This is a genomic window from Bradyrhizobium sp. WSM2254 (assembly GCF_000472645.1).
GTDB lineage: Bacteria > Pseudomonadota > Alphaproteobacteria > Rhizobiales > Xanthobacteraceae > Bradyrhizobium > Bradyrhizobium niftali.
The window spans coordinates 1-48795 of sequence record NZ_AXAB01000060.1; the positions used below are offsets into that span (position 1 = coordinate 1).

Annotated in this window: 58 protein-coding genes and 1 riboswitch; of the genes, 21 read left to right on the forward strand and 37 right to left on the reverse strand. The window is 65.5% G+C overall.

From position 1 onward, the window contains the following. The 4 genes from A3M7_RS50820 to A3M7_RS0133985 all read right to left on the reverse strand — a co-directional run. Positions 1-221, reverse strand: a 221-nt coding sequence (locus A3M7_RS50820) for a helix-turn-helix domain-containing protein (RefSeq protein WP_371090232.1), incomplete at its 3' end; no start/stop codon positions are given. A 169-nt stretch (positions 222-390) separates the two neighbouring features. Beyond that, entirely contained in the window at positions 391-993 is a 603-nt protein-coding gene (locus A3M7_RS0133975; protein ID WP_027547905.1) for a pyridoxamine 5'-phosphate oxidase family protein, read from the reverse strand. Positions 994-1069: 76 nt separating this feature from the next. After that, on the reverse strand, positions 1070-1423 hold the full coding sequence (locus tag A3M7_RS0133980; RefSeq protein ID WP_027547906.1) for a hypothetical protein: 354 nt from the start codon (positions 1421-1423) through the stop codon (positions 1070-1072). A 173-nt stretch (positions 1424-1596) separates the two neighbouring features. After that, on the reverse strand, positions 1597-2658 hold the full coding sequence (locus A3M7_RS0133985; RefSeq protein WP_027547907.1) for an alpha/beta fold hydrolase: 1062 nt from the start codon (positions 2656-2658) through the stop codon (positions 1597-1599). 125 nt (positions 2659-2783) lie between these two features. On the opposite strand from A3M7_RS0133985, the gene A3M7_RS0133990 reads away from it, so the two are divergent. Both A3M7_RS0133990 and A3M7_RS0133995 read left to right on the forward strand, forming a co-directional pair. Continuing rightward, positions 2784-3050, forward strand: a complete 267-nt coding sequence (locus A3M7_RS0133990; RefSeq protein WP_027547908.1) for a DUF2277 domain-containing protein — start codon at positions 2784-2786, stop codon at positions 3048-3050. A 96-nt stretch (positions 3051-3146) separates the two neighbouring features. Next, positions 3147-3368 carry a hypothetical protein gene (locus tag A3M7_RS0133995; RefSeq protein ID WP_027547909.1) on the forward strand — a complete coding sequence of 74 codons (222 nt, stop codon included), beginning with the start codon at positions 3147-3149 and terminating at the stop codon, positions 3366-3368. Between the two features lie 20 nt (positions 3369-3388). Here A3M7_RS0133995 and A3M7_RS45400 read toward each other — a convergent pair whose 3' ends face one another. After that, positions 3389-3907 (reverse strand): collagen-like protein, encoded by a 519-nt coding sequence (locus A3M7_RS45400; protein WP_049823864.1) that lies wholly within the window; start codon positions 3905-3907, stop codon positions 3389-3391. A gap of 158 nt (positions 3908-4065) precedes the next feature. Between A3M7_RS45400 and A3M7_RS0134005 the strand changes: the two genes are divergently transcribed. Next, a complete protein-coding gene (locus A3M7_RS0134005) occupies positions 4066-4347 on the forward strand; it encodes a hypothetical protein (protein ID WP_049823865.1) in 282 nt (93 codons plus the stop codon). A 21-nt stretch (positions 4348-4368) separates the two neighbouring features. Here A3M7_RS0134005 and A3M7_RS0134010 read toward each other — a convergent pair whose 3' ends face one another. Both A3M7_RS0134010 and A3M7_RS0134015 read right to left on the reverse strand, forming a co-directional pair. Further along, positions 4369-4614 (reverse strand): helix-turn-helix domain-containing protein, encoded by a 246-nt coding sequence (locus A3M7_RS0134010; RefSeq protein ID WP_027547911.1) that lies wholly within the window; start codon positions 4612-4614, stop codon positions 4369-4371. 285 nt (positions 4615-4899) lie between these two features. Further along, complete coding sequence (locus A3M7_RS0134015; RefSeq protein WP_027547912.1) at positions 4900-5667, reverse strand: SDR family NAD(P)-dependent oxidoreductase; 768 nt, start codon at positions 5665-5667, stop codon at positions 4900-4902. A gap of 111 nt (positions 5668-5778) precedes the next feature. On the opposite strand from A3M7_RS0134015, the gene A3M7_RS0134020 reads away from it, so the two are divergent. Continuing rightward, a complete protein-coding gene (locus tag A3M7_RS0134020) occupies positions 5779-6264 on the forward strand; it encodes a molecular chaperone DnaJ (protein WP_027547913.1) in 486 nt (161 codons plus the stop codon). Between the two features lie 5 nt (positions 6265-6269). Here the strand turns inward: A3M7_RS0134020 and A3M7_RS0134025 are convergent, their stop codons facing one another. From A3M7_RS0134025 to A3M7_RS0134040, 4 genes are all read right to left on the reverse strand, one after another. Then, positions 6270-6908, reverse strand: a complete 639-nt coding sequence (locus A3M7_RS0134025; RefSeq protein ID WP_027547914.1) for a hypothetical protein — start codon at positions 6906-6908, stop codon at positions 6270-6272. Positions 6909-7014: 106 nt separating this feature from the next. Then, positions 7015-7266, reverse strand: coding sequence for a hypothetical protein (locus tag A3M7_RS0134030; RefSeq protein WP_027547915.1), 252 nt, complete (start codon positions 7264-7266; stop codon positions 7015-7017). 240 nt (positions 7267-7506) lie between these two features. Then, entirely contained in the window at positions 7507-7767 is a 261-nt protein-coding gene (locus A3M7_RS50020; protein WP_027547916.1) for a hypothetical protein, read from the reverse strand. A 143-nt stretch (positions 7768-7910) separates the two neighbouring features. Beyond that, the gene (locus A3M7_RS0134040; RefSeq protein WP_027547917.1) at positions 7911-8294 is read right to left on the reverse strand and encodes a RidA family protein; all 384 of its coding nucleotides are present in this window, start codon (positions 8292-8294) and stop codon (positions 7911-7913) included. A 471-nt stretch (positions 8295-8765) separates the two neighbouring features. On the opposite strand from A3M7_RS0134040, the gene A3M7_RS0134050 reads away from it, so the two are divergent. Then, a complete protein-coding gene (locus tag A3M7_RS0134050) occupies positions 8766-9200 on the forward strand; it encodes a hypothetical protein (RefSeq protein WP_027547918.1) in 435 nt (144 codons plus the stop codon). A gap of 94 nt (positions 9201-9294) precedes the next feature. On the opposite strand, the gene A3M7_RS0134055 is transcribed toward A3M7_RS0134050, so the two are convergent. Further along, positions 9295-9990 carry a glutathione S-transferase family protein gene (locus A3M7_RS0134055; protein ID WP_027547919.1) on the reverse strand — a complete coding sequence of 232 codons (696 nt, stop codon included), beginning with the start codon at positions 9988-9990 and terminating at the stop codon, positions 9295-9297. A gap of 249 nt (positions 9991-10239) precedes the next feature. Then, on the reverse strand, positions 10240-10890 hold the full coding sequence (locus A3M7_RS0134060) for a glutathione S-transferase family protein (protein ID WP_027547920.1): 651 nt from the start codon (positions 10888-10890) through the stop codon (positions 10240-10242). Positions 10891-11312: 422 nt separating this feature from the next. On the opposite strand from A3M7_RS0134060, the gene A3M7_RS0134065 reads away from it, so the two are divergent. Continuing rightward, complete coding sequence (locus A3M7_RS0134065) at positions 11313-11750, forward strand: VOC family protein (RefSeq protein ID WP_027547921.1); 438 nt, start codon at positions 11313-11315, stop codon at positions 11748-11750. Between the two features lie 367 nt (positions 11751-12117). After that, entirely contained in the window at positions 12118-12846 is a 729-nt protein-coding gene (locus tag A3M7_RS0134070; protein ID WP_027547922.1) for an SDR family oxidoreductase, read from the forward strand. A 50-nt stretch (positions 12847-12896) separates the two neighbouring features. On the opposite strand, the gene A3M7_RS0134075 is transcribed toward A3M7_RS0134070, so the two are convergent. Continuing rightward, positions 12897-13409: a uracil-DNA glycosylase family protein gene (locus A3M7_RS0134075; protein ID WP_027547923.1), complete on the reverse strand. Its 513-nt coding sequence runs from the start codon at positions 13407-13409 to the stop codon at positions 12897-12899. 244 nt (positions 13410-13653) lie between these two features. Here A3M7_RS0134075 and A3M7_RS0134080 point away from each other — a divergent pair, with 244 nt between their 5' ends. Both A3M7_RS0134080 and A3M7_RS0134085 read left to right on the forward strand, forming a co-directional pair. Continuing rightward, a complete protein-coding gene (locus tag A3M7_RS0134080; RefSeq protein WP_027547924.1) occupies positions 13654-13878 on the forward strand; it encodes a DUF6429 family protein in 225 nt (74 codons plus the stop codon). Positions 13879-13904: 26 nt separating this feature from the next. Then, positions 13905-14435: a phosphohydrolase gene (locus A3M7_RS0134085; RefSeq protein ID WP_027547925.1), complete on the forward strand. Its 531-nt coding sequence runs from the start codon at positions 13905-13907 to the stop codon at positions 14433-14435. Positions 14436-14637: 202 nt separating this feature from the next. Here the strand turns inward: A3M7_RS0134085 and thiC are convergent, their stop codons facing one another. From thiC to A3M7_RS0134115, 6 genes are all read right to left on the reverse strand, one after another. Then, entirely contained in the window at positions 14638-16536 is a 1899-nt protein-coding gene (gene thiC / locus A3M7_RS0134090) for a phosphomethylpyrimidine synthase ThiC (RefSeq protein WP_027547926.1), read from the reverse strand. Positions 16537-16718: 182 nt separating this feature from the next. Further along, entirely contained in the window at positions 16719-17345 is a 627-nt protein-coding gene (locus A3M7_RS0134095; protein WP_027547927.1) for a thiamine phosphate synthase, read from the reverse strand. After that, complete coding sequence (locus A3M7_RS0134100; protein ID WP_027547928.1) at positions 17332-18114, reverse strand: thiazole synthase; 783 nt, start codon at positions 18112-18114, stop codon at positions 17332-17334. The genes A3M7_RS0134095 and A3M7_RS0134100 overlap by 14 nt, the downstream gene beginning before the upstream one ends. A gap of 155 nt (positions 18115-18269) precedes the next feature. Continuing rightward, positions 18270-18467 (reverse strand): sulfur carrier protein ThiS, encoded by a 198-nt coding sequence (gene thiS, locus A3M7_RS0134105; RefSeq protein WP_027547929.1) that lies wholly within the window; start codon positions 18465-18467, stop codon positions 18270-18272. After that, the gene (locus tag A3M7_RS0134110) at positions 18458-19468 is read right to left on the reverse strand and encodes an FAD-dependent oxidoreductase (protein WP_027547930.1); all 1011 of its coding nucleotides are present in this window, start codon (positions 19466-19468) and stop codon (positions 18458-18460) included. The genes thiS and A3M7_RS0134110 overlap by 10 nt, the downstream gene beginning before the upstream one ends. Continuing rightward, positions 19456-19584, reverse strand: a riboswitch (TPP riboswitch). It overlaps the preceding gene by 13 nt. 156 nt (positions 19585-19740) lie before the next feature. After that, a complete protein-coding gene (locus A3M7_RS0134115; RefSeq protein WP_027547931.1) occupies positions 19741-20277 on the reverse strand; it encodes a lytic transglycosylase domain-containing protein in 537 nt (178 codons plus the stop codon). A gap of 295 nt (positions 20278-20572) precedes the next feature. On the opposite strand from A3M7_RS0134115, the gene A3M7_RS45405 reads away from it, so the two are divergent. Then, positions 20573-20833, forward strand: coding sequence for a hypothetical protein (locus tag A3M7_RS45405; RefSeq protein ID WP_198033864.1), 261 nt, complete (start codon positions 20573-20575; stop codon positions 20831-20833). Between the two features lie 8 nt (positions 20834-20841). On the opposite strand, the gene A3M7_RS0134125 is transcribed toward A3M7_RS45405, so the two are convergent. Continuing rightward, positions 20842-22167, reverse strand: coding sequence for an ATP-binding protein (locus tag A3M7_RS0134125; protein ID WP_027547932.1), 1326 nt, complete (start codon positions 22165-22167; stop codon positions 20842-20844). A 13-nt stretch (positions 22168-22180) separates the two neighbouring features. Continuing rightward, the gene (locus tag A3M7_RS0134130; RefSeq protein WP_027547933.1) at positions 22181-22951 is read right to left on the reverse strand and encodes a response regulator; all 771 of its coding nucleotides are present in this window, start codon (positions 22949-22951) and stop codon (positions 22181-22183) included. Positions 22952-23132: 181 nt separating this feature from the next. On the opposite strand from A3M7_RS0134130, the gene A3M7_RS0134135 reads away from it, so the two are divergent. Both A3M7_RS0134135 and A3M7_RS0134140 read left to right on the forward strand, forming a co-directional pair. Then, entirely contained in the window at positions 23133-23702 is a 570-nt protein-coding gene (locus tag A3M7_RS0134135; protein ID WP_027547934.1) for a hypothetical protein, read from the forward strand. 224 nt (positions 23703-23926) lie between these two features. Then, the gene (locus A3M7_RS0134140; RefSeq protein ID WP_027547935.1) at positions 23927-24454 is read left to right on the forward strand and encodes a PRC-barrel domain-containing protein; all 528 of its coding nucleotides are present in this window, start codon (positions 23927-23929) and stop codon (positions 24452-24454) included. A 211-nt stretch (positions 24455-24665) separates the two neighbouring features. Here the strand turns inward: A3M7_RS0134140 and A3M7_RS0134145 are convergent, their stop codons facing one another. The 8 genes from A3M7_RS0134145 to A3M7_RS0134180 form a co-directional block, all read right to left on the reverse strand. Further along, positions 24666-25877, reverse strand: coding sequence for an ABC transporter substrate-binding protein (locus A3M7_RS0134145; RefSeq protein ID WP_027547936.1), 1212 nt, complete (start codon positions 25875-25877; stop codon positions 24666-24668). 299 nt (positions 25878-26176) lie between these two features. Further along, the gene (locus A3M7_RS0134150) at positions 26177-27007 is read right to left on the reverse strand and encodes an ABC transporter permease (protein ID WP_027547937.1); all 831 of its coding nucleotides are present in this window, start codon (positions 27005-27007) and stop codon (positions 26177-26179) included. Then, positions 27004-28266, reverse strand: a complete 1263-nt coding sequence (locus tag A3M7_RS0134155) for an ABC transporter permease (RefSeq protein ID WP_027547938.1) — start codon at positions 28264-28266, stop codon at positions 27004-27006. Before A3M7_RS0134155 ends, A3M7_RS0134150 begins: the two co-directional genes overlap by 4 nt. A gap of 76 nt (positions 28267-28342) precedes the next feature. Beyond that, positions 28343-29401: an ABC transporter substrate-binding protein gene (locus A3M7_RS0134160; protein ID WP_027547939.1), complete on the reverse strand. Its 1059-nt coding sequence runs from the start codon at positions 29399-29401 to the stop codon at positions 28343-28345. A 65-nt stretch (positions 29402-29466) separates the two neighbouring features. Continuing rightward, on the reverse strand, positions 29467-30591 hold the full coding sequence (locus A3M7_RS0134165; protein WP_027547940.1) for an ABC transporter ATP-binding protein: 1125 nt from the start codon (positions 30589-30591) through the stop codon (positions 29467-29469). Positions 30592-30726: 135 nt separating this feature from the next. Beyond that, positions 30727-32295, reverse strand: a complete 1569-nt coding sequence (locus A3M7_RS0134170; protein ID WP_027547941.1) for a DUF4403 family protein — start codon at positions 32293-32295, stop codon at positions 30727-30729. A gap of 139 nt (positions 32296-32434) precedes the next feature. Beyond that, entirely contained in the window at positions 32435-33073 is a 639-nt protein-coding gene (locus A3M7_RS0134175; RefSeq protein ID WP_027547942.1) for a PQQ-binding-like beta-propeller repeat protein, read from the reverse strand. A 28-nt stretch (positions 33074-33101) separates the two neighbouring features. Then, positions 33102-34322 (reverse strand): hypothetical protein, encoded by a 1221-nt coding sequence (locus A3M7_RS0134180; protein ID WP_027547943.1) that lies wholly within the window; start codon positions 34320-34322, stop codon positions 33102-33104. A 150-nt stretch (positions 34323-34472) separates the two neighbouring features. Here A3M7_RS0134180 and A3M7_RS0134185 point away from each other — a divergent pair, with 150 nt between their 5' ends. Both A3M7_RS0134185 and A3M7_RS0134190 read left to right on the forward strand, forming a co-directional pair. Then, positions 34473-35267: a thioredoxin family protein gene (locus A3M7_RS0134185; protein WP_027547944.1), complete on the forward strand. Its 795-nt coding sequence runs from the start codon at positions 34473-34475 to the stop codon at positions 35265-35267. Further along, positions 35260-35538, forward strand: coding sequence for a hypothetical protein (locus A3M7_RS0134190; RefSeq protein ID WP_027547945.1), 279 nt, complete (start codon positions 35260-35262; stop codon positions 35536-35538). Before A3M7_RS0134185 ends, A3M7_RS0134190 begins: the two co-directional genes overlap by 8 nt. A 59-nt stretch (positions 35539-35597) precedes the next feature. On the opposite strand, the gene A3M7_RS0134195 is transcribed toward A3M7_RS0134190, so the two are convergent. Then, on the reverse strand, positions 35598-36098 hold the full coding sequence (locus A3M7_RS0134195; RefSeq protein WP_027547946.1) for a GNAT family N-acetyltransferase: 501 nt from the start codon (positions 36096-36098) through the stop codon (positions 35598-35600). 2 nt (positions 36099-36100) lie between these two features. Then, a complete protein-coding gene (locus tag A3M7_RS0134200) occupies positions 36101-36580 on the reverse strand; it encodes an Lrp/AsnC family transcriptional regulator (protein WP_027547947.1) in 480 nt (159 codons plus the stop codon). 133 nt (positions 36581-36713) lie between these two features. On the opposite strand from A3M7_RS0134200, the gene A3M7_RS0134205 reads away from it, so the two are divergent. Further along, a complete protein-coding gene (locus A3M7_RS0134205; RefSeq protein ID WP_027547948.1) occupies positions 36714-37109 on the forward strand; it encodes a nuclear transport factor 2 family protein in 396 nt (131 codons plus the stop codon). Between the two features lie 16 nt (positions 37110-37125). On the opposite strand, the gene A3M7_RS0134210 is transcribed toward A3M7_RS0134205, so the two are convergent. Continuing rightward, positions 37126-37545: a cytochrome c family protein gene (locus tag A3M7_RS0134210; RefSeq protein ID WP_027547949.1), complete on the reverse strand. Its 420-nt coding sequence runs from the start codon at positions 37543-37545 to the stop codon at positions 37126-37128. Positions 37546-37658: 113 nt separating this feature from the next. Continuing rightward, positions 37659-38375 carry a L,D-transpeptidase gene (locus A3M7_RS0134215; RefSeq protein ID WP_027547950.1) on the reverse strand — a complete coding sequence of 239 codons (717 nt, stop codon included), beginning with the start codon at positions 38373-38375 and terminating at the stop codon, positions 37659-37661. A 273-nt stretch (positions 38376-38648) separates the two neighbouring features. On the opposite strand from A3M7_RS0134215, the gene A3M7_RS0134220 reads away from it, so the two are divergent. The 3 genes from A3M7_RS0134220 to A3M7_RS0134230 all read left to right on the forward strand — a co-directional run bounded on the left by A3M7_RS0134220 (position 38649) and on the right by A3M7_RS0134230 (position 41346). Continuing rightward, positions 38649-39701: a glycosyltransferase family 1 protein gene (locus tag A3M7_RS0134220; protein WP_027547951.1), complete on the forward strand. Its 1053-nt coding sequence runs from the start codon at positions 38649-38651 to the stop codon at positions 39699-39701. Positions 39702-39734: 33 nt separating this feature from the next. Next, entirely contained in the window at positions 39735-40424 is a 690-nt protein-coding gene (locus A3M7_RS0134225) for a methyltransferase domain-containing protein (RefSeq protein WP_027547952.1), read from the forward strand. 262 nt (positions 40425-40686) lie between these two features. After that, complete coding sequence (locus tag A3M7_RS0134230) at positions 40687-41346, forward strand: hypothetical protein (protein ID WP_027547953.1); 660 nt, start codon at positions 40687-40689, stop codon at positions 41344-41346. A gap of 197 nt (positions 41347-41543) precedes the next feature. On the opposite strand, the gene A3M7_RS0134235 is transcribed toward A3M7_RS0134230, so the two are convergent. Next, the gene (locus tag A3M7_RS0134235) at positions 41544-43208 is read right to left on the reverse strand and encodes an aminotransferase class III-fold pyridoxal phosphate-dependent enzyme (RefSeq protein ID WP_027547954.1); all 1665 of its coding nucleotides are present in this window, start codon (positions 43206-43208) and stop codon (positions 41544-41546) included. A gap of 35 nt (positions 43209-43243) precedes the next feature. Here A3M7_RS0134235 and asd point away from each other — a divergent pair, with 35 nt between their 5' ends. Further along, on the forward strand, positions 43244-44107 hold the full coding sequence (gene asd / locus A3M7_RS0134240; RefSeq protein ID WP_027547955.1) for an archaetidylserine decarboxylase: 864 nt from the start codon (positions 43244-43246) through the stop codon (positions 44105-44107). A gap of 66 nt (positions 44108-44173) precedes the next feature. Next, positions 44174-44737, forward strand: coding sequence for an NUDIX hydrolase (locus A3M7_RS0134245; protein ID WP_027547956.1), 564 nt, complete (start codon positions 44174-44176; stop codon positions 44735-44737). 208 nt (positions 44738-44945) lie between these two features. Here A3M7_RS0134245 and A3M7_RS0134250 read toward each other — a convergent pair whose 3' ends face one another. Further along, positions 44946-46373: a FecR domain-containing protein gene (locus tag A3M7_RS0134250; RefSeq protein WP_049823866.1), complete on the reverse strand. Its 1428-nt coding sequence runs from the start codon at positions 46371-46373 to the stop codon at positions 44946-44948. Positions 46374-46785: 412 nt separating this feature from the next. Then, complete coding sequence (locus A3M7_RS0134255) at positions 46786-47556, reverse strand: DUF2147 domain-containing protein (RefSeq protein WP_027547958.1); 771 nt, start codon at positions 47554-47556, stop codon at positions 46786-46788. A 199-nt stretch (positions 47557-47755) separates the two neighbouring features. On the opposite strand from A3M7_RS0134255, the gene A3M7_RS0134260 reads away from it, so the two are divergent. Next, entirely contained in the window at positions 47756-48643 is an 888-nt protein-coding gene (locus A3M7_RS0134260; protein ID WP_027547959.1) for a DUF2147 domain-containing protein, read from the forward strand. Positions 48644-48795 lie beyond the last annotated feature (152 nt).

Here is a 48795-nt window from a genome sequence, read left to right on the forward strand (position 1 = left end):
TCGAGGCGAGAACCCTTCCAGCGCCGCGCCCGGGTCTGCTGCTGAGCATAGCTTGGCTTGTAGCCGACCTGCCTGCCACGGTTCCGCCTCAGCTCCCGAGAGATCGTTGATGGCGGGCGATCCAAAGCTGCCGCGATTTGCCCGACCGAGTTGCCATTGGCCGAAAGGCGGGCAATCTCGCATCGATCGTCAAGGGAGAGCTGTTTGTAAGTCCGCCCCATGGCAACACCTCCAGTTGGAAGTGTTGCACTTCGTTTGTGAACTCAGGGGACCCATTACCCCAGGGAGAAGTTGTGGCGCGCAACTGGTAACGACTAGTCTTCGTCAAACCACCTTTTGTGGTTATGGGTCCCGGCCTTCGCCGGGACGACACCGAGCTAGATGAGCCAGCTACAGCTGCTGCTTATAGCGCTCTTCCACGATCGCCTGACTTTCCGGTTCGCCCAGGCCCGTCTGGTCGTGAATGACTTCGACGATGCTCGGCATCACCGAGCGCTGCACCTTCTCCGGCGACCACAGCTTCGAGCGCATCAGCGCCTTGCCGCAGTGGAAATAGACTTCGCTGACCGCAACGTTCAGCACCGCGCGCGGTGGCTTGCCGAATTCCACCATCGAGGCGAGCAGATCCGGATCGGCCGACAGCGTGCCGCGCCCGCCGATGCGCAGCGTCTCGTCGATGCCGGGGACGAAGAACAGCAGATGCACGAAGCCCGAGCCTTCGACGACGTTGCGAAAACTGTCGATCCGGTTGTTGCCGGAGCGGTCGGGCATCAGCAACTGGTTGGGGCCGGCGACGTGGACGAAGCCGATGCCGCCACCGCGCGGCGAGGCGTCGACGCTGCCGTCGCTCCCAGAGGTCGCGAGCACGCAGAACGGCGACATCTCGATGAATTTCTTGGCATGCGCATCGATCGCAGGACGTGCCTTCGCGATCACGCGTGGGCTCGGCTTGGCATAGATGGTGGCGAGGTCTTCGGCGCAAAGATCGGTCACGGTGTGCCTCCGTATGAGCTCGGCGGCAAACTACCCGATGGGGCCGCGCCCGGCCAACGAAATTCATCACGATCCGCTAGACTGCATCGGCCGGCACGAAGCAGCTGATGATGATGGTGCCGCGATGGTGGACGTACCACACCACGGCCTGGCCGACCGGATTGCCGCGGTCGCGGATGATGGCGCGCTCAGGCACGGCCATCCACTGTCCCTCGATCGGTACCCAATAGGCGCCGTTGCGCACGTCGTAGTCGGTGCGATGGCCGTCGGAGATGTCGCAGCAGGGCACGCCGTTCGGCGCGATCACGCTCTTGAACCAGGCGCGGATGTCGGGCGGGACGTGGTCATATTGCCCGTTGTCGAACGCAAACGCCGCGCTCGTCAGCGCCGTCATCGCAGCCAGCCAAACGCACAGTGCGAGCCTGCGCATGCGATCCTCCTCATCGCGTGTCGTGCCAGTGGCGCGCGATTGCCCCGCGCGTCGATTCGTATCGTTGACGCGATTAAGCCCGAGCTGCCAGCGTATTGCATGCTCAAATAATATGCGGCGCGAGAGGCGCCGCATATGATGCATTGCGATATGAGGATTTTCAGTCGCCGGTTTTACATCGTCCGCTGCGGCGCGGTTTGCAGCAATTGCCTGACCTGTTCGCTGTAGAATTTTGCATTGCCGGTGGTGCCGTGACCGCGCGTCTCGGTGCTGGCGGGGATCAGATACAGGCGGCCGCTCTTGATCCTCTTCATCGCCGCGTCCGTAATGCCGGTCTCCGGCGGGTTGCGCTCGTCGTCGGCGGAGTTGATCAGCAGCAACGAGGCTTCGATCTGCTCCAGCTTCTCCCCGGCATTGTAGTCGTGCGAGGACTCCCACTGATAGACGAAGTCGTTGGCATCGACCGTGATCGGCGTCGCGAGCCGCTCGTCGACGATCTTGTCGGCCTTGGCCGCTGTCGGCGCCTGCGATTGATAGGCCAGCGTTCCGCCGATGCTCGCGATGCCGTAGGCGGTGACGGCGTATTTCATCATGCGCGGCTGGCTGGCGTAGTTGCCGCCATTGTAGTCGGGATCGTCGCGGATGGTGTCGAGCATGATCCGCCGCAGCATCCAGTTGCGCGACGCCATCTCGGTCGGTTGCGAGGCCATCGGGATCAGTGCGTCCATCGCCTTCGGATATTTCTCGCCCCACAGCCAGGTGTGCATGCCGCCCATCGAATTGCCGATGACGAGCCGCAGATGCTTTACGCCGAGTCCTTCCGTCACCAGGCGGTACTGCGCCTCGACCATGTCGTCGTAGTCGTATTTCGGAAAGCCCGTCTTCATGCCGTCGGACGGCTTTGACGATTTGCCGTGGCCGATGCCGTCGGGAATGATGATGTAGTATTTGGCCGCGTCGAGCGGCTGGCCCGCGCCGAACAGCTCGCCGGCAAAGCTTGGCGTCAGCATGCTTGCGCCCGAGCCGCCCGTGCCATGCAGCACCAGCACCGGTTGCCCGCTCGGCTCTCCGACGGTGGTGTAATGCAGCCGCAGCTCCGGCATGACCTCGCCAGTGTGGAACTTGAAATCCCTGGCGATCCAGTCGCCCTGTTTTGGCGCAGGATAGTCGGCGGCCATGGCCGACGCTGAGATGGACAGCAGGATGGCCGACAGCGCCGCGCAAGAAGCCTTCATATTTCTCTCTCCATGCGGCTCATATCCGGCGGCCGCGTTGCGCGGGATCTTAGCAAAACTCTCCGGAACAATGTAGGATTTTGGTTCCGCCGATCGTCCTCGAGGAAACCATCGGGAGAGACTGCATGTGCCGCAACATCAAGACGCTGTTCAACTTCGAGCCGCCGGCGACGGAGGACGAGATCCATGCCTCGGCATTGCAGTTCGTGCGCAAGCTGTCCGGCTTCAACAAGCCGTCGCAGGCCAACGAGGAGGCGTTCGAGCGGGCAGTGTCCGAGGTCTCGGAGGCAGCGCGAAGGCTCCTCACCTCGCTGCACACCCATGCGCCGGCGCGCGACCGCGAGATCGAGGCGGAAAAGGCCAAGGAGCGCTCGCGGTTGCGCTTTGGCTAGCGGATCCGCAGACCCGTTCCGTGATCTGGCTCACGGTATGGAGCGCTGCGACTTGCAATGATGTCTGCCGGGGTTTTGCCAACCCGGAGTACGATCATGAGCCGCCCCCTTCTTCCCCTCAAAGCAGGTGCCATCATCTTCACGCTGCTGTGGACCGCGTGGATGATGTGGTGGAGCGGCTCGTTCTCGAGCGCGAACGCCGCCATCCTGGCGATGTGCGGCGCGGCAGTCGGCTATCTCTGGTATCGCGCCATGCGCTGGCAGTTCGAGCGCATGGGCATGCTGCCACACAAGGATGATTCCTCAAGGGCTTCTTGATCCGGGGCAAGAGCGCGTGGCTAATCCCTGTGGCCGTGCTTCTTCTTTTTCTTCTTTTTCTTGTGGTCGTCGCCTTCGCCGTCGTCGCTCTCGTCATCGGCGATCGGCTCGTCGGTTTCCTGCACGGCGGCCTCCAGCGCCTCGCGCTCGGCGGCTTCGCGCTCGCGCTGGCGGCGGCGCTCGTCCCAGGCGTCGAAGAGCTGTTCGAGCCAGGGCAACACCTGTTCGATCGACGGCAGTTGGCCAGATGGGCCGGCCTCGCCGCGCGGGCCTTGCGGCCCTGCCGGCCCTTGCGGTCCGACAGGTCCCTGCGCTCCGGCCGCGCCACGCGGACCGGCCTCGCCCAGCTTGCCTTGCGGCCCGGCCTTGCCCAGTGGCCCAGCCTTTCCGATCGGCCCCGGCTTGCCTTGCGGTCCTGGCTTGCCGCGCGCGCCGTCCGGGCCGCGCCGGCCCGGATGACCCTGCGGTCCCGGCCGTCCCGGCTCGCCCTGCCGCCCGCGCGGACCCTGAGGTCCCTGCCGTTTCTGTTCGTCTGCCACGCCACTGCTCCCTTGACCGGAAGCAAGCTACTTAGCGTCGTTTGACGACAGCGGCAATTCCGTCCGCGCATCGCACCACGCTTGATCAACATCAACCGGCGGCACGCGACGGCGTGTCATTGGAGGGCGCGCGGCTACAACCTCACGAGGAGCGACCGATGCGCGAAGCGTGGAAAATGTTCTGCTTGTCAGCAGTCGCTTTTGGCATTGCGCTCGGCCTTGCCCACGTGTTCGTGCCCGATGTCGTGCCGGTCGCTTTCGCCGAAGAGCCGCAGGGGGCATGGGCCGTCATGACGGCCTTCGTTCTCCGCGCGATCGAGCTGGTCGCGGCCGCAGTCGCGATCATCGCGCTCGCGTTTCTCGCCGGCGCGTACCTGCAGCAGGAGCTGCGCCGCCGCTTTCGCAGCACATCGTCGCGCCGGGCGTCGCAGGCCGACTGATCGACCTCGTGCGGCCACGCGCTAGTCCTGATAGGCCGGCACGTCGATGCCGGAGGCGGCATAGAGCCTGATCTTGTTGCGCAGCGTGCGCACCGACAGGCCGAGTACGCGCGCGGCGCGTGTGCGATTGCCGTCGCAGCGGGCGAGCGTCTGGAGCACGAGCTCGCGCTCGACCTCGTCGACGGTCGCACCGATCAGCAGCGGAACGATCTGGTTTGGAGCAAGAAATTCTGCGCCCTGCGGCGCGGCGACATGAACTGTGGTCATCAATACACCTCCCGACCAACGCCCGCTTCCATCATTGGAAGCGGATCGAGAACAAACGACCCCCAAGCCGTAAATCCACGGTGGTCGGGTTTGGTTAATGAAAGGTTAACCGCCGGCGATCGCACCAATTGACCTTGGGATTGCCGCGAAGCCGCCGCGATTGGCGCGGGATGCGCACGGATGCGGGCTTATCTCGCGCCACACATACGCTCTCACGCCCCTCCTCGTGCGCAATTGCGCACGAGGAGGACGATGATTCTGAGCGGGTGGTGAAAGCGTCCCCCCTCACACCGTCCGGTACCCGCCGTCCACCATCACGATCGTTCCCGTGACGTAGGCCGACAGGTCCGAGGCGAGGAAGATCGCGGGCCCTACGATGTCGTCGGGCTTGCCGGTGCGCGCCAGCGGGGTGTGATCGACGAAGGCCTGCACCAGCGCCGGATTGGTCGCACGCACATTGGCGTTGATGTTGGTCTCGATGAAGCCGGGCCCGATCGCGTTGACGCGCACGCCTTCCTTGCCGAGCTCGGCCGCAAGCGCCTTGGTGAAGCCGAGCACGCCGTGTTTCGAGGTGGTGTAGGCCACCGAGCTCGGCGTGCGCAGATGCACGAAGGACTGGATCGAGCCGATATTGACGATGCGGCCCTTGGCTGCGCGCAACGGAGCGAGGAAGGCTTGCGTCATGTTGAAGACGCCGTTGAGGTTGAGCGAGATGATGTCGTTCCAGTCCTTCGCCACCGTCTCCGTCTCCGCGGTGAAGGCGTTGCGACGGGTGATGCCGGCATTGTTGACGAGGATCGAGACCTGCCCGACCTTGTCGGCGACTTGCCTCGCCAGCGCAAAGCAGTCCTCGCGCCTGGTCACGTCGAGCGCGAAGCTCTCGGCCCTGCCGCCGGCCTTGCGGATTTCCTGCGCCGCTTCCGCGACCGTGTCGGCGTTGACGTCGAGCAGCACCACTTGCGCGCCTTCGCGCGCGTAGCCGGCCGCGATCGCCCGGCCGATGCCGGAACCGGCGCCCGTGACGACGGCGATGTGGTTTGCAAGCAATGCCATGACATTTTCCTCCCGGATTCGTTTCTAAGTTTCATGAAAGGCTAACTCGAAATTAAGGGGTCGGAAACGGCGGCCTTGGCATACTGATCTTCATTGCTAAACGTTGCGCGCATGATGGAACGGCTTGAATCCTGGAAATTGGCGCTCGAGCGCCTGCGGTCGGCGGAGCCGGCCGATTGGGCCGAGGCGGGCCGGCTGGTGGCCGAGATCGCGCGGATGAGCCCCGATGTCACGCTGCGACAGGCCGCCGAGCAGGCGCTTCCGGTGCTGCGCCAGGCCGTGGACAATGACGATCACGGCGTCACGCTGGCGGCTCAGCGCCGCATCGGCGTGGTCCTCGATGTCGTGCATGGTCTGACCGCGCCGCGCTTCGGCCGCCGCAACGCCATGCCGAAGAAACTCTCGAGCGAGGACCGCGCCCGCAAGGTGCTCGGCCTGCCGCTTGCGGTGCAGCTCACCTGCGAGGACATCAACCAGGCCTATCGCCGCGCCGCCAAGGGCATGCATCCCGACCGCGGCGGCAGCGCGGAAGCCTTCATCGACCTCGCCGCCGCACGCGACCTCCTGATCCATCCCGGCGCGCACAAGGACGCGTGAGAGCCTCAGCTCTTGTTCACGCAGCTCGGATAGGGCGCGGCTTCTCCCGATACGATCGGGCAGAGCTCGATCGGGCTGAGCTCGCGCAAGCGCGCCTGCCAGCGTTCGTCGTTGACCGGCGGCTCGTCGCTCTCGGGGCCGCGCTCGGCCCATTGGATGGTGTAGTAGTCCGTCGTGCCCTTCAGCGTGACCAGCAGCGCGGTCTCGCTGTGCCGGGTCGGGCCGCTGTCGACGCGGCCGCAGCCGATCACCGCGACGAAACCTTCGAAGCGGCCGAAATTCGTGGCGCCGAGCGGCCGTGCCGCAAAGCTGTCCGGGCAGGCCGATTTGAAGCCGCCGGCGATGGAGCCTGCGAACGTCTCGGGCGAGGCGCCTGGCGTCAGCGTCATGCCCTTCTCGCCGGTGACGGTGATCATCTGCGTCCAGCGTTCCGGCGTCTCGCCCTTCGGCACGGCTTCGCGGATGTAGTGGCCGCCTTTGGTGTTCTCGAACACCGCGACGAAGTTCGACGGCATCGCGAAGCTGACGAGCTGGCCGAAGATCGGCGAGATCACGCGGAAGGATTGCGGCGCCTGCGCGCGGCCAGCGGAGACGAGTGCGAGCGATACGGTGAAGATGGCTGCCGTCGTGGTGAGCGTGCGCATCGATTGATCCCGCGGGGACTGAGCAGAAACGCTGGATAGAAACGCGAACGGGCAAGGATGCTAGCATCGCATCCTTGCCCGACCCTTGTCGTCCGCCGATCGAATCCTACCAGGCGCAGCGGCCGTTCTTCAGCGCGTGATCCTTCAGCGCCAGTGCGTCGACGAAGGTCGGCACGGTGCTGCTGACGCGAGCGTAGTCGGAGGGCCACGGCGCGGTCGGGATGCTCTCGTCCCAGATCTGGCAGAAGCCGGTGTCCTGCCAGCGGATCAGGTGATAGCTGGCTTCGGCAGGGCTCGCGGCCACGAAGGCAGTGACGGCAAGACCGGCGGCAGCGCACAGCACGGAAATACGACGCATGATCAGCTCCTCAAATGAAAGATGTGATGCGCCTCCCGACAATCACGGGAGGGGTGGTGCGGGACGCTTTTGGGGAGCGCGCCCCGGACAAAATGTGAGTAGTTCCGCCTGCTGATCAGGTTCAAAGCGCATGCGCTGGAAATGCGGGATTTTGGCCGGAAAACGAGGGTCGCCCGCCCAAAAGAAGAGGGCGGATCGCTCGCGCGATCCGCCCTTCAAATCCGGTCTGTCGCGTCAGGCTCAGAGCGTGCAGCGGCGCTCCGCGCGCAGCTTGATCTGGAGGTCGGAGGCGGCCGTGAAGGTCGGCAGCGGCTTGCTGACGACCTTGTAGGTCGAAGCGCCCCACTGGAACGGCTTGTACTTCAGGTCCTCGTTCCAGACCTGGCAGATGCCGGTGTTGTCCCAGCGGATCACGTAATAGCCGACTGCCGCCGAAGCGGGCATGGCGAACACGGAACTAGCGATGCCGGCAACGGCACAGAGGGCGAGAACGCGACGCATGAAATATCTCCTTGTGGGGAAGTGTGACCCGAAAATTCGTGCGGTAAAAGCCGGTCCTTTGCAAGCCGGGGAGCCGCCGTTCACGGACATGTCAGGCGATGCAGGGCACTTGGTTTGGCCGCGTGCCCGGCAAGTCACACTGCTCACTTCGAAAGCGACGCCACCGCCTCGATCTCGATCAGCATCTTCGGATCGGGCAGTGCATGCACCACGCAGGTGGTGCGTGCCGGATAGGGCGGCGGACCGAACGCGCCGGCATAGAGCGCGTTCATGGCGGCAACGTCGGAGGCGCGGGTCAAGAGCACGTTGACCTTGACGAGATCGCGGACGGTTGCACCGGCTTCCTCCAGCACGCGCTTGATGTTGACGGCGACGTTGGCGAACTGCGCCTCGAAGCCGTCGGGCAGCGCGCCATTGCCGTCGAAGCCGGGAATGCCGGAGACGAACAGGAGGTCGCCCACGCGCGTCGCAAAGGACAGCGGCGGTGCCTTCACATGCGGCGGGGGCGCGAAATGCTGGATCGTCATGGGATCACCTCGGGGGTCGTGCAGGGCGCATCAGCGTAGCGCCATGCGGGGGACTTGCAATCGTCATCAGGGGGCTGGCGCAGGGGGCAAAACGAAAACCGCGAAAACAACCCCATGCACAGTAGAGATCGAGCAGAATTCATTGAAGTCTTTTCAGTTCGGAAAAAGAAAAATAATCGGTTGATCCGTCGGGCAAAACAGGGGCAGGATGGCATCATGAAGTTGCCCGTCCTGCGACACCAAACTCCGCCGTCATGCCCCGGCTTGACCGGGGCATCCAGTACGCCGCGGCTTCTCGGTTCAGCCACCGCCGTCTCTGGAATACTGGATCGCCCGCCTGCGCGGGCGATGACAGCTGAATACGCTGCTGCGCCTCACGGCCGCTCCATCATGTTGCCGCCGCGATCGATCGGATAGATTCGTCCGGTCTGATTCGATCCCTCCTTGAAAAATAGCCCCCGGAGACGCCCCATGAAGCTCGCATCCACCCTTCGCGCCGCGCTGGTCGCCATCGCCGCCCTTGCCGGGCTCTCGACCTCGGCGCTGGCCGACGGCGGCACCGTGGTGCTGACGATCTACAAGGCGGGCTGGATCATCGGCGGCTCCGGCGGCTCCGGCGTGCTGAACTTCCGCGGCCGCTCCTACGGGCTCTCCACCGGCGGGCTCGACTACGGCCTCGTCTTCGGCGGCTCCAAGACCGTGCTGCGCGGCCGCGTCTCCAACATCAACCGTCCCTCCGACGTCGCCGGCGTCTACGGCGCCGCCGGTGCCGGCCTTGCCGTCGGCCGCGGCGCCCGCGCCATCGTGCTCACCAACCAGAAGGGCGCGGTGCTGGAGCTGTCGGGCTACCAGACCGGCCTGATGGCGAATGCGGATCTGAGCGGGCTCGCGATCACGATGCGGTAGGGCGTGCGCCGCACCTCGTAGCCCGCATGAGCGTCAGCGACATGCGGGTCAACTCCCGGCCCCGGATGTCGCTGATGCTCATCCGGGCTACGCTCTACGATCCGCTCACCGCCGCATGAATTCGCTCGCAATGTGCGACGAGATTGGCGTGCGCATCGACGAAGGTCTTCAGCGGCGTCGGGATCGGAAAGAAGTAGATGTTGGCGATGAAGCCGTAGATGCCGGCATCGATGCTGGTCGCGGCTTCGCCGTGCACGAAGCCGGTGGCGGGCACGATCTCGGCCAGCACCTGGAGGTCCGCGAGCCCTCGCGCATAGGCCTGCTCCGGCGTGTAGCGGCCGATGCCCTGGAAATGATAGCGCTGCGCATTGTACGCCTTCGCCTTCTCGAATCCTTCCGCATTGATCTGCGGGTGCTGCGCGATGAAGGCATCGCGGAAGGCCGGGTAGTAGCGCTCGTCCTTCCAGCGCGAATAGGACATCACCCAGTAGAGATCGTCCAGCATGCGGGTGACGAAATGATTGGTCCTCCGCTGCTCCGCTGACAGCGCGGCATCGATGCCCAGGCGATATTTCGCGATCGCATGCGCGATGATCGTCTCGCTGTCGCCGATGGTCTCGCCGTCGTCGACGATGTAGGGCAGCTGCCCGCGCGGCGCGGCGGAGGCATCGAAGATGTGCTCATGGACGAACGGCACGCAAGCGAGCTTCAGGAAGGCGTAGACCTTGAGGCCGTAGCCGTTGTTGTCGGCGACGCCGAACAGCTTTGGGTAGGAGTAGAGCGTCAGCATGGGCGGGCTCCTCCGTGTTGGCGGAGCCTAGAATGCAGGGGCGTGGTGGCGGACGCAATGGGCCGGCGGAATTCGTCAAACCCACGCTGTCGTCCCGGCGCAGGCCGGGACCCATACCGCGTGATCAATGTGTTGTGGGCGGGCGGAGTACCGAACAACGAGTCTTCGCCAAACCTCTCCCTGGGGGTATGGGTCCCGGCCTGCGCCGGGACGACGACTGAGTGTGCGGCACCGCTCCGAACCTTGCCCCTACGAACGCGATGCGGCGGTGAACACCGCCAACTGCGCCTCGAACGCACGCCTGAATGCCGGCCGCGCCTCGCCGCGGGCGACATAGGCGGCGATATCAGGGTACTCGTCCAGCAGGCCGGACGTGTTGAGCCGGCGCAGCACCGTCACCATCATGAGATCGCCGGCGCTGAACGCCCCATCGAGCCAGTCGGCATCGCCGAGGCGAGCCGACAATTCGCCGAGCCTGGTACGGACGCGATCCTGCAACATGGGCAGGCGCGCCTCGTACCAGCTCTTGTCGCGCTCGAACAGCATCGCCATTCCGAGCTCGACGATCGGCGGCTCCAGCGTGTTCAGCGCGGCAAACATCCACGCAATCGCGCGGCCCCTGGCATTCGCCTCGAGCGGCAGCAGCCCGGCATGGCGCTCGGCGAGATGCAGCACGATCGCGCCTGATTCAAACAGGGCGAGATCGCCGTCCTCGAAGGTCGGGATCTGCCCGAACGGATGCAGCACAAGATGCGCCGGTTGCTTCATCTCTTTGAACGACACTAGGCGGACGTCGTAGGGCTGGCCGACCTCCTCCAGCGCCCAGCGGACGCGCATGTCGCGCGCCTGTCCCCTGCCGCGGTCGGGCGAGCTTTCGAAGGCGGTGATGGTGGGGGGCATCTGGGTCTCCGGGGTGGTGGCGCTTCGTCTCCAGGACGAACGGCCGGTGCGGATTCCGACAGCTTGCCCTCTTCCAATTTAGTCGCACCATCTTGCCTAGCCCACAGTGTCGTCCCGGCGAAGGCCGGGACCCATACCGCGCGATTCATCTGTTGCGGGTGGTTGCAGTACCGAACGACGAGTCTTCGCCAAACCGCTTCCTGGGAGTATGGGTCCCGGCCCCCGTGCGCAATTGCGCACTAGGCCGGGACGACACCTGAGTGTGGGGCGCCGTCGCTTGCTACCTTACGCGGCAATCCACGCCGCAAGCTCTACCCATCCTACGGCTTGCCAAAAAAATCCCGCCCCAATTGTCGGAACGCCCCTCCCGGCCGCGTCCTTGGAGCACCCACGTCCCACCCGAGCCGAAAGGACTCCCGCCCATGCCCTCGATCACGCCGTTCCTCTGGTTCGACAACAACGTCCCGGAAGCCGTTGCGTTCTACAAATCGGTGTTTCCCAACGCCAAAATCGAGACCGTCAGCGACTTCATGGCGGTGTTCGAGCTCGAAGGCCAGCGCTTCCACGCGCTCAACGGCGGGCCGCAATACAAGTTCACCGAAGCGGTGTCCTTCTTCATCAACGTCGAGACGCAAGAGGAGGTCGACTACTTCTGGAGCCGGCTCACCGCCGACGGCGGCGAGGAATCCCGCTGTGGCTGGCTCAAGGACAAGTTCGGCCTGTCCTGGCAGGTGATCCCATCAGCGCTCGGCCGCTACCTTGGCGATCCCGACCGTACGAAGGCGGGCCGCGTCATGCAGGCGATGATGGGGATGCGGAAGATCGTGATCGCGGATCTGGACAAGGCTTATGCGGGGTGAACTTCGTACGGTGGGGCAGGCCTGTAGCCCGCATGAGCGAAGCGACATGCGGGTCAACCGCCGACCCCGGATATCGCTTCGCTCATCCGGGCTACGAACTGCCCTCCAATCCACCGGTGTCGTCCCGGCCTAGTGCGCAATTGCGCACGGGGGCCGGGACCCATACCGCGAGGTCTATCGATTGCGGGTGATGCTAGTACCGAACGACGAGTCTTCGCCAAACGGCTCCCTGGGGTAATGGGTCCTGGCTTTCGCCAGGACGACGGCTGAGTTTGAGGGCGCTGCCGCTAACCCACCTACGCAGCGATCCACTTCGCCAGGTCGCTCTGGATCGCTATACTGCCAATCTCAGCAGGATGGTGACCCCATGGGAAACGAATTGGAAGGCAAGGTTGCTGCAGTCACCGGGGCCGCGTCCGGCATCGGATTGGCGAGTACCGAGGCCATGTTGGCCGCGGGCGCGCGCGTGGTGATGGTCGACCGCGACGCCGCCGCGCTGAACGCGCTCTGCAACAAGCACGGCGACACCGTGATCCCGCTGGTCGTCGACCTGCTCGATCCAAAAGACTGCGCAACGCTGCTGCCGCGCGTTCTGGAGAAGGCCGGCCAACTCGACATCCTGCATGCAAACGCAGGCACGTATGTCGGCGGCGACCTGGTCGATGCCGACACCATGGCGATCGACCGGATGCTGAACCTGAATGTCAACGTCGTGATGAAAAACGTGCACGACGTGCTGCCGCACATGATCGAACGCCGGACCGGCGACATCATCGTCACGAGTTCGCTGGCGGCGCATTTTCCGACGCCGTGGGAGCCGGTCTACGCGTCGTCCAAATGGGCGATCAACTGCTTTGTCCAGACGGTGCGGCGCCAGGTCTTCAAGCATGGCATTCGCGTCGGCTCGATCTCGCCCGGCCCGGTCGTCAGCGCCCTGCTTGCGGACTGGCCGCCCGAGAAGCTGAAGGAAGCGAGGGACTCGGGAAGCCTGCTGGAGGCCAGCGACGTGGCTGAGGTCGTGATGTTCATGTTGACGCGGCCGCGCGGCATGACAATTCGTGACGTCGTGATGCTGCCGACCAATTTCGATCTTTAGGGTGCATGCTTTTGCAGGGTTGGCACGGCGCAAGAGCGCCTTTGCCCGCGCTACGAAGCGATCCACGCCGCCAACTCGCGCCACGGCTCCAGCGTCCAGTGCCCGGACGCGGCACCGGACGGCGAGGGGAGCACGAATATCTCCGGCAAGCTTCCGTCGCGCGGCTGCCGCCCCAGCGAGATCCCGCTCGACGGCCTGCCGTAAAACAAGCTCGCCGCCTTCTTGCTCGTGAACGCAATCGTCCTCGGCCGATACTTTTCCATCTTGGCCCTAAACCCCGGCACGTCGATCGATGCGGCCTCGATCTGGTGATCCATCCCGGCGCCCGATTTGGAGAGATCGGTGAAGCCGATCCCGAGTTCGATCAACTCCGCAAACTCGCTCGGCTGATATCGCCGCGGCGTGATCCCGGCCTCATGGATCGCGCGCCAGAAGCGGTTGCCGGGATGGGCGTAGTAGTGCCCGAGCTCGGCCGAGCGCGTCGAGGCGGCGGTGCCGACGAAGACGAGGCGGAGGTTGGGACGGAGCTGGTCGGGGAGGCGGTGGAGGATGGGAGCGGGCAAATCATTTATCCGCAGACTTGTAGCTCGCATGAGCGTCAGCGACATGCGGGGCCGCTGTCAATCCCAGATGTCGCTTCCGCCTTCGCTCTCCGAGCTGCGGCGGACAGGTCGCTCATCCGGACTACGCTTGCTGCGGGACCAATGCACTGTTCGACCGAACCGCAAATAGCGGATTGCAGACCGTCATTGCAGATTGCGTATTGCCGAATAGGATGTCCTCAACAACGTTTTAGAGAGTTTCGAGATGGCCATCAACAGGGACAAGATCGACGACGCAGCGTTGGCCTTACTCTATCTGACCCTGCACGATGACTGTCGGGCATGGAAGGGCTTCGACTGGGGCGTGCTCGGCCCCCTGCACGACAAGGGAATGATTCATGACCCCGTTGGCAAGGTAAAGTCGGTGGAGTTCACCCCCGAGGGGCTCGAACGGGCGAAGACGCTGTTCAAGCAGTTGTTCGAGGAATGATATCTTGTCGATGAACCGCGAAGAAACTGGCCGCCGCCTATGCGGCGCCTGGCCGCCACTATCACAACCTCTCGCACATCGAGGACTGTCTCGCTGCGCTCGCGCGGTTGGAAGGAATCTCGGCGGCCGAGCGTGAGATCCTGACGGAGGCCATCTGGTGGCATGATGTCATCTATGATCCGACCCGGTCGGACAATGAGGAGCTCAGCGCGCAGCTGGCCGAGCAACACGTTCGCGCCGATACCAGCCACGAAGTGGGGCGCTTGATCCGCCTGACCAGGACGCACGATGTCCAGCCGGATGATCGCCTAGGCGCGATCCTGATCTCGATCGACCTCAGCATCCTCGGCGCAGCGCCCGCTCGGTACGACGCCTATGCGGCGGCGATCCGCCAGGAATTCATCCACGTCGGCGACAGCGACTATCGCGCCGGCCGTGCCAAGGTGCTGCGTCAGTTCGCCGCCCGGCCGGTCATCTATCCCGATGCTGGCTTTGCTGCGATCTATGATCAGCGGGCGCGCGACAACCTCGCGCGGGAGCTGGCGTCGTTGAGCTGAAGCTGACGTCGTGCTCGGTGCCGTAGCCCGCATGAGCGACAGCGACATGCGGGTTAGTTGTCAGTCCCGGATGTCGCTTCGCTCATCCGGGCTACGCTTGCTTGATGCGACGCTTCGCAAAAAAAAGCCGGGCAGTCTGCCCGGCCTTTGACTTTTAGATGGATGCCCGGGTTAAGCCCGGGCACGGCGAGCGGAGGGCTCCTCACAGCACCCGGTTGCTCTCCTTCACCTTCTCCGCATCCAGATACACGCTTGAGCCCATCTCCTTGAACTTCGCGCTCATCTTGGCCATGCCGTCCTCGGCGGTGCCGCTCATCGACATGCCAATGCTGTTCGGATCGTTCAGCGTCGCCGCATAATCCCGCACGTCCTGCGTGATCTTCATCGAGCAGAATTTTGGGCCGCACATCGAGCAGAAATGGGCGACCTTGTGGGCTTCCTTCGGCAGGGTCTCGTCGTGGAAGTTTTTCGCGGTGTCGGGGTCGAGGCCGAGGTTGAACTGGTCGCTCCAGCGGAAGTCGAAACGGGCGCGGGAGAGCGCGTCGTCGCGGAGCTGGGCGGCCGGGTGGCCCTTGGCGAGATCGGAGGCGTGCGCCGCGATCTTGTAGGTGATGACGCCGACCTTGACGTCGTTACGATCGGGCAGGCCGAGATGCTCCTTCGGCGTGACGTAGCAGAGCATCGCGCAGCCGAACCAGCCGATCATGGCAGCGCCAATCCCTGAGGTGATGTGGTCGTAGCCCGGCGCGATGTCGGTGGTCAGCGGTCCAAGGGTGTAGAACGGCGCCTCGCCGCACTCCTTGAGCTGCTTGTCCATGTTGATCTTGATCTTGTGCATCGGCACGTGGCCGGGGCCTTCGATCATGACCTGGCAGCCCTTGTCCCACGCGATCTTGGTCAGCTCGCCGAGCGTCTCCAGCTCCGCGAACTGCGCGCGGTCGTTGGCGTCGGCGATCGAGCCGGGACGCAGGCCGTCGCCGAGCGAGAACGAGACGTCATACTTGCGCATGAGGTCGCAGATCTCGTCGAAATGCGTGTAGAGGAAGCTCTCCTTGTGATGCGCCAGGCACCACTTCGCCATGATCGAGCCGCCGCGGCTGACGATGCCGGTGACGCGATTGGCGGTGAGGTGGATGTAGGACAGGCGCACGCCGGCGTGGATGGTGAAATAGTCGACGCCCTGCTCGCACTGCTCGATCAGCGTGTCCTTGTAGAGCTCCCAGGTCAGCTTGACCGGATCGCCGTTGCACTTCTCCAGCGCCTGATAAATCGGAACGGTGCCGATCGGCACCGGCGCGTTGCGCAAGATCCATTCGCGGGTGGTGTGGATGTTGCGGCCGGTCGAGAGGTCCATCACGGTGTCGGCGCCCCAGCGGATCGCCCACACCATCTTCTCGACCTCTTCCTCGACCGACGAGGTCACCGCCGAGTTGCCGATATTGGCGTTGATCTTGGTCAGGAAGTTGCGGCCGATGATCATCGGCTCCAACTCTGAATGGTTGATGTTGGAGGGGATGATGGCGCGGCCGCGCGCGATCTCTGAGCGCACGAACTCCGGCGTGATGAAGGCGGGGACCTCGGCGCCGAAGCTCTCGCCGTCGGCAAGCGCTGCTTCCGCGCGCTCGAGCTGCTCCTTGCGGCCGAGATTTTCGCGCGCGGCGACGTAGATCATCTCCTTGGTGATGATGCCGGCGCGGGCGAATTCGAGTTGCGTGATCTTGTGGCCGTCGAGGCCGCGCAGCGGCTTGTGATAGGCGCTGAACGCGCGCGCGGCCTTGTCGGTGGAGAGATTGCCGTTGTCCTCCGGCTTGACCTGCCGACCCTCATATTCCTCGACGCCGCCGCGCTCCAGCACCCAGGCCTTGCGGTTGCGGGCAAGGCCCGCGTTCACGTCGATGGTCACGGACGGATCGGTGTAGGGGCCGGAGGTGTCGTACACCGGCAGGTTCGGCTCGCCGGCGCCTTCGGACAGGATGATCTCGCGCAGGGGCACGCGCAGGTCGGGCGCCGCGTCGGGCGACGCGAAGATCTTGCGCGAAGAGGGCAGCGGGCCGGTGGTGACGGCGGGGACGGTCTGTTGCGGGTTGGAGCGGATGTTCATGGGATCCTCCTTAATTCAGTTCGTTGGCATCGCTGCACGAGAGACAATTACCGCTGTCATCCCCGCGGAAGCGGGGATCCAGTATTCCAGAGGCCGTAGTGGGATACGGAGAAGCCGCGGCGTACTGGATCGCCCGGTCAAGCCGGGCGATGACAGTGGAGTGTGGGGTGAGAGAGCGTGCATCACGCCGCCTCCGCAGGTAGGCCGAGCCATTGCCGCACCCGCGCGTCGGGGTCGGTATTCTGCGTGACGTCGCTGACGACGGCGATGGAATCGGCGCCGGCGGCAAAGATCTCCGCGGCGTGCTCGAACTTGATGCCGCCGATCGCGACCAGCGGGATGGTGCCGATGCGCTTCTTCCATTCCGTGATCTTTGGAATGCCCTGCGGCTCGAAGCGCATCGATTTCAGTGTGGTGAAGAAGATCGGACCCAGCGCGACGTAGTCGGGCTTGGCGGCGAGCGCGGTCGCAAGCTCGGCGTCGTCATGGGTGGAGACGCCGAGGAGAAGGCCCGCCTCGCGGATCGCCTTGAGGTCGGCATCGGCGAGGTCTTCCTGGCCGAGATGCAGATATTTTGCGCCGGCGACGATCGCCGCGCGCCAGTAATCGTTCACGACGAGCTTGGCCTGCGTGCCCTCGGTGATGGCGAGCGCGTCGGTGACGATCTGCAGCGCTTCGGCGTCGTTCAGATCTTTCGCGCGCAGTTGAATCGTGCCGACGCCGAGCTTGGTCAGGCGCTCGACCCAGGCCAGGCTGTCGACGACGGGATAGAAGCGATCAGGATACGCGTTGCGATCAGGATACGGCATGCCAGAACGGGGTCCCAACGACAGGGGTGGAAGGGGAGGCGAAGTCGCGGGCGTTCATCAGCCCGGCCTCAAAGGCGGTGCGGCCGGCCTCGACGCCGAGGCGGAAGGCGGTGGCCATGGCGACGGGATCGGCGGCCTTTGCAATGGCCGTGTTGAGCAGCACGGCGTCGTAGCCGAGCTCGAGCGCCTGCGCCGCGTGGCTCGGCGCGCCCAGGCCGGCGTCGACCACCAGCGTGATGTCGGGCAGCCGCTCGCGCAGCAGTTTCAGCGCATCGCGGTTGGTGATGCCCTTGGCGCTGCCGATCGGCGCTGCCCACGGCATCACCACCTTGCAGCCGGCATCGACCAGGCGGTTGGCAACCGAGAGATCCTCGGTGCAATAGGGGAACACTTCAAAACCGTCCTTGATCAGGAGGCTTGCTGCTTCGACCAGGCCAACGACGTCGGGCTGCAGCGTGTCGTTGTCGGCGATCACCTCCAGCTTGATCCAGCTCGTGCCGAACAATTCGCGCGCGAGCTTGGCCGTCGTCACCGCCTCGCGCACGCTGCGGCAACCGGCGGTGTTCGGCAGCACGGTGACGTCGAGCTCGCGGATCAGATTCCAGAACGCATCGCCGGTCTTGCCGCCGGCGGATTCGCGGCGCAGCGACACCGTGACGATGTTCGAGCCCGCGGCGCGGATCGCCGCTTGCATGATCGCCGGCGAGGGATAGAGCGCGCTGCCGATCAAGAGGCGCGAGGCGAAGGATTTGCCGTAGAAGGTCACCATGATGAAGGTGTCTCCTTGAATTCAACTGTCGTCCCGGCGAAGGCCGGGACCCATACCGCGTGATTTCTCTTGGGGCACAACGGCAGAGACCTTTCGCCCCAACGAAGGCCTGTGGTCATGGGACGACTCGTGGAGAGGTTGTGCCATCACCATCCTCACCCTCCCTGCCGCGGCGTGATGATCTCGATCTCGTCGCCGGCCTTCAGGCTAGTCTCGGCCCAGCGGCTTTTCGGCACGACGTCGTAGTTCAGCGCGATCGCGAAATGGGTGCCTTCGTAGTCGAGCTCGCTGAGCAGCGCGTCCACGCTGGCCGAGTTCACCTCGCGCTGCTCACCGTTCACGATCACGCGCATTGCATCACCTCATTGTCGATCTGGCCGCGCTGGACGTATTGCAGCGTCAGCTCGGCGAGCGCCGGCGCGATCAGGAAGCCGTGGCGGTAGAGCCCGTTGACGGCGATCTTTTCGCCGCGAATGCCGATGCGCGGCAGATTGTCGGGGAACGCGGGGCGAAGGCCCGAGCCGAACTCGACGATGCGCGCCTCGCCGAAAGCCGGGTGCACCGTATAGGCCGCACCCAGAAGCTCGAGCGCCGAGCGCACGCTGACGCCGGTGTCCTCGGCCTCGATCGAGGTCGCACCCAGCATGAACAGATTGTCCTCGCGCGGAATCACGTAGAGCGGCCAGCGCGGATGGATCAGCCGCACCGGGCGCGCCAGCTGCACCTCGCTGGTCTCGATCAGAATCATCTCGCCCTTGACGCCGCGCAAGTCGGGCTGCTCGTCGCGGGCGGAGAGGCCGCGGCAGTCGATCACGATGCCGTCGAGATCGGCGGCGCTGACATCGCTTTCGAACTTGATGGTGCCGCCGGCGGCGCGGATGCGCTCGTGCAGCTTCGGCAGCACGCGGCGCGGCTCGACATGGCCCTCGGCCGGGAAGAACAGCGCATCACGGAAGCGGCCTTCCAGCGACGGCTCGAGCTCGGCAAGGCCCGCGGCATCGAGCCGGCGGTGCGCTTCGGTCATCCGGGCAAAGCGCTCGAAATCGTTGCGCTCGCGCGGATGGGCGACGACGAGGGAACCGTTGAAGGGCGTGTCGGGCAGCTCGCGCCGCCAGATGTCGAGGGAGCGCTGGCCGAGCCTGGAGATGATGGGTTCGGCGACCTCAGCCTCGCACCAGGGCGCCAGCATCCCGCCGGCCCAATGGCTGGTGGAATCGGTCATCGCGGCGTCACCGCGCTCGTGTAGCGTCACGGAATGGCCAGCCTGCGCGAACAACAGCGCCTGCCAGGCACCTGCAATGCCTGCCCCGATGATGGATACCGCGGAATCCGCTCGCTTGGTCGTCTGTAACATCCCTGTCCCTTCGCCGGCATGACCCGGATCAGGTTCAAAGGGTCACCGCGGTCCTGGGCGGATTCGCCCATTTAGCGGTATCTCAGCTCCTCCTCGGAGCACCCCTCGGAACGGCGCCAATGTATGCCAGTGGGGCGGGGTGGTCAACGCGTTAGCCACAGGGCAGTCATTCCGGGGCGGTCCGCAGGACCGAACCTCAGGTGCGCAATTGCGCACCGGGGAATCTCGAGATTCCGGGTTCGATGCTTCGCATCGCCCCGGAATGACGGTGGCTAGTGGTTGGGAACCTGCGCCCGCGCGTTGCGGACGCGCTGGGCGATCTTCCGGTGCGGCGTGGTGCCGAACATCGGCTGCGGGTTGCCGTTCGGCTCCAGCCAGGTGTCGCTCATGTTGGCGACCTGCACGGCCTCCTGGCGCTGCCGCTTTGCAACGTAGTAATAGCCGCCCGCGAAATAACGCACGGCTCTCGCGTGGTCGCCATTGGCCGCATGATAGGCGCCGGCGAGGTATTTGACCGCGTAGGTGAGGTTGGTGTTGGGATCGCGCAGGCCGGCGGCATCGCCGGTGTAGCCGACCCCGCGGGCGGTCGCGAGCTTGATCTGCATCAGGCCGATGGTGCCGCCTCGGCCGACGAGGCCGGGCTGATAGCGGCTTTCGCGCATGATGACGCGATGCACCAGCGCTTCCGGCACGCCATTGGCGCGGGCATGGGCCGCGACCATCTCGGCATACTCGGCTTGGCCCGCGAATGCGGCCTGCGGCGACACCAGTCCGGCCGCGATGAGCGCGGCGACGCGTAAGATTTTCATCGGATATTCCTGACATCCCTGAACGGCCTGCGCCCGGCCGCAATTATTGTTTGAGCATGATCTGTTCGGAAAACCGCGGTGCACTTTTCCTGATCATGCGTTAGGACTCCGGAACACGGCGATGATGTGACCAAACGCCGCCGTCGGCGATTTTGCGGCGCCGAGCCGCTGTTACGACGCAATGCTGCCGTAGGGGTTGCTCAGGTGGAAAACCTCAGCTCGCGACAGCGAGCCTGTCTATTCGCGCGCAGACGCGAAAGCGAGCATGAAAACGCTGCAAATCGGGAGAGGTGCCATGACAAAAACCAACATGGCCAACGCGGACTTTGTCAACGCGGACTTTGTCAGCGCGGACTCGGCCAAGGCACATTTCGGCGACATCCCCAGACAGAATCCCTGTGCCCAATGCGGCACGCCGATCCCGCGGCCCGACTGGATCGAGCCGGGCGAGGGGCGCATCTCCTATCTCTGGACCTGCCGCGCCTGCAACTATCACTTCGAGGCGGTGGCGATCTTCGACGAGGTCGCCGTCACGCGCACCCCGCTCGCGGCCTAACCGGCGATCTACGCCGCGAGCCGCGGCTCCTGCCAGACCGGCAACTCCATCCGCACGATCAGCCCGTGCGGCTCGCGGTCGTGCAGCGACAGCGTCCCACCGTGGGCGAGCGCGATCGCGTGCGCGATCGACAGGCCGAGGCCGAAGCCGGTGGACTCGTCCATGGTGCGCGCATCGTCGCCGCGCGCGAACGGCTCCAGCATCTCCTGCTTGCGTGCATCCGAAATGCCGGGGCCGTCGTCCTCGACGTCGATGACGAGCCTGGTGCCCGATATGTCGAGGCGGATCGTGACCTCGGCGCCGTAGCGCACGGCGTTCTCGACGAGATTGGTGACGCCGCGATGCAGATCGTCGGGACGCGCCGCCGCGGTCGCCGAAGCGGGGCCGTCATAGTGCACGACATGGCCCATGTCGCCGAACTGGTCGGCAATGAGCTGGAGCGTAGAGGCGATGTCGACCAGCGTCACCGCCTCGATGTTGCGGTCGTTGCGCAGGAGCGACAGCACGGATTCCAGCATCGAGCGCATCTGGTCGAGATCCATCAGCATGCGCTTGCGGTTGACCTCGTCCTCGATGAACTCGGCGCGCAGGCGCAGCCGCGTGATCGGCGTGCGCAGATCGTGGCTGATCGCCGCCAGCATCCTGGTGCGGTCCGACATCAGCCGCGCGATCCGCTCATGCATGCGGTTGAGCGCGCGCGCCACCGAGCGGATCTCCTCCGGGCCGCGCTCGGGCAGCGGATCAGCCTCGCCGTCCAGGCTGAAATTCTCGGCGGCCGCGGCGAAGGACGACAGCGGCGCGGCCAGCGCGCGCGCCGCCCACAGGCCGAGCACGGTGACGCAGATGAAGGTGGTCATCAGCGCCGTCAGCCACGGTGCGCCCCAGAACCACGGCCGCGGGCCGCCATCGACGCGGCCGGCGATCACGCTGCCGTCGGGCAATTCGACGCCGACGCGGTGCGCGGTGTCGTCGGCGGCGAGCTGCACCACCTTGTAGCCGCGTCCGAGATGACGGCGCATTCCGCGCAGGTGCTGGCCGTCGCTCTCCTTGACAATGGCCGCCGTGCCGGGCGCGTGCATCTCGATGCCGAGCTTGGGGAAGGCGCGCGCGAGGTCGGCGACGAGGCGCGGCCGCTCGCCGGCCTCGGCCGAGCCGAGCAGCAGCGCGGCATCGGTCAATTGATGGGCGCCGTCCGGCGGCGTGTCCGGGCGATCCGGCCGGCTGATCAGGAAGGCGGCGGTGACGACGAGATGGAGCGCGACGGTGGAAGCCAGCACCAGCGCGGCGATCTGCCCGCCGATACCCTTGAGGTGGAAGAACCCGAGCGGCTTCATCGTCGGCGCCCCCTCAGTTGCCCAGGGAGGCCGCGACCGCTTCAGTGCTTGCTGCTTCAGTTCGTGCTGCTTCAGTTCTTGGCGTGAACAGATAGCCGCCGGAGCGCACCGTCTTGATGATGGTCGGATCCTGCGGGTTGGGCTCGATCTTGCGGCGGATGCGGCTGACCAGCACGTCGATGGAGCGTTCGAACGAGCCGGTGTTGCGGCCCTGCGTGAGGTCGAGCAGGCTGTCGCGCGACAGCACGCGGCCGGGCCGCTCGCAGAACGTCCTCAGCAGATCGAATTCGGCGCTGGTCACCGCGACGCGCGCGCCTTCCGGATTACGCAGCTCGCGCAGGCGCAGGTCGATGCGCCAGCCTTCGAAGGCGAGCGTGCTCGCGCCTTCGATCGAGCTCGCCGCCTGGGCTGCGGCCTGGCGGCGCAACACCGCGTTGATGCGGGCGAGCAGCTCGCGCGGGTTGAAGGGCTTTGGCAGATAGTCGTCCGCACCCATCTCGAGGCCGACGATGCGATCGACGTCCTCGCCGCGCGCGGTCAGCATGATGATCGGCGTCTGCGCCTCCGAGCGCACCTTGCGGCAGAGGCTCAGGCCGTCCTCGCCCGGCAGCATGACGTCGAGGATGATGAGGTCGACGCGATGATCGGTCATGGCGCGCGACATTTCGCGGCCATCGCGCACGGCGGTGACGTTGCAGGCGTTGTTACGCAGGTACTTCGCAATCAACGTCCGCGTTTCGCGGTCGTCCTCGACGACCAGGATGTTGGGATTGGAAATGGCCATGCGCGTTTGTTTGTCCAAGATTCGGGCCAAAAGGCGAAGATTTTTGTTTCAGATTGTTTCTGCGGGTCCCGCCGCAATACCGTGACACACCCGGGCAGTGGCGCGGCAAGGTCTCGTTAAGGCCGTTAACCATACCGTGGCGCGGTCAGACAAGAAACCCCGCAAGATCCACGGAGCCATCATGACCTCGATTTCGGCGGCCTCCGCCGGTACCCATCAGTCGCCGCTACAGCGGCTGCAGCAGGAATTGCAATCGGAAGTTTCCGCCGGCACGATCTCGTCGTCGGACGAGACCGCGCTCTCGACCGCGCTGACCGACATCGACACGGCGCTCCAGCAGAGCCGCTCGAGCGGCCAGTCGAGCGGCACGCGTCCCTCCAAGGACGACATGAAGTCGAAGATCGACGACCTCATCTCCAGCGAGGTGTCGAACGGGACGCTGACCTCGGAGCAGGCCGAACAGCTCAAGGGCGTGTTTCAGTCGGCCTTCGCCAGCGGTCCCGGTGGCGCGGGCGGAGCCGGTGGTGCAGGCGGGCCGCCGCCCGGTCCGCCGCCGGACGACAGCTCTTCGGATTCGTCCTCCACGGATTCCACCAGCAGCACGTCGAGCGATTCGACGACGGTGGAGATTCTCCAGCAGTTCCTCCAGGCACTTCAGCAGTCGCAATCGTCGGCGTCGTCGTACGGTGCCAACGGCAGCTCGTCCGGCAACTCGGACTTCTCCGCACTCCTGATCGACTACAAGAGCTGACCTGAGCGACGCAGGTCGGCGCAGTCCCCGCCACGCTCGTGCTTCTCCCAGGGCGCATGATCGTCGACGGGGAACTGTGCATCCGGAAACGTTCCTGCGTGACTCAAGGAACTTTCACTGCAACGCAGCGCCACGGTTATGCGACGAAATCGCCGCAGCTGAGGAACTGCACGTGATCGGCGCTGTTTTCTCCATACGAGTTTTTGCTGAAGGAGAGGACAACAATGCTGATGAAATCAATCGCCGCCGGCCTTGCCGGCACCGCGCTGCTTGCGACAGTTGCGTTCGCGCAAAACCCGACCGCCACCACGGACAAGGCACCGGCTGCGGCCACCACCACCACGACGACCACGACTGCGTCGGGTGAATGGCGCGCGTCGAAGATGGCGGGCCTGAAGATCTACAACGACGCCAACGAGAGCATCGGCTCGATCAACGATCTGCTGATGGACAAGAGCGGCGCCATCAAGATCGCCGTGATCGGTGTCGGCGGCTTCCTCGGCATGGGCGAGCATCTGGTCGCCGTGCCCTATGACAAGTTGAAGTTCGTCAATGAGGCCATCGCCTATACCGGCGCCGCCACGAACCCGAGCGCCAAGCCGGGTGCGGCCACCACCACCGGCGCTGCGACCGGCACCGACAAGACCGCGACGACCGCGACGGCCTCGTCGAAGTGGTACCCGGACCACGCCGTGTTCAACGCGACCAAGGACGAGCTGAAGAACATGCCCGAGTTCAAGTACTCGGAGTAATGCGGTTCGCGTGACGACTTGAACGAAGCGCGCCCGGTTTTCACCGGGCGCGCGGGCGTGTCATTTCTCGTCATCGTGAGATGTTGACCCTCATCCTGAGGAGCCGCGCTTGCGGCGTCTCGAAGGGCGAGGCCACCGGCCGGGCCTTCATCCTTCGAGACGCTTGCTTCGCAAGCTCCTCAGGATGAGGAATTGGCAGCGAGGGAAAGCCTCAGTGCGTCACCAGCGGGCAGCCGCCCTTGTCGAGCGGACGGAATGCCTCGTCGCCGGGCACGGTGGCGATCAGCTTGTAGAGGTCCCACTCGCCCTTGGACTCCTCGGGCTTCTTGACCTCGAACAGATACATGTCGTGGACCATGCGGCCGTCGACGCGGATCTTGCCGTTTTTGGCGAAGAAATCGTTGACCGGCGTTGAGCGCATCTGTGCCATCACCTTCGGCGCCTCGTCGGTCTTGATGGCGTCGATCGCCTTCAGATAGTGCATGGTCGCCGAATAGAGACCGGCCTGGATCATGGTCGGCATGTGCCCGACCTTCTCGTTGAAGCGTATCGAGAAGGCGCGCGTCTCCTCGTTCATGTCCCAGTAGAACGCGTCGGTGACGATCAGGCCCTGCGTCGCCTTGATGCCGAGCGAATGCGTGTCGGTGATCTCCTGCAGGAGCGCGATCATCTTCTGGCCGCCCTGCGTCAGGCCGAACTCGGCGGCCTGCTTCAGCGCATTGGTGGTGTCGCCGCCGGCGTTGGCCAGCGCGACCACCTTGGCCTTGGAGGCCTGGGCCTGGAGCAGGAAGGAGGAGAAGTCCGACGAGTTGAGTGGATGACGGACCTCGCCGAGCACCTTGCCGCCGCTTTCCTTGACCACGTTGGCGGCGTCGCGCTGCAGCGCCATGCCGAAGGCGTAGTCGGCGGTGACGAAGAACCAGCTGTCCTCGCCGCGCTTCACTATCGCCTTGCCGGCGACGTTCGACAGCGCATAGGTATCGTAGGTCCAGTGCACCGTGTTGGGCGAGCAGGCAACGCCGGTGATGTCGGACGAGCCGCCGCCGGAATTGATGTTGATCCTGTTCTTCTCGCGTGTCAGCGCCGAGATCGGCAGCGCGACCGATGAGGTCGGCACGTCGAAGATAGCGTCGACCTTGTCGTTGTCGTACCAGTTGCGGGCGATGTTGACGCCGACGTCGGGCTTGTTCTGGTGGTCGGCGGCGACGACCTGGACCGGTTTGCCCGCGACCTTGGCGCCGTAATCGGCGACCGCCATCTCGACGGCGGCGAGCGAGCCCTTGCCGGTCGCGTCCGCATAGAGGCTCGACATGTCCGTGAGCACGCCGATCTTGACGACGTCATCGGAAATCTGCGCCTGCGCGGCGCCCGACGTGGCGGCGAGGGCGAGGCCGGCCGCGACGGCGGCGAAGAGTTTTTGCACGTTGTTTCTCCCTGTGTGTTGTTGTTTGGGCGTTGTTTGCAGGGACTGTTCTAGCGACAAACGGCCGCGGCAGCTAAGCCACAGATGCGTGAGGGGGGTGAGAAATAAGCAGGGGGCGGCGGTGTTTTTACCCTCTCCCCTTGTGGGAGAGGGTGGCTCGCCGCGTAGCGGCGAGACGGGTGAGGGGTTCTCTCCGCACGCACCCATCTTGCATTCGTATTTGCGGAGGCAACCCCTCATCCGGCGCTACGCGCCACCTTCTCCCACAAGGGGAGAAGGAAGAAAATGTGCACCACCGGTCAGGCGCTGCTGCCCTTGAGCCGTTCGTTGCGTCGGCGCAGGCCTTCTAGGGTGGCGAGGAGGATGACCGATACGGTCGTCAGAACCACCGCCGCTGCCGTAATGGTCGGGCTGATGTTCTCGCGGATGCCGCTGAACATCTCGCGCGGCAGGGTGCGCTGCTCCGGCCCCGCCATGAACAGCACGATCACCACCTCATCGAAGCTGGTCGCGAAGGCGAACAGCGCACCTGAGGCGAGGCCGGGCAGGATCAGCGGCAGGATCACGCGGCGGAAAGCATAGAGCGGCGAGGCACCGAGCGAGGCGGCGGCGCGTGCCAGATTGGTGTCGAAGCTTTGCAGCGTCGCGCCGACCGTGATCACCACAAAGGGCGTCGCCAGCGCGGTGTGGGCGAGGATCAAGCCGAGATAACTGCCGGTCAGTCCGATCGGCGCGAAGAAGAAATAGAGGCCGACCGCGGTGATGACACCGGGCACGACGACCGGCGACAGCACGAACGCCAGCACGAGCGGCTTGAACCGGCTCTTCCACTGCGCCAGCCCGAGCGCGGCCAGCGTACCCAGCACCATCGACAACAGGGTCGAGGCGACACCGATGATCATGCTGTTCTTCAACGAATTCATCCAGCGCGGCGAATTGATGAAGTCGTCGTACCAGCGCAAGGAGAGGCCTGGCAGCGGATATGTGAGGTACGAGCCCGAGCTGAACGACAGCGGCATGATGGCAAGGATCGGCGCGATCAGGAAGATGAATACCAGCGTGGAGACAATGATGGTCGCGGTCCACGCGATGCGCTGGCTGGGCGTGCGGAGGGACGAATTGTCGCTCAATTCTTCATTCCTCCCGTGACCTGCTGTCCCTGCACCAGCTTGCCGTAGACGAGCGCGAGCACAATGGTGGCCAGCAGCAGCACCGCACCCAGCGCCGAAGCAAGGCCCCAATTGGCCGTCTCGGTCGTGTAGAGCGCGATGAAGTAGCTGATCATCTGATCGGCGGCGCCCCCGACGAGTGCCGGTGTGATGTAGTAGCCGAGTGCCAGGATGAAGACGAGCAGGCTTCCCGCGCCGATGCCGGGCAGAGTTTGAGGCAGGTAGATCCGCAGGAAGGCGGTGACCGGCGGCGCACCGAGCGAGGCGGCGGCACGCATGTAGGCAGGCGAGATCGCCTTCATGCTGCTGTAGAGCGGCAGGATCATGAACGGCAGGAGAACGTGGGTCATGGCCACGCAGACACCGAAGCGGTTGTAGATCAGGCGCAACGGCTGGTCGATGATGCCAAGCCACTGAAGGCTGTCGTTCACGACGCCCCTGCTCTGCAACAGCACGATCCAGGCGCAGGTGCGGACCAGAAGCGACGTCCAGAACGGCAGCAGGACGAAGATCATCAGCAGGTTCGACCGGCCCGGCGGCAGTGTCGCCAGCAGGTACGCGACCGGGAAGCCGAGGATCAGGCAGAGTGCCGTGACGCTGAGGCTGATGAGGAAGGTGCGGCCGAAAACGTCGCGATAGATGGCCTGATCCGGCGGGGCTGCGACGATCGCGCCGTCCGCGTTCCGCGTCAGGTCGAGCGCCGCCAGAAGGTAGAAGCCGGTCACTGGGCCACCGGCGTCCTTGATCGTCGTCCAGGTGGCGCGTTCGCGCCAGGCCGGGTTAATCTTGCCCAGCGTCTCCTTGGCCGCCCCTCGCTCCGGCATCGCCTTCAGATTGCGTGCCGTGCTGGTCAGGATCGTACGAAAGCCGTTCAGCGCGTAGTTGAGCCGCTTGGCCGCGACGGCGATGGTGCCGGAGGTGCGGGCCGCCAGGATGTCGCCTGCCAGCGCAGCAAAGGCCCCTTCGTCCGGCAGGTCCCTGCCGTCCCAATTGGCGAGAGCAGCGACTGTTTGCGGCAGAATCTGACGCACCTCCCTGTCATCGACCGCGCGCCACAGCATGCCCGCGATGGGCCCAGCGAAGGTGAAGAGCAGAAACAGCAAAAGCGGCAGAACCAGCGCCAATGCCTTGATCTGGCGTGCGCGCTCCGCCCGCTTCAGGCGGCGCTTGAGCGGCATCTCGGTCTTGGCATCGGCGCCGGTCAGGGACACTGCTGTCATGGGGTGATCATTTCAGGCAAGGGGCACGGCGAAGGGGCGCGCCCCTCCGCCTGTGCTGTACAGCCGTTTGGTCGCGCTATTTCGCGGCCCATTTGTTGAAGCGCTCGGTCAAGCGGTCGATGTTCTCGAGCCAGAAGCCAACGTTGATCTCGACCGCGTTCTTGATGTTGTCAGGCGCGGTCGGCAGATCTTTCAGGACGGCCGGCTGGATCAGGGCGGCGGCGTCCTTGTTCGAGGTGCCGTAGGCGATGTTCTCCGACAGCTTCGACTGGTTCTCCGCCTTGCCCGCGAAGTCCAGGAACTTGTAGGCCGCGTCCTTGTTCGGGCTGCCCTTCAGGATGACCCAGCTGTCGAGGGTGAAGAGCGCGCCGTCCCACACCATGCCAAAATTCTTCTTCTCGTTCTTGTTCGCGGTGTCGATGCGGCCATTGTAGACCGAGGTCATCGCCACCTCGCCGGAGGCCAGCAATTGCGGCGGCTGGGCGCCGGCCTTCCACCAGACGAGGTCGCCCTTGATGGTGTCGAGCTTCTTGAACGCGCGATCGACGCCCTCGTCGGTCGCCAGCACCTTGTAGACGTCCTTCGGCGGGACGCCGTCGGCCATGAGGGCGATCTCCAGCGTTGTCTTCGGACCCTGACGCAGGGCGCGCTTGCCCGGAATCTTCTTGGTGTCGAAGAAGTCGGCCCAGCCCTTGGGCGCGTCCTTCAGCTTGTCCTTGTCGTAGCCGAGGACGAAATCATAGAGGATGGCGCCGACGCCGCAGGGATTGACCGACGGTTGGATATAGGCCGCCTCGCCGCCGATCTTGGAGTAATCGAGCTTCTCGAACAGGCCTTCCTCGCAGCCGACAGCGAGTTCGTCGCTCTCGACCTGGACGACGTCCCAGGTGGCGGCGCCACCCTGCACCTTGGCGCGCAACACGCCGACACCGCCGTCCCAGGACTCGTCGTTCATCGGGACGCCGGCTGCCTTCTTGAACGGCTCGAAATAGACCTTCTTCTGGGCATCCTGATACGCGCCGCCCCACGACACGACCGTGAGGTCACGCGCCTGCGCGACCGTCGCCAGTGCAGCGCTGGCGCTCAGTGCCGCGGCCAGCCCCAGAGCGATCTTGCCAATCTTGCGCTTCAGCATGGTCTTTGTTCCTTCTTCATGTGAGTTGCGTTGAAGTTGATCGATGCGGATCCGCTTGCGTTGGATCAGGCGGGATCGAGGGCCAGGCAATCCTCGGGGCGGAACGTGATGAACACGCTTTCGCCGGGCCTCAGGCTACCATGTCTCAGGCTGTCATGCGCTCCCGGCTGAAGCTTGACCATGAACTCCCCGTTGCCGGCGACATTCAGCACGGCCAGCGCGTGGTCGCCGAGATAGATGGTGTTCTGCACCCTGGCCGGCAGCCGGTTCGGTCCTTCGCTGGAGGTGCCATCCGGGACAATGGCGACGCGCTCCGGCCGCACCGATAGGGAGGTTGAAGCGCCCGCGCCTGATACATTGACCGCCCGCGCGGTCACGGCGCCGCCACCAGCCAGCGCGACGCGGCAATATTCTTTTTCGACCGTCTCGACGGTGCCGGCCAGCACATTGTTCTCGCCGATGAAGTGAGCGACGAAGCTGTTCACCGGATGCTCATACAGCGCGTCGGGCCTGTCGATCTGCTGCACGATGCCGTCGTTGAACACGGCGATGCGGTCCGACATGGTGAGCGCTTCACTCTGATCGTGGGTGACGTAGACGACGGTGATGCCCATCGTCTCGTGCAGTTGCTTGATCTCCAGTTGCATCTGCTCCCGCAGGCGCTTGTCGAGGGCGCCAAGGGGCTCGTCCATCAGCACGAGTTGCGGATTGAAAACCAGTGCGCGCGCCAGCGCCACGCGCTGCTGCTGACCGCCCGACAGCTGCCCGGGCCGCCGGTGCGCCAGGGTTTCCATCTTGATCATGCGGAGCGCCGCCCTGACGCGCTCCTGCGCTTCCGCCTTGTTCGTCTTGCGAACGGACAGCGGGAAGGCGATATTTTCCGCAATCGTCAGGTGCGGAAACAAGGCGTAGTTCTGGAACACCATGCCGATGTCGCGCCTATGGGGCGGCACGTTCTTGATAGGCCGGTCGGCGAGGTAGATCTCGCCCTGGGTCGGAACCTCGAAGCCGGCCAGCATCATCAGCGTGGTCGTCTTGCCCGAGCCCGACGGGCCGAGCAGCGTGATGAACTCACCCTTCCTGATGTCGAGATCGAGGTTCTTCACCACGAGGTGCTCGCCATCGTAGGTTTTCTGAATGCCGGAGAAGCGCACCAGTGCCGGCGCAGACGTGACCATGCCGGCTTCCATCTTGTCCTCGCGTTATCAGCTACAGTGCTGCCAGGACCTCGTTCGAGGTTACGAGCAACAGCTTAGCACCCTCCGACGAGAATGCCAGCGGCGCAAGCGACGAAGGCGCGGGCGGGCCCGGACAGCGAAGGCGCGCTACATCCCCGACAGCTTCGTCACATACACGTTGAGCGAGCCGCCGGCCTCGGCGACCACGCGCAGCGTCTTGGAATCGAAGGCAATGTCGGCGAGCGTCAGGCTGTCGATCTTCGCGTCGACCTTGAGGCCGTCCTCGCTCTTCTGGTAGTCGGCGATCGCGGCCGCGATCTTCTCGCGCGCGTTGGCGGCGATCGGCTTCAGGTCGAGCGTCGCCTTCTGCACCAGTGCCTGCTGCATCTGCGGCACCACCGCGCGCGCCGCCGCGCCGAGCAGCCCGAAGGCGGCCTCGGATTCCACCGCGAGCTGGATATCGGCGAGCCGCAGCGTCTGCTGCGCCTGGTCGAGCATCGGCCGGCCCCAGATATGCACGGTCGCCTCGGCGCCGAGACCGAGCCAGCTCTTCTTCTCCTTCGCGCGCACCAGGAGCGAGATCAGCAGCCGGTCGCCGGACGGGACCACGTTGACGCTCTTCACGGTGACGTCGACCGGGCCCGAGCCGTCCTCGGGATAGGTGCGGCCGGCCATCTGCGCCGCGATGAGCTTGTTGATCTCGGTAAAGGGGACGTCGATCGGCACGCCGATGTTCACGCCGGTGCCGGTCGGCGGCACGATCGAGATCTTGTCGGGGAACGGACACTCCGGCTTGGTCGCTGTCGAGGTCACGCGCGTCTCGAGCTCGAGGCCGAGCAGCAGCGTCACGGCCTGCGCGTCGACGCGCGGCTGCGCGGCGATGGCGCGGGTCGGCTTCATCTCGAGCCAGAGCGGCGGCAGCGCGGCGGAGGAGCCCGAGCCCTGCAGCGGAATCGAGCGGCAGGCCTTGGCCCATTGCAGCTTCGCATTCTCCCGCAGCGAAGGATCGTTGCGGATGCGCTCGGAGACGACGTTGATCTGCTCGCCGACGTTCTTGTCGATCAGCGGCTTCACCTGCGCCGGCACGTTGACCTTGGCGCCGGCGACCGCGAGGTTGGTGTCACCGAGATTGACCTGGGCGCCGAGATTGGGCTCGAGATGCCAGTTCGCTGCGAGCTTCGGACGCGAGGTGACGACCACGTTGCCCTTGATCTCGGCGCTGGCGTTCAAATTCTTGATGTTGACCGCGCCGATCCGTTTCGCTGCGTCACCGCCGAGCACGCTGCCGAGCGCGTCGCCGAGCGCGCCGGTGGCCTTCGACGACAGCGAGCCCGTCACGTTCAGCTTGCCGGTGAGCGGCGTCGAGATCGTCAGCACGTCCTTGTCGCCGCTAGCTGCCATCGGTCCGCGCACGGCGGACCAGCCGATGTCGGCGTTCTCCAGGATCTGCGAGATCGGGTTGTCGGCCTTGCCGGCGAAATTGCGCGGCGCGGCCTTCTCGGCCTGCTCGCGGATCGCCGACACCGCGATGGCGACCGGCGCCATCACGATCGAGCTCTTCGAGACCGGCGGCAGCGGCGGCAGCTGCGCGACCGGGGGCGCCGAATTCGTCGCGCGCGGCGACAGCCAGTCCATCGCCTTCAGGCTGATGAAGAACGACGCCGCGAGCACCGTGACCGCGATCAGGATAGTCTTGAAATTCAACGCCAGACGCATCTCACCCCCAGGCCGCCCGCGGGGATTCTACAGGGCGGGAGAGAAGGGCGCTAGAGCGCATCGATGGGGTGGAATTGGGGCGAATGTGTTAACGGCCGCGAACGCGCAATTGCCGCATATTCAGGCCGTCATCGCGGGGCTAGTCGCGCCTCGGGCGGCGGACCGCTCTCACCTTGCCGGCGCTGCCGCCGCCGCAGAACAAGCGATCGCCGCCATCGGACTCCAGGCCCGAGACCATCGTGCCCGCAGGCAGGTCGAGCTGCTCCAGCACCTTGCCGGTGTCAGGATCGATCCGCCTGATGTCGCTATCGTCGCCTTCCCAGGTGCCGTGCCAGAGTTCGCCGTCGACCCACGTCACCCCGGTCACGAAGCGCTTGCTCTCGATGGTACGGAGCACCGTCCCGGTCTCCGGATCGATCTGGTGGATCTTGCGCTCCCGATATTGACCGACCCACAGCGACCCCTCCGCCCAGGCAAGTCCGGAATCGCCACCGCCGCCGGGCGCCGGGATGGTGTTCACCACCTTGCCGGTCGCGGCGTCGATCTTCTGGATGCGGTCCTCGGCGATCTGGAACAGGTGCCGGCCGTCGAACGCCGTCCCGGCGTGCGCGGCGACGTCGATCGAGCGCGTGAGCTTGCCGCTGGCCGGATCGACCGCGTTCAGCTTGTCGCCGGATGCGAACCAGACATGCGTGCCGTCATAGGTGACGCCATGCACGGCCTCGACGCCCGGAAAGGGCCCGTACTCCCTGACGATCTCGGCGGCTGAACGTTTCATGTGCTTGATCCCTGTGAACTGATCCATCTTACGTCTTCAGCAGCGGTCCGGGGAGTAACAAGCCTGTCGGGAAGCCCGGGACGGGCGGGGTCATCCAGCGGCGCGCCCGTCCGTGTCCGAACGACTGCACCTTGTTCGATCGTGCGAGCTCCTCGAGCGCCCGTTGCACCGTCCGCGCGCTCGCTCCCAGCGCCAGCGCGAGCGCCGAGCTCGACCATGGCTCGCCGTCGGAGAGGAAGGCGAGGACGGCGGCGTGCTTTTCCTCGACGGGCCGGGCCAGCACGAGGACGTCGCGCGTCTTGCGCGGCGCCAGCACAAAACCCTGCTTCGTCGCGCTGACGTCGGCCAACGGCTCGAGCTGGGTGCGGAGCCGCCCGATCTCGACGCGCAATCGCGCGCGATGCGATTCATCGGCGTGCTTCGCCCGGAACGCACCTGATATCAGCATCTCTCGCGAGACGTCCGCGGGCCATGCCTGCGCCAGAAGGCGGGCCAGCGCGAACAGCACGGGCCGCGTTCCGAGCGACACGGCAACGCCTTGCCTGCGCACGACATGATGGAAGGTGTCGACGACGAGCGCTGTCGAGGTCGCCAGTCTTTCGACCTCTCCGAGCAATAACGGGTGTTCGCTGCCGCGCGCGATCAGTCGCGCGGCCGGCGTGTCGAGGATGCGGTTCGCGCTGTCGACCTCGGCCGAGAGTGTCGGGATTCCCGCCAGCCGCGCTGCCTTGGCCGCGCGGTCGAGCGCGGTGCGCGCGGCTTCTGTCCTGAGCCGCCGTATCGCAATGCCCGCGACCACCAGCTCGCGCGCCACCTGAGACGCAGGCGGGAGCGATGCGCTGCCGGCCTCGGCCAGCGTGCGCTCTGCCTCGTCTATGCGTCCGAGGAGGAGGAGACGGCGCGCCTCGATGTGGCCGGCATGGGCGGCATTGGCGAGATCGCCATGCTGTTCGAGCGTCGCCCGCGCGGCTGCGAGGGTCTTCGCCGGCCAGTTCAGGTCGCGCGAGACGAGCGCGATCTCGGCTTCCGCCACGACGCATCTTGCCCGCGCCACCGCCTCGCGCGGACCGAAGGCGCGCGCGGCGCTCCGCAGCAGCGCCTTCGCCTTAGCGAGATCGCCGAGCTGCGCCATCGCGATGCCGCGCAGCGCCAGCGACGGGGCATCGTTGCGCAATGCGACACGGTTCAGTGCGCCGAGCGGATCGCCAGCCTCGAGCGCACGCGCGGCGGCCGTGATCAGCGACTCCATTTCAATCCCGCCACACTTGTTACTCCCACCAGGCAACCGCTTGGTGCCAGAAATCGTTGACGGCCGACAATGTGCGGTGAGGGGCGAGCGGTTCCACGTCTGTCATAGCGAGACGCGGAATGAGAGCCCAGGAGAGAGGTTTGGAGAGCCATGATGACGTCAGCAGAAAAAGCAGGAAGTAACGGACAGGCCGCCATGCAAACACCGCCGGTGGTGTCGCCGCAGGACTGGGAGGCAGCCCGTCAGCAACTGCTCGTGAAGGAAAAGGCGCAAACCCGCGCCCGCGACGCGCTGGCCGCCGAGCGCCGGCGCATGCCGTGGATGGTCGTGGACAAAACCTATGCGTTCGAGGGGCCCGGCGGCAAGGTCACTTTGCTCGACCTGTTCCAGGGCCGGCGGCAGCTGATCGTCTACCGGGCCTTCTTCGAGCCGGGCGTGTTCGGCTGGCCGGATCATGCCTGCCGCGGATGCTCGATGGTCGCCGACCAGGTCGCCCATGTCTCGCACCTGAACGCCCGCGACACCACGCTGGTCTTCGCCTCGCGCGCGCCGCAGGCCGAGATCGCCAAGCTGAAGAAGCGGATGGGCTGGACCCTGCCGTGGGTCACCATCACCGACGGTTTCGATGCCGATTTCGGCGTGGACGAGTGGCACGGAACCAACGTGTTCTACCACGACGGGAAGCGCATCTTCCGCACCTACTTCATCAAGAGCCGCGGCGACGAGCAGATGGGCGGCACCTGGAACTATCTCGACATCACGCCGCTCGGCCGGCAGGAGGTGTGGGAGGATTCACCGAAGGGCTATCCGCAGACGCCGACCTACAAGTGGTGGAACTGGCACGACAGCTACACGGAGGGTGCAGCGCCCGACAAGAAATGGGTGGAGGTCACGGACGCCGGCGAGAAGGCGTTTCGCGAGGAGGCCGCGGCGGGCCGTGACTAGTCCCGTCAGCGCAGCGGCCGGCGCCAGCCGCGATGGTGTGATGGCCGCGCGCCACCTCGCCAGATGGCTGGCTCTGGCGGCCACGCCGACCTTCGCCGTCATGGCCGTGCTGACCGCCGTGCTCGGCGGCGGCTCCGCCGACATGCTGTGCGGCGCCGGGCAGGGGTCTCTGCTCGGCGGGATGGTGCCGATGTATCTCTTGATGAGCGCGTTTCATTCGGTGACGTGGCTGAGGCTGATCGCGGAGCGGCGAGGTGGCGCCCGCCGGTAAGTGCCGGGTGGTCACCGGTGCAAATGAGAGTGGCCCCGGCATCACTGGGGCCGCGCCGGTCACCGGCTACTTCCGCCGAAGAAGAAAAGGACCATCAGGATCTCATCGTAGTATCGGTCGCCCTGCTTCAGCGCCTTCACCCCGCGGCCGTATTCGACGAAACCGGCTGCGGTGTAGAGCCGCAACGCGGCCTGGTTCTCGCTAACGACGACGAGCTGGAGCTGCTCGACGCGCTTTGCGGCGTGCGCTGCAACCGCGTCGACGAGCAGTCGCCCCGTACCGGACTTCCGCGCCAGCGGCCGCACATACACGCCCCAGAGAACCGCCTTGTGCGCGGTCTTCGCGCCGTCCTCCCGGCGGAAGCCGGCGGTCCCCACGAGCTCGCCCGCGATGAACGCACCGAACACGTCCGACGCCGTGAGGCGCTCCTCGAACCACGCGAGGGGCTTCTCCCGCTCGCGTTCGAGCGTGCTGGTAAAAGCTTCGGGATGGGCTGCGAGCGCTTCCAGCCTGATCGCACGGTAGAGAGCCGCGTCGGCGGGTGTCAGCAGTCTGATCATGGCTATGCGAGATGCGCCAGCGGCAGGGGCGCGCCGGCCTTGAGCGTCTGAATCGCGATGCTGCTGCGAACCTCCCGCACGATCGGCAGGTTGAGCAGCTTGTCGACGAGGAAGCGCTGGTAGTTCTCGAGCTCGGGCACGACGATTTCGAGGAGATAGTCGGCTTCGCCGGAGACGAGGTGGCAGGCGACGACCTCAGGCATGGCAACGACGGTCTTTTCGAAGCTCAGCGCCTGGTCGTTGGCATGGCCGTTGATCTTGACGCCGAGAAAGGCCGAGAAGCCGAGGCCGATGCGGGCGCGCCGCAAGGAGGCGCGGTAGCCGTCGATATAGCCGTCCCGCTCCAGCCGCCGCACCCGCTGCAGGCAGGGCGACGGCGATAATCCGACCTTGTCAGCCAGCTCGATGTTGCTCAACCGCGCATTGGTCTGGAGTTCGGTGACGATGCGCCGGTCGATCGCATCCAGCTCGCATTTTGGCATGAACCGCATCCCGTTGGATCAAGAAGGGCGCAATGTTGCGCCGGCGCCGCCGAGACTAGCCTACTTCGCAAGGACATGCCTCGGCTTTCCGTGGGATGCAGTGCTCCGCCGTTTTCTGCTGATGGAGTGAACCATGACCGAAGGCCCGAACCTCGCGCCCCTGCTGGAGGCTGTCGAACGTTACTTCACGCTGATGTACGACAACGACGTGTCGCAGTTCGACCCCGTCTTTGCGCCGACCGCGCAGCTCCACGGATTTCGCGATGGCGAGCTGCGGATATTGCCGGCTGGCGACTACAGGACGGTGCTGGCGTCGACCCCGTCGCCCAAATCCAAGGGTGCTCCGCGCCTTCAGGAGATATTGCTGATCGATCTGGCCTCGCCCCTGCAAGCCCTGGTCAAGGTCCGGGTCCGGATCGATGTGCTCCAATACGTTGATTATCTGGCCTATCACCGCATCAAGGACGCTTGGTTGATCACGGCGAAATCGTTCCAGGTCGAGCGACGATATGAGCCGACCGGCACGTAGCTGCGCTGCCGCAATCCTATTGGCTGCCCGCCGCCTGCAGATACGCAACCACCTTGGCGGCTTCGTCCGCGGAGACACCGCCATAGGGCTGCATCTTGTTGCCGGAGACGACTTCATCCGGCTCGACCATGAAGCGGGTGAGCTTGTCCTTGTCCCAGACGAAGCCGGCTTCCTTCATCGACGGAGAGTAGTTGTAGTCGGGCAGCGAGCCTGCCTTGCGTCCGACGATCTTGCTGAGATTGGGGCCGAGGCGATTGTCGCCTTCCTTCACCGAGTGACAGGTGCGGCAGGAATTGTTGAACGCCTGCTGAGCTGCCTCGTCGTTCGCCGGCTGCTGGGCGAGCGAGGAGGGCGCGAACAGCAGCAGCGTCAATGCTCCCGCGCCGGCGATCGGGCGCAGCCATGGGCTTGGCGACGTTTGCAGGCGGGATTGCATCTAGCGCCTCCATCGGGGATCGCGCCGCTACAAGTGCGCATCGGGATGTCGAGGGCCAACGAAAACGGCCCCGGTGGGTTCCGGGGCCGTTTGCGTCACAATGTCCTGTCGCTTTAGCGCGTCGCGGCGCCGAGGTCCGCGCGCCGCTCCGTCATCGGCAGCACGATCACCTTGGTGCCGACGTTGACGCGGGAGTAGAGGTCGGTGACGTCGTCATTGGTCATGCGGATGCAGCCGGAGGAGACGTGCTTGCCGATGGTCTCGGGGGCGTTGGTGCCGTGGATGCGGTAGATGGTGCCGCCGAGATACATGGCGCGGGCCCCAAGCGGGTTGCCGGGGCCGCCGGCCATGTGGCGCGGCAGATAGGGCTGGCGGGCGATCATCTCCGGCGGCGGGGTCCAATCCGGCCACTCGGCCTTCTTGGTCACCGACTGGATGCCGGACCAGGTGAAGCCGTCGCGGCCGACGCCGATGCCGTAGCGAACGGCCTGGCCGTTGCCGAGCACGTAATAGAGATAGGTGTTGGGCGTATCGATGATGATGGTGCCCGGCGCTTCGCGCGTCGCGTAGGAGACGGTCTGGCGGCGGAAGCGGGCCGGCATCTCGACCGCGTCCTGGTCCTCGGAGGGAGCGGCCTGGTAAGGCGTCGCCTGGTAGGGCTGATAGGGCTGGATCGGCTGCGGCGCCGCCATCGGGGGCAGCGGCTGGAAGAAGGGGAAGAGCTGCACCGGCGCGGCCTTGGCCGGACCTGCGAATGCGATCGCGGTGACAGCGACTGCGCCCAAAGCAACGGCGCGCGAATACGTCTTGAACGTGTCCAGATTGAACATGTGATCGCCCCTGTTTGCTCGGTGTTTTGTCCACCGCGGCACCATTGCGGTGCTCCGTTGCCTAGATCACTAACGGCAATAAGTTTCGGGACGTTTGCGCGGAAAACCGAAAACGGTTTCATCGCGGCAAGGATTGTTTCATGACAGTTTCGTGGCCGCGCGCGCTCGTTAACGAACAAAACAGCGGGCCGACACTTCTGTGACGTCACACGCCTGAAATATCCGTGGTTGATGGTCCTAAGCCGAGAATCATCAAACTCTCGGGATTTTCCCATGCGGGTATTAATCGCGACTGACGCCTGGCATCCGCAGGTCAACGGTGTGGTCCGGACGCTGACCTCGCTGGCGGGTGCCGCCAAGGCCCTCGACGTCGAGATCGACTTCCTCACGCCGGACGGCTTCCCGTCGTGGCCGCTGCCGACCTATCCGGGCCTGCGCATTGCGCTGCCGAGCGCTAAGGAGATCGCGCGGCGGATCGAGAAGGCCGCGCCCGAAGCGCTGCACATCGCGACCGAGGGCCCGATCGGCTGGGCCGCGCGGGCCTATTGCCGCCGCAACCGGCTCGCCTTCACCACCTCCTATACGACGCGCTTTCCGGAATATGTCTCGGTGCGGACCGGCATCCCCGCGAGCGTCGGCTATGCCGTGCTGCGCCACTTCCACGATGCCGCGGCCATGACCATGGTGGCGACGCCGTCGCTGCGGCAGGAGCTGTCCGAGCGCGGCTTCAAGCGGCTCGGCTTCTGGACGCGCGGCGTCAACACCGAGCTGTTCCACCCCGACGCTCCGGCCAAGCTTGATCTGCCGCGCCCGATCTTCATGACGATGGGCCGCGTGGCGGTGGAGAAGAACCTCGACGCGTTCCTCTCGCTCGATCTGCCCGGCACCAAGGTCGTCGTCGGCGACGGCCCGCAGAGGGCGGCGCTCGAGAAGAAATATCCGGATGCCGTCTTCCTCGGTGAGAAGAAGGGCGCGGATCTCACCGCGCATCTCGCCGCTGCCGATGTCTTCGTATTTCCCAGCCTGACCGATACGTTCGGTGTGGTGCAGCTGGAGGCGCTCGCCTGCGGCACGCCGGTTGCGGCGTTTCCGGTGACGGGTCCGAAGGACGTCATCGCCGGTCACCCGATCGGCGCGATCGACCACGATCTGCGCACCGGGTGCCTGCGCGCACTCACCATGTCGCGCGAGACCTGCCGCAACTTCGCGCTGGAGCGCTCCTGGGAGAACAGCGCGCGCCAGTTCGTCGGCAACCTCACCTCACTTCAGCCCAGCCGTGCCTTGCGCGCCTCGCCGGTGATGGCGCGGCGGCCGGTGCGCGGTTGATCCTAACTTTGACCCACAGCGAGAACCTCACCGATGGCTAAGATCATGAACCTTGACGGCACCCAGCAGCTTGACCTCACCCGCGGCACGGTCGAGCAGGCCTACGATCGCTGGGCGCCCGTCTACGATCTCGTGTTCGGCGGCGTATTCGCCAAGGGCCGGCAGGCGGCGATCGCGGCCACCAACAAGATCGGCGGCCGCGTGCTCGAGGTCGGCGTCGGCACCGGCATCTCGCTGCCGCTCTACGCGCCGCATCTGCGCATCTTCGGCACCGACATCTCGGAAGCGATGCTCGACAAGGCGCGCCAGCGCGTCACCGAGGGTAAGCTGAAGAACGTCGAGGGCCTCGCGGTGATGGACGCCGAGAAGCTCGAATTCCCCGACAATTCCTTCGATGTCGTGATGGCGCAATATGTCGTCACCGCCGTGCCGAATCCGGAGAAGGCGCTCGACGAATTCGCCCGCGTGCTGCGCCCCGGCGGTGAGCTGATCATCCTCACCCGCGTCAGCGCCGATGCCGGCATGCGCCGTTTCATCGAGCAGAAGCTGCAGCCGGTGGTGCGGCCGCTCGGCTTCCGCACCGCTGAGTTCGCCTGGTCGCGCTACGCCAAGTGGCTTGCCGGCGCTCCCGGCATCGAGCTCGCCGAGCGCCGCCTGATTCCGCCGCTCGGCCATTTCTCGCTGGTGCGCTTCCGCAAGGTCGACGTCGCCAAGGCAGCGTAACGGCCTCTCCTCATGGTGAGGAGGCGCGCAAGCGCCGTCTCCCGGACGATGCTTCGCATCGCTCGGAGAACCATGAAGGCCCGGCTGATGCAGCTCGGCCTTCATCCTTCGAGACGCGCGTTCCGCGCTCCTCAGGATGAGGGGAGAGAGTAACCCGTGCGTCATCGCGCCGCTGCACATCGTCACATGACAAAATGATGATGTCACACGGCGTACATCGAATCCCTGTAATCCCGTACCCGAAAGCATTTTGGGGGAGAGCATGATCAAGAATTATCTCGAGCAGCTGCGGATCCAGCGCTGGGACGACCATCGCTACTATCACCACAGCCGCATCAATCAGAGCCTGCACTTCATCAGCGCGCTGAGCTTCCTCTTCGCCTATGTCTGGCTGTTCATCGATCCCGTGATCTCGGCGCTGGTCGGCTGGCTGGTCTCGATGACCTCGCGCCAGGCCGGTCACTTCTTCTTCGAGCCGCACACTTACGACCACGTCAACCAGGCGACGCACGAGTACAAGGAAGAGATCAAGGTCGGCTACAACCTTCAGCGCAAGGTGGTTCTGATGGCGATCTGGGCGGCCTCGCCGCTGGTGCTGCTTGCCGATCCCACGCTGTTCGGCCTGTTCACGCCCTGGGCGAGCGCGACTGATTTCATGCGGCAGGTCGCCAAGATCTGGCTCGTGGTCGGCGGCGGCGGTCTTCTGTTCCGCACCGTGCACCTGTTCTTCATCCGCGACGTCGAGACCGGCCTCGTCTGGATGACCAAGATCCTGACCGACCCCTTCCACGATCTGATGCTCTATCGCAGCGCGCCGCTCGCCCTGATGCGCGGCGAGCTGATGGACCCCGGCCTGCACCTCAACCCCGAGCACACGCTGGGCCTGATCTCCGAGCCCACGCTCGAAGAGCAGCACGCCTGAGCGCGCTGCGTACACACAACACTCCGATGTCTGATGGTTGCGTCATGCCCGGCCTCGTGCCGGGCATCCACGTCTTGGGGGCTATGCATGTCGTCATTCCGGGGCGATGCGCAGCATCGAACCCGGAATATCGAGATTCCGGGTTCGGTCCTGCGGACCGCCCCGGAATGACTGTGCTTATGATCGAAGAGCCGGCCTCAGCGCCCGAAGCGCTTGGCCAGCATCTCTTTCAAGATCTGCCGCTTGATCTGCTTGTTGGTGAGCGCGCCGTCGTGCCACCAGAAGCCGTCGGCCTTCATCTTTTCGGCGGCGCGGACGAAGCGTTCGGCGACTTCGGTGAAATCGGCCTCGGTGTAGTTGAGGCTGAAGATCAACCGTCCGGTGCCGACCCAGCTCAGCGCCAGGCCTTCGGCGCGCAGGTAATATTGCAGCATCCAGTTGTAGCGGGACGGCGTGGTGTATTTCACCGTCCAGATCGACGAGAAGTTTGCGAACCGCACCGGCAGGTCGGCCTCCGTCATCATCTGGTTGAGCTTTTGGGCGCGGCCGTTCCAGGTGTCGTCCAGCCCGTCATAGATGGCGCGGAAGTTCGGGCTGGCGAGCCGGCTCAAGAACTCGTCCATCGCCGTCATGACGTACGGATGGGAGTTGAAGGTGCCGCGGGCGAAGCAGATGTCGGCGGGACGATCGTCGCGGAAGCGGCGCATCAGCTCGCGCTTGCCGCACACCACGCCGACCGGCAGGCCGCCGGCGAGGCTCTTGCCGTAGGTCACCATGTCGGCGCGCACGCCAAAGTATTCCTGGGCGCCGCCGGCGGCGAGACGGAAGCCGACGAAGACCTCGTCGAAGATCAGCGCGATGCCGCGCTCGGTGCAGACCTCGCGCAGCTTCTTGAGCCATTCGGTATACGCCGCGCGGTCAAAGTTGCCGCCGCGGGAGGAATCGACCAGCGAGGAATCGCCGGGCGCGTTGCCGTTCGGATGCAGACCCTGGAGCGGATTGACCAGCACGCAGGCGATGTCCTTGCGCGTGCGCAGGACATGCAGCGTCTTCTCCGACATCTCGGCGAGGGTGTAGGTCTCGTGCGCGGGAATCGGATTGCCGACGCCGGGCTGCACGTCGCCCCACCAGCCGTGATAGGCGCCGGCGAAGCGGACGAGATGCGTGCGCTTGGTGTGGTAGCGCGCGAGCCGCACCGCCTGCATCACGGCTTCGGTGCCGGACATGTGGAAGGAGACCTCGTCGAGGCCGGAAATCTGGCACAGCCGGGTCACGTTATCGAGGATGACGGGGTGATAGGGGCCGAGCACCGGTCCAAGCGCATGCGCCCGCTTCTCGGATCCCTCGATGCACTCCTTGTAGAAGTCGTTGCCGAAGATGTTGACGCCGTAGGACCCCGTGAGGTCGTAGGAGGTGTTGCCGTCGACATCGGTGACGGTGACGCCGCGCGAGGATTCCATGAAGGTCGAGGTGCCCAGATGCTCGCGGACGAGGCGCGAGAACTGGAACGGCACGCGGTAGGTCTCGGTGAAGTGCAGGTCGGAGATCTTTTCCGCCGCTTCCTTCGTCATCGCGCGCCCCTTGGGGTAGCGCTCGGCGTAGAGGCTTGCGAGGCGGAAGAAGCCGTCCTTGCGCCGGGCGGCGATGTTCGCCGGCGCGCCGTCGCAGGCAAAGTAGTCGTCGTCCCCGAACTCGTAGAACGGGAGCAGCCGGGCCACCCGGCGCGACATCTTGGAGTGCCCGGCGAGCGAGCGGTGCTTGGCGCGGGAGAGTTCGATCCGCGCCTTGAGCTTCGGGAAGGCAGCGGCAGCGGACGCTGCGGCGGCCACGGACATCGAGAGAATCGGGAGTGTCGTTTCCATGACAACAAGCGCTAATACTGCGAGCTGACAGATTCATGACAGTCAAAGCCCTCATCGCCTCTTTCACCCAGCAGGAAGACCTCAACTTCCTGTTGACCAACCGCATCCCCCGCGCGGCCCTGACCCGCTTCATGGGCTGGTTCTCCAAGATCGAGAATCCGCTTGTGCGGGACGCCTCGATCGCGCTGTGGAAGCTGTTCTCCGACCTCGACCTGTCGGAGGCGCGGAAGACCCATTTCAAGAGTCTGCACGACTGCTTCACCCGGGAGCTGAAGCCTGGCCTGCGTCCGTTCGATCCGGACCCTTCCATTGTCGCCAGCCCCTCGGACGGCATCGTCGGCGCGCATGGCCGGATCGCGGATACCGAGCTGTTCCAGGTCAAGGGCGCGCCCTATTCGCTGCTCGACCTGCTCGGCGATTCCGCCCTGGTGGACCAGCACCGCAACGGCTCCTTCGTCACGCTGCGGCTGACCTCGAGCATGTATCACCGCTTCCATGCGCCCTACGACGCACACATCGAGCGCGTGACGCTGATCCATGGCGACGTCTGGAACGTCAACCCGATCGCGCTGAAGCGGGTCGAGCGTCTCTTCTGTAAGAACGAGCGCGCGGTGATCCGGACGCATCTGTCGACCGGCGAGGCCGTGACGCTGGTGCCGGTCGCGGCGATCCTGGTCGCGAGCATCCGCCTGCATTTCCTCGACATGGTGCTGAACGCGCAGACGAGGGGCCCGGTCAACTTCCCCTGCGACGTCAACGTGAGCAAGGGCGAGGAGCTCGGCTGGTTCGAGCACGGCTCGACCATCATCATCCTCACGCCCGGCGATTTCAAATTCTGCGACGGCATCGCCGAGGGTACCCGCATCCGCGCCGGTCAAGCGCTGCTGAGAAAAAACTAGTCTTCATTCCGCCGTCTCGGCCGCCTATATCGTCCGCGGGACGGTTTGATACGACGGGACTTTTCGATGGCGCGGGCGCCGGTGATGGCGGCGGGAGGTATTGTGCTGCGGCGCGGCGCGCCGCCGCTGATTGCAGTCGTGCGCCAGCGCAAGCGCAACGAATGGGTTTTGCCGAAGGGCAAGCTCGACGACGGCGAGACGCCGAAGGAGGCCGCGCACCGCGAGGTGCTGGAAGAGACCGGTCACGAGGTCGCCATCCACGAATTCCTGGGAACGCTCGTCTACCAGTCGGGCGGCCGCTTCAAGGTCGTGCATTTCTGGCGCATGGAGGCCTGGGGCGGTCCGGTCCGCAAGCTGATGAACGACATCAAGGCGGTCGACTGGCTGACGTTGGAGGATGCAATCGCGCGGCTGTCGCGCGAATACGAGCGCGCCTTCCTGATGCAGATCGGCCCGCTCGCGATCGCCGCCGCCGGCCTTGCATCTCCGCCCGCACCCGAGCCGCCGCCGGCGACCGACGGCGTCGATGCAGCCTTGCAGACGCTGACGCCCGCCGAAGCAGCGTCAGTCGACGAACTGCGCCACGGTCTGTTGCAAAAGGTGAAGGCCTGGCTGCGCGGCGAGGCGTGAGTTGTCATCACGCCCTGCTTGTGGGTGAGGACGTATCCGCGAATTAGCCTGTTGGATCGCGCGAGCTCTATCCAGGTCGTCATTGCGAGCGCAGCGAAGCAATCCAGAATCTTTCCGCGGAGAGACTCTGGATTGCTTCGCTGCGCTCGCAATGACGGAGGAGGCTGATCGTGCTCGACGTCGATCCTCATGGTGAGGGGCGGCGCTGTCACCGCCGCTCTTTCTTCTCCTTCGGAGCGGGCGCCGGCTTGCGCGGTGCTGCGGGGGGGTGTGCGGCGGGGAGGCGCTGCTGGAATCCGCCCTGGCGCTGGATGCCGCCTGGCCGCTGGACTACGGGCGGCTGGCCCGGCTGCAATCCGGTGCGCGGCGTTTGCGGCTGCGGTGTCGTGCCCGGCTGCGGCGGCACGGCTGCTCCGGGCTGCACGGGAGTCTGGCCGGCGCGCGGCGGCAGGGTTTGCGGCGTGCCTGGTCCGGTGCGCGATGCGCCGGCCGGCCGGCCCGCACCCTGCTGCTGACCGTGTTGCTGCTGGCCCGCACGCGGCGTACCCGGCTGGACCGCGCCGCCTTGTCCTTGTTGTCCCTGGCCCTGCCGCTGCGGCGGCTGTGCGCCTTGCCGGTTTGGCGTGCCCGGCGGCTGCTGACCCGGACGGTTGTTCTGGCCGGGCTGACCGTTGGGCCGCTGCGGCTGTTGGCCGGGCGCCGTCGTCGGCCGCAATTGTTGCTGCTGCGGCGCCTGCGCCGGCCGCGGAATGCGGCTGATCGCGGTCGGATTGGCGCGGCGGAAGTCGCGCTGCTCGGTGACGATCTGGCGGCCCGTGGTCTGTGCCAGATGCACCTGGCTGACGAAGCCACGGTCGCGTGCAATCTGCTGCGGGGCAATGGTGATCGGCACGGCTGCAAAGCGCATGCCGCCGGCGCCGCCCGTGCCGGGGCGAATCGCAAAGCCGCTCGCGCCTTGCGTCAGCGCGCCGAGCCGCGTGCCGCTGCTGCGGTCGTTGACCTCGATGTGCCCGACCCGGCCGTCGGCGTCGGGATAGAGCTTGATGTTGACGTTGCTCGCGCGGCTCGCGGCCGCGCCCTCGGGCACGTCGACGACGCCGGTTGTGCCGCGGATGCCCAGCGTCGCGGTCGGCGTCGCGATCTTCATGTCGCCGGTCTTCGCCACCGCCGCCGCAACGAAGGCAACCGTGCCCTTGCCGATGTCGAAGATCGCCGAGTTCTGCTTGCCGCCGTCCTCATAGACGTAATTGTCGATGGTGATTTTGGCGCTGGCGGAGAGGTTGAACGTGGTCGCGTCGTTGAAGGTGATTCCGAGCGAGGAGTTCGACGAGGTCTGCACGACGTCGTTGAGATAGATGTCGTCGCGCACGCGCAGCGGATAGGAATTCTTGTCGCGGATCACGGTCGCTATCCCCGTCACGGTCGCGACGTTGCCGATCGGCTCGACGGCGGCGGATTGTGCGTCGGTGGCCGGTGTCGGCGAGGCTGTGGGCGCCGGGGAGGGAGCGGGCGCCGGCTGTGCCTGCGGCTGCGCCTGTGCGAGTTCGATTGCGTCGGATGCGAACGCCCCGCTCGCGCCGGCCAGCGGCAAGGCCAGCAGCGGAATCGCAAACACGAAGCGGCGCCAAGCCACCAATGAAGTCACGAAGAGGTCCCGGTGAGAAACGCGAGGTGAGAGCGGCTGATTTCAGCCGGGGCTAGCTGAATGGCCGATGAACATCTGTTGCATGGACGTGGCGAACATTCAAACGGTGTTCTCTCCCCTCACGGTGAGGAGCGCGCCCTTGCGCGCGTCTCGAACCATAGAGGCCTGGCTGCCGGTCCGGGCCTCGCCCTTCGAGACGCCTGCTGCGCAGGCTCCTCAGGGTGAGGGGATAAAGTGTGCCCGCCGCGCGGCACTAATGACGTGGATGCCCGGGCCTTCGCCTCGCCGAAGCGGCTTCGGCCGCGCAGGCAGGACAAGCCCGGGCATGACGAACGGTGGTGCTTGGAGCGCGAGATCCCGGGTTCGATGCTTCGCATCGCCCCGGGATGACGCGCTCCGCGCGTCAGCCCACGCGCTTCCAGGTCTGGCCGCCGCAGAACATGCCGCCGAAGGCGCAGCCCTGCACGCGCATCGCATTCGGGCCCTTCATCGCGATCGTCGAGTCGTAGTTGCGGCCGGAGTCGGGATCGTGGATGCGGCCGCTCCACTTCGAGCCTTCGGGCTTCATGTTGATCAGGATCCGCTCATTGGTCTTCTGCGCGTAGCCACAGAGATTGGCGCCGCACTGCTCGACGCGGACGTTGCCCTTGTTCTCTTCGGTCGCCCAGATTCCGATCGGCGTGTTGGCGACCTGCGCCGGCGCAGCGGCCACCGGAGCCGGAGCGGGCGCGGGAGCAGCAACGAGAGCCGCAGCGGGTGCGGGCTGCACCGTGTTGTCGAAGCCGACGGACGGAGCGGCGGCAACCGTCGTGGCGGGCGCTGCGGGAGCGGCAACCGCAGGCGCGGCCGGCGCGGTCGCCTGGACCGGCGCCTGCTGCACGGGCTGCTGCTGCACCGGAGTCGGCGCGGGCTGCGCGGTGGTGGCCGGAGCCGGCGTGGTGTCGACGTCATCGTCCTTGGAGCCAAGGCCCTTGAGGTTGATGTTGTTCAGCTTGATCGGCTTGTCCGACAGGCCCGGCGCGACGATGGTCACGCAGTCGAGCGAGGCGCAGTTGCGCGGCGTCTCGATGCGGATGTGCTGGCCCTCGATCTGGAACGAGATCGAATTGCCGGCATGAGCGGCTGCGGTCGACGCGAGGAACAGTGCGGTGGCGGCGATGGTGAGCTTGTTCATGACAACCTCCGAAAAATGCGTGGTCCCGATATGGACTGAAGTCGCTGGTGGACGATGCGTGGTTCGACCCTACGTCCGGCCCGTCCGGCCTTCCGTGATGGACGTCACAATGACTCCCGCGCGCTTGGGTGAGGCAGCGCACATTCAGCCGCGGTCCATCCCGCGTAACGTCGTCGCGACAGAAGAGGGGGAGGCGCCGATGACGCGGCTTGCGACTTCGCTTGGCACATTGATCGCGCTGCTGGCGATTGCGCCTTCAGCCCAGGCCGGTTCCTACGCGTTCTCGATCGGCGGCCACCGGTTCCATGTCGAGGCGCCCAGGAATTGCCGATCCGCTTCCTGCGTCTCGATTTCCTCCAATCGCAACCTTCGGCCGGCGGAGGACGTCGCCACGAAACCCGCTCCGCCTGTCCCACCGCCGGTTGTCCAGGCGCCGCAGTCGGTCTATCCGGCAACCCAGGCCCGGCAGCCACAGGCGATTGCGGTCGCGCCGCTACCTGCGCCGCCCGTCGTCGCCGCGACGACGTCGCAGCCCGTTGTGCTGCCGCCGGCGCCAAGATCCGAGGCACCAAGGAGCGAGGCCCTGAGCCCCAATCCGCCACGGGTCGAGCCGTCGCGCGTGGAGCCGCCGAGGGCGATCGCGCTCGATCCGCCGCGCATGGAGCCGCCGGTCGTCGCGCCGAAGCAAGAGATCAAGCCGACCACGACGATCGCACAGCGCAGTGACGACGAGTCGCCCGGCATGCCGCTCGGGCAGTGGGAAAGCGACGGCGCCAAGGGCACGGTCCGCATCGAACGCTGCGGCTCCGCGCTGTGCGGCTATGCGCTGACCGAGGCGTCGAGCAGGGGCGAGAGCGTGCTCGTCAACATGAAGCAGAAATCGCACGACGTCTGGACCGGCAGCATCTACAGCCGCTCCACCGGCAACACCTATTATGCGAGGATGACGTTGAAGAGCGCCGGCAGGCTCTACGTCGAGGCCTGCGCGCTCGGCCACTTCTGGTGCTCGGGCAACGATTGGACGCGCGTTGAGGAGCCGCAGGAGCAGGTGGTTACGACATCGCGGCAGTGGAGCGCGCGGTCGTAGCTCTTCGCGATACGCACGCGCTTCTTCGCTCTCCCCTTGTGGGCCTGTTGCGTTATTGGCTTTTGAGGCTGAAGACGTCACGAGAGAAGGCCTTAGTCGCGGCAATTGCCTGCCAATATCTGTAGTTGTCGCCCTCGGAGGGCGGCTCACGC

What these genes read in the sequence shown, in the direction of transcription:
- A3M7_RS0133980 (WP_027547906.1), bottom strand. Translation starts at nt 1,423, where the DNA reads ATGCGCAGGCTCGCACTGTGCGTTTGGCTGGCTGCGATGACGGCGCTG.
- A3M7_RS0133985 (WP_027547907.1), bottom strand. Translation starts at nt 2,658, where the DNA reads ATGAAGGCTTCTTGCGCGGCGCTGTCGGCCATCCTGCTGTCCATCTCA.
- A3M7_RS0133990 (WP_027547908.1), top strand. Translation starts at nt 2,784, where the DNA reads ATGTGCCGCAACATCAAGACGCTGTTCAACTTCGAGCCGCCGGCGACG.
- A3M7_RS0133995 (WP_027547909.1), top strand. Translation starts at nt 3,147, where the DNA reads ATGAGCCGCCCCCTTCTTCCCCTCAAAGCAGGTGCCATCATCTTCACG.
- A3M7_RS0134005 (WP_049823865.1), top strand. Translation starts at nt 4,066, where the DNA reads ATGCGCGAAGCGTGGAAAATGTTCTGCTTGTCAGCAGTCGCTTTTGGC.
- A3M7_RS0134010 (WP_027547911.1), bottom strand. Translation starts at nt 4,614, where the DNA reads ATGACCACAGTTCATGTCGCCGCGCCGCAGGGCGCAGAATTTCTTGCT.
- A3M7_RS0134015 (WP_027547912.1), bottom strand. Translation starts at nt 5,667, where the DNA reads ATGGCATTGCTTGCAAACCACATCGCCGTCGTCACGGGCGCCGGTTCC.
- A3M7_RS0134020 (WP_027547913.1), top strand. Translation starts at nt 5,779, where the DNA reads ATGATGGAACGGCTTGAATCCTGGAAATTGGCGCTCGAGCGCCTGCGG.
- A3M7_RS0134025 (WP_027547914.1), bottom strand. Translation starts at nt 6,908, where the DNA reads ATGCGCACGCTCACCACGACGGCAGCCATCTTCACCGTATCGCTCGCA.
- A3M7_RS0134030 (WP_027547915.1), bottom strand. Translation starts at nt 7,266, where the DNA reads ATGCGTCGTATTTCCGTGCTGTGCGCTGCCGCCGGTCTTGCCGTCACT.
- A3M7_RS50020 (WP_027547916.1), bottom strand. Translation starts at nt 7,767, where the DNA reads ATGCGTCGCGTTCTCGCCCTCTGTGCCGTTGCCGGCATCGCTAGTTCC.
- A3M7_RS0134040 (WP_027547917.1), bottom strand. Translation starts at nt 8,294, where the DNA reads ATGACGATCCAGCATTTCGCGCCCCCGCCGCATGTGAAGGCACCGCCG.
- A3M7_RS0134050 (WP_027547918.1), top strand. Translation starts at nt 8,766, where the DNA reads ATGAAGCTCGCATCCACCCTTCGCGCCGCGCTGGTCGCCATCGCCGCC.
- A3M7_RS0134055 (WP_027547919.1), bottom strand. Translation starts at nt 9,990, where the DNA reads ATGCTGACGCTCTACTCCTACCCAAAGCTGTTCGGCGTCGCCGACAAC.
- A3M7_RS0134060 (WP_027547920.1), bottom strand. Translation starts at nt 10,890, where the DNA reads ATGCCCCCCACCATCACCGCCTTCGAAAGCTCGCCCGACCGCGGCAGG.
- A3M7_RS0134065 (WP_027547921.1), top strand. Translation starts at nt 11,313, where the DNA reads ATGCCCTCGATCACGCCGTTCCTCTGGTTCGACAACAACGTCCCGGAA.
- A3M7_RS0134070 (WP_027547922.1), top strand. Translation starts at nt 12,118, where the DNA reads ATGGGAAACGAATTGGAAGGCAAGGTTGCTGCAGTCACCGGGGCCGCG.
- A3M7_RS0134080 (WP_027547924.1), top strand. Translation starts at nt 13,654, where the DNA reads ATGGCCATCAACAGGGACAAGATCGACGACGCAGCGTTGGCCTTACTC.
- thiC (WP_027547926.1), bottom strand. Translation starts at nt 16,536, where the DNA reads ATGAACATCCGCTCCAACCCGCAACAGACCGTCCCCGCCGTCACCACC.
- A3M7_RS0134095 (WP_027547927.1), bottom strand. Translation starts at nt 17,345, where the DNA reads ATGCCGTATCCTGATCGCAACGCGTATCCTGATCGCTTCTATCCCGTC.
- A3M7_RS0134100 (WP_027547928.1), bottom strand. Translation starts at nt 18,114, where the DNA reads ATGGTGACCTTCTACGGCAAATCCTTCGCCTCGCGCCTCTTGATCGGC.
- thiS (WP_027547929.1), bottom strand. Translation starts at nt 18,467, where the DNA reads ATGCGCGTGATCGTGAACGGTGAGCAGCGCGAGGTGAACTCGGCCAGC.
- A3M7_RS0134110 (WP_027547930.1), bottom strand. Translation starts at nt 19,468, where the DNA reads ATGTTACAGACGACCAAGCGAGCGGATTCCGCGGTATCCATCATCGGG.
- A3M7_RS0134115 (WP_027547931.1), bottom strand. Translation starts at nt 20,277, where the DNA reads ATGAAAATCTTACGCGTCGCCGCGCTCATCGCGGCCGGACTGGTGTCG.
- A3M7_RS45405 (WP_198033864.1), top strand. Translation starts at nt 20,573, where the DNA reads ATGACAAAAACCAACATGGCCAACGCGGACTTTGTCAACGCGGACTTT.
- A3M7_RS0134125 (WP_027547932.1), bottom strand. Translation starts at nt 22,167, where the DNA reads ATGAAGCCGCTCGGGTTCTTCCACCTCAAGGGTATCGGCGGGCAGATC.
- A3M7_RS0134130 (WP_027547933.1), bottom strand. Translation starts at nt 22,951, where the DNA reads ATGGCCATTTCCAATCCCAACATCCTGGTCGTCGAGGACGACCGCGAA.
- A3M7_RS0134135 (WP_027547934.1), top strand. Translation starts at nt 23,133, where the DNA reads ATGACCTCGATTTCGGCGGCCTCCGCCGGTACCCATCAGTCGCCGCTA.
- A3M7_RS0134140 (WP_027547935.1), top strand. Translation starts at nt 23,927, where the DNA reads ATGCTGATGAAATCAATCGCCGCCGGCCTTGCCGGCACCGCGCTGCTT.
- A3M7_RS0134155 (WP_027547938.1), bottom strand. Translation starts at nt 28,266, where the DNA reads ATGACAGCAGTGTCCCTGACCGGCGCCGATGCCAAGACCGAGATGCCG.
- A3M7_RS0134160 (WP_027547939.1), bottom strand. Translation starts at nt 29,401, where the DNA reads ATGCTGAAGCGCAAGATTGGCAAGATCGCTCTGGGGCTGGCCGCGGCA.
- A3M7_RS0134165 (WP_027547940.1), bottom strand. Translation starts at nt 30,591, where the DNA reads ATGGAAGCCGGCATGGTCACGTCTGCGCCGGCACTGGTGCGCTTCTCC.
- A3M7_RS0134170 (WP_027547941.1), bottom strand. Translation starts at nt 32,295, where the DNA reads ATGCGTCTGGCGTTGAATTTCAAGACTATCCTGATCGCGGTCACGGTG.
- A3M7_RS0134175 (WP_027547942.1), bottom strand. Translation starts at nt 33,073, where the DNA reads ATGAAACGTTCAGCCGCCGAGATCGTCAGGGAGTACGGGCCCTTTCCG.
- A3M7_RS0134180 (WP_027547943.1), bottom strand. Translation starts at nt 34,322, where the DNA reads ATGGAGTCGCTGATCACGGCCGCCGCGCGTGCGCTCGAGGCTGGCGAT.
- A3M7_RS0134185 (WP_027547944.1), top strand. Translation starts at nt 34,473, where the DNA reads ATGATGACGTCAGCAGAAAAAGCAGGAAGTAACGGACAGGCCGCCATG.
- A3M7_RS0134195 (WP_027547946.1), bottom strand. Translation starts at nt 36,098, where the DNA reads ATGATCAGACTGCTGACACCCGCCGACGCGGCTCTCTACCGTGCGATC.
- A3M7_RS0134200 (WP_027547947.1), bottom strand. Translation starts at nt 36,580, where the DNA reads ATGCCAAAATGCGAGCTGGATGCGATCGACCGGCGCATCGTCACCGAA.
- A3M7_RS0134205 (WP_027547948.1), top strand. Translation starts at nt 36,714, where the DNA reads ATGACCGAAGGCCCGAACCTCGCGCCCCTGCTGGAGGCTGTCGAACGT.
- A3M7_RS0134210 (WP_027547949.1), bottom strand. Translation starts at nt 37,545, where the DNA reads ATGCAATCCCGCCTGCAAACGTCGCCAAGCCCATGGCTGCGCCCGATC.
- A3M7_RS0134215 (WP_027547950.1), bottom strand. Translation starts at nt 38,375, where the DNA reads ATGTTCAATCTGGACACGTTCAAGACGTATTCGCGCGCCGTTGCTTTG.
- A3M7_RS0134220 (WP_027547951.1), top strand. Translation starts at nt 38,649, where the DNA reads ATGCGGGTATTAATCGCGACTGACGCCTGGCATCCGCAGGTCAACGGT.
- A3M7_RS0134225 (WP_027547952.1), top strand. Translation starts at nt 39,735, where the DNA reads ATGGCTAAGATCATGAACCTTGACGGCACCCAGCAGCTTGACCTCACC.
- A3M7_RS0134230 (WP_027547953.1), top strand. Translation starts at nt 40,687, where the DNA reads ATGATCAAGAATTATCTCGAGCAGCTGCGGATCCAGCGCTGGGACGAC.
- A3M7_RS0134235 (WP_027547954.1), bottom strand. Translation starts at nt 43,208, where the DNA reads ATGGAAACGACACTCCCGATTCTCTCGATGTCCGTGGCCGCCGCAGCG.
- asd (WP_027547955.1), top strand. Translation starts at nt 43,244, where the DNA reads ATGACAGTCAAAGCCCTCATCGCCTCTTTCACCCAGCAGGAAGACCTC.
- A3M7_RS0134245 (WP_027547956.1), top strand. Translation starts at nt 44,174, where the DNA reads ATGGCGCGGGCGCCGGTGATGGCGGCGGGAGGTATTGTGCTGCGGCGC.
- A3M7_RS0134255 (WP_027547958.1), bottom strand. Translation starts at nt 47,556, where the DNA reads ATGAACAAGCTCACCATCGCCGCCACCGCACTGTTCCTCGCGTCGACC.
- A3M7_RS0134260 (WP_027547959.1), top strand. Translation starts at nt 47,756, where the DNA reads ATGACGCGGCTTGCGACTTCGCTTGGCACATTGATCGCGCTGCTGGCG.